Annotated in this window: 64 protein-coding genes, 1 tRNA gene, 2 rRNA genes and 1 riboswitch (1 of these 68 running past the window's edge); of the genes, 20 read left to right on the top strand and 47 right to left on the bottom strand. The window is 40.2% G+C overall.

The features are described from left to right. Together ACQKKO_RS16590 and ACQKKO_RS16585 are read left to right on the top strand one after the other, a co-directional pair. A protein-coding gene (locus tag ACQKKO_RS16590) for an ABC transporter ATP-binding protein (RefSeq protein WP_498649133.1) crosses the window boundary here: on the top strand, positions 1 to 234 show its 3' portion. It extends 1776 nt beyond the left edge of the window; the window shows 234 of its 2010 coding nt (coding positions 1777–2010); its start codon lies off the left edge, out of view; its stop codon occupies positions 232 to 234. A 13-nt stretch (positions 235 to 247) separates the two neighbouring features. Next, positions 248 to 679, top strand: a complete 432-nt coding sequence (locus ACQKKO_RS16585) for a GNAT family N-acetyltransferase (RefSeq protein ID WP_498649131.1) — start codon at positions 248 to 250, stop codon at positions 677 to 679. A gap of 69 nt (positions 680 to 748) precedes the next feature. Here the strand turns inward: ACQKKO_RS16585 and ACQKKO_RS16580 are convergent, their stop codons facing one another. Together ACQKKO_RS16580 and ACQKKO_RS16575 are read right to left on the bottom strand one after the other, a co-directional pair. Then, positions 749 to 1738 (bottom strand): dienelactone hydrolase family protein, encoded by a 990-nt coding sequence (locus ACQKKO_RS16580; RefSeq protein ID WP_498649130.1) that lies wholly within the window; start codon positions 1736 to 1738, stop codon positions 749 to 751. A gap of 21 nt (positions 1739 to 1759) precedes the next feature. Further along, positions 1760 to 2815 carry an endo-1,4-beta-xylanase gene (locus ACQKKO_RS16575; RefSeq protein ID WP_498649128.1) on the bottom strand — a complete coding sequence of 352 codons (1056 nt, stop codon included), beginning with the start codon at positions 2813 to 2815 and terminating at the stop codon, positions 1760 to 1762. Between the two features lie 189 nt (positions 2816 to 3004). Here ACQKKO_RS16575 and ACQKKO_RS16570 point away from each other — a divergent pair, with 189 nt between their 5' ends. The 4 genes from ACQKKO_RS16570 (at position 3005) to ACQKKO_RS16555 (ending at position 7895) form a co-directional block, all read left to right on the top strand. Beyond that, entirely contained in the window at positions 3005 to 3961 is a 957-nt protein-coding gene (locus ACQKKO_RS16570) for a glycosyltransferase family 2 protein (protein ID WP_498649126.1), read from the top strand. After that, positions 3945 to 4340, top strand: a complete 396-nt coding sequence (locus tag ACQKKO_RS16565) for a GtrA family protein (RefSeq protein ID WP_498649124.1) — start codon at positions 3945 to 3947, stop codon at positions 4338 to 4340. Before ACQKKO_RS16570 ends, ACQKKO_RS16565 begins: the two co-directional genes overlap by 17 nt. Then, positions 4330 to 6936 (top strand): YfhO family protein, encoded by a 2607-nt coding sequence (locus tag ACQKKO_RS16560; protein WP_498649122.1) that lies wholly within the window; start codon positions 4330 to 4332, stop codon positions 6934 to 6936. The genes ACQKKO_RS16565 and ACQKKO_RS16560 overlap by 11 nt, the downstream gene beginning before the upstream one ends. A gap of 380 nt (positions 6937 to 7316) precedes the next feature. Further along, the gene (locus ACQKKO_RS16555; protein WP_498649120.1) at positions 7317 to 7895 is read left to right on the top strand and encodes a biotin transporter BioY; all 579 of its coding nucleotides are present in this window, start codon (positions 7317 to 7319) and stop codon (positions 7893 to 7895) included. Between the two features lie 214 nt (positions 7896 to 8109). On the opposite strand, the gene ACQKKO_RS16550 is transcribed toward ACQKKO_RS16555, so the two are convergent. From ACQKKO_RS16550 to ACQKKO_RS16535, 4 genes are all read right to left on the bottom strand, one after another. Further along, positions 8110 to 8955, bottom strand: coding sequence for a GNAT family N-acetyltransferase (locus ACQKKO_RS16550; RefSeq protein WP_498649118.1), 846 nt, complete (start codon positions 8953 to 8955; stop codon positions 8110 to 8112). A gap of 11 nt (positions 8956 to 8966) precedes the next feature. Next, positions 8967 to 9842 carry a metal-dependent hydrolase gene (locus tag ACQKKO_RS16545; RefSeq protein ID WP_498649116.1) on the bottom strand — a complete coding sequence of 292 codons (876 nt, stop codon included), beginning with the start codon at positions 9840 to 9842 and terminating at the stop codon, positions 8967 to 8969. A gap of 1 nt (position 9843) precedes the next feature. After that, positions 9844 to 11109 (bottom strand): M20/M25/M40 family metallo-hydrolase, encoded by a 1266-nt coding sequence (locus tag ACQKKO_RS16540; protein WP_498649114.1) that lies wholly within the window; start codon positions 11107 to 11109, stop codon positions 9844 to 9846. Between the two features lie 149 nt (positions 11110 to 11258). Continuing rightward, the gene (locus ACQKKO_RS16535) at positions 11259 to 12092 is read right to left on the bottom strand and encodes a carbonic anhydrase (protein WP_498649112.1); all 834 of its coding nucleotides are present in this window, start codon (positions 12090 to 12092) and stop codon (positions 11259 to 11261) included. A gap of 233 nt (positions 12093 to 12325) precedes the next feature. Here ACQKKO_RS16535 and ACQKKO_RS16530 point away from each other — a divergent pair, with 233 nt between their 5' ends. Further along, entirely contained in the window at positions 12326 to 12514 is a 189-nt protein-coding gene (locus ACQKKO_RS16530; RefSeq protein ID WP_498649110.1) for a hypothetical protein, read from the top strand. Between the two features lie 480 nt (positions 12515 to 12994). On the opposite strand, the gene ACQKKO_RS16525 is transcribed toward ACQKKO_RS16530, so the two are convergent. The 6 genes from ACQKKO_RS16525 to surE form a co-directional block, all read right to left on the bottom strand. Then, positions 12995 to 13219, bottom strand: coding sequence for a DUF896 domain-containing protein (locus ACQKKO_RS16525; protein ID WP_498649108.1), 225 nt, complete (start codon positions 13217 to 13219; stop codon positions 12995 to 12997). Between the two features lie 15 nt (positions 13220 to 13234). Continuing rightward, positions 13235 to 14179: an LLM class oxidoreductase gene (locus ACQKKO_RS16520; protein WP_498649106.1), complete on the bottom strand. Its 945-nt coding sequence runs from the start codon at positions 14177 to 14179 to the stop codon at positions 13235 to 13237. A gap of 22 nt (positions 14180 to 14201) precedes the next feature. After that, positions 14202 to 14684: an Rrf2 family transcriptional regulator gene (locus ACQKKO_RS16515; RefSeq protein ID WP_498649104.1), complete on the bottom strand. Its 483-nt coding sequence runs from the start codon at positions 14682 to 14684 to the stop codon at positions 14202 to 14204. Positions 14685 to 14698: 14 nt separating this feature from the next. Then, positions 14699 to 15076, bottom strand: coding sequence for a nuclear transport factor 2 family protein (locus ACQKKO_RS16510; protein ID WP_498649103.1), 378 nt, complete (start codon positions 15074 to 15076; stop codon positions 14699 to 14701). Positions 15077 to 15231: 155 nt separating this feature from the next. Beyond that, entirely contained in the window at positions 15232 to 18036 is a 2805-nt protein-coding gene (locus ACQKKO_RS16505; RefSeq protein WP_498649102.1) for a DUF2252 family protein, read from the bottom strand. Between the two features lie 160 nt (positions 18037 to 18196). Further along, positions 18197 to 18976: a 5'/3'-nucleotidase SurE gene (surE, locus tag ACQKKO_RS16500; RefSeq protein WP_498649101.1), complete on the bottom strand. Its 780-nt coding sequence runs from the start codon at positions 18974 to 18976 to the stop codon at positions 18197 to 18199. Between the two features lie 483 nt (positions 18977 to 19459). On the opposite strand from surE, the gene ACQKKO_RS16495 reads away from it, so the two are divergent. After that, positions 19460 to 19891: a VOC family protein gene (locus ACQKKO_RS16495; protein WP_498649230.1), complete on the top strand. Its 432-nt coding sequence runs from the start codon at positions 19460 to 19462 to the stop codon at positions 19889 to 19891. A gap of 46 nt (positions 19892 to 19937) precedes the next feature. On the opposite strand, the gene ACQKKO_RS16490 is transcribed toward ACQKKO_RS16495, so the two are convergent. From ACQKKO_RS16490 to ACQKKO_RS16425, 14 genes are all read right to left on the bottom strand, one after another. Further along, a complete protein-coding gene (locus ACQKKO_RS16490; RefSeq protein WP_498649100.1) occupies positions 19938 to 20582 on the bottom strand; it encodes an SDR family oxidoreductase in 645 nt (214 codons plus the stop codon). A gap of 76 nt (positions 20583 to 20658) precedes the next feature. After that, positions 20659 to 21909: a Glu/Leu/Phe/Val family dehydrogenase gene (locus tag ACQKKO_RS16485; protein WP_498649098.1), complete on the bottom strand. Its 1251-nt coding sequence runs from the start codon at positions 21907 to 21909 to the stop codon at positions 20659 to 20661. A 304-nt stretch (positions 21910 to 22213) separates the two neighbouring features. Then, positions 22214 to 22597, bottom strand: coding sequence for a VOC family protein (locus ACQKKO_RS16480; RefSeq protein WP_498649096.1), 384 nt, complete (start codon positions 22595 to 22597; stop codon positions 22214 to 22216). Positions 22598 to 22599: 2 nt separating this feature from the next. After that, entirely contained in the window at positions 22600 to 22803 is a 204-nt protein-coding gene (locus ACQKKO_RS16475; RefSeq protein ID WP_498649095.1) for a hypothetical protein, read from the bottom strand. A 126-nt stretch (positions 22804 to 22929) separates the two neighbouring features. Further along, positions 22930 to 23739, bottom strand: a complete 810-nt coding sequence (gene yidA, locus ACQKKO_RS16470; RefSeq protein WP_498649094.1) for a sugar-phosphatase — start codon at positions 23737 to 23739, stop codon at positions 22930 to 22932. An 81-nt stretch (positions 23740 to 23820) separates the two neighbouring features. Next, positions 23821 to 24447 (bottom strand): SIMPL domain-containing protein, encoded by a 627-nt coding sequence (locus ACQKKO_RS16465; RefSeq protein WP_498649093.1) that lies wholly within the window; start codon positions 24445 to 24447, stop codon positions 23821 to 23823. Between the two features lie 91 nt (positions 24448 to 24538). Next, a complete protein-coding gene (locus ACQKKO_RS16460; protein ID WP_498649091.1) occupies positions 24539 to 25369 on the bottom strand; it encodes a dihydrodipicolinate synthase family protein in 831 nt (276 codons plus the stop codon). A gap of 85 nt (positions 25370 to 25454) precedes the next feature. Continuing rightward, positions 25455 to 26879 (bottom strand): 4-hydroxyphenylacetate 3-hydroxylase family protein, encoded by a 1425-nt coding sequence (locus tag ACQKKO_RS16455; protein ID WP_498649089.1) that lies wholly within the window; start codon positions 26877 to 26879, stop codon positions 25455 to 25457. Between the two features lie 121 nt (positions 26880 to 27000). Further along, positions 27001 to 27444, bottom strand: coding sequence for a hypothetical protein (locus ACQKKO_RS16450; RefSeq protein ID WP_498649087.1), 444 nt, complete (start codon positions 27442 to 27444; stop codon positions 27001 to 27003). Between the two features lie 77 nt (positions 27445 to 27521). Then, positions 27522 to 28268 carry a polysaccharide deacetylase family protein gene (locus ACQKKO_RS16445; protein ID WP_498649085.1) on the bottom strand — a complete coding sequence of 249 codons (747 nt, stop codon included), beginning with the start codon at positions 28266 to 28268 and terminating at the stop codon, positions 27522 to 27524. A 108-nt stretch (positions 28269 to 28376) separates the two neighbouring features. Then, positions 28377 to 29132, bottom strand: a complete 756-nt coding sequence (locus ACQKKO_RS16440; RefSeq protein ID WP_498649083.1) for a MurR/RpiR family transcriptional regulator — start codon at positions 29130 to 29132, stop codon at positions 28377 to 28379. An 89-nt stretch (positions 29133 to 29221) separates the two neighbouring features. Next, the gene (locus tag ACQKKO_RS16435; protein WP_498649082.1) at positions 29222 to 30391 is read right to left on the bottom strand and encodes an MFS transporter; all 1170 of its coding nucleotides are present in this window, start codon (positions 30389 to 30391) and stop codon (positions 29222 to 29224) included. A 55-nt stretch (positions 30392 to 30446) separates the two neighbouring features. Beyond that, positions 30447 to 30546, bottom strand: a riboswitch (purine riboswitch). Positions 30547 to 30555: 9 nt separating this feature from the next. Next, positions 30556 to 31377, bottom strand: coding sequence for an AAC(3) family N-acetyltransferase (locus ACQKKO_RS16430; protein ID WP_498649080.1), 822 nt, complete (start codon positions 31375 to 31377; stop codon positions 30556 to 30558). Between the two features lie 45 nt (positions 31378 to 31422). Further along, positions 31423 to 31722, bottom strand: coding sequence for a hypothetical protein (locus ACQKKO_RS16425; RefSeq protein ID WP_498649078.1), 300 nt, complete (start codon positions 31720 to 31722; stop codon positions 31423 to 31425). A 182-nt stretch (positions 31723 to 31904) separates the two neighbouring features. Here ACQKKO_RS16425 and ACQKKO_RS16420 point away from each other — a divergent pair, with 182 nt between their 5' ends. Continuing rightward, positions 31905 to 32201 (top strand): helix-turn-helix transcriptional regulator, encoded by a 297-nt coding sequence (locus tag ACQKKO_RS16420; protein WP_498649077.1) that lies wholly within the window; start codon positions 31905 to 31907, stop codon positions 32199 to 32201. A gap of 489 nt (positions 32202 to 32690) precedes the next feature. On the opposite strand, the gene ACQKKO_RS16415 is transcribed toward ACQKKO_RS16420, so the two are convergent. Continuing rightward, on the bottom strand, positions 32691 to 33209 hold the full coding sequence (locus tag ACQKKO_RS16415; RefSeq protein ID WP_498649076.1) for a stress protein: 519 nt from the start codon (positions 33207 to 33209) through the stop codon (positions 32691 to 32693). A 492-nt stretch (positions 33210 to 33701) separates the two neighbouring features. On the opposite strand from ACQKKO_RS16415, the gene ACQKKO_RS16410 reads away from it, so the two are divergent. The 4 genes from ACQKKO_RS16410 to ACQKKO_RS16395 all read left to right on the top strand — a co-directional run bounded on the left by ACQKKO_RS16410 (position 33702) and on the right by ACQKKO_RS16395 (position 35946). Then, positions 33702 to 34082 (top strand): GntR family transcriptional regulator, encoded by a 381-nt coding sequence (locus ACQKKO_RS16410; RefSeq protein ID WP_498649075.1) that lies wholly within the window; start codon positions 33702 to 33704, stop codon positions 34080 to 34082. Next, positions 34075 to 34959, top strand: coding sequence for an ATP-binding cassette domain-containing protein (locus ACQKKO_RS16405; protein WP_498649073.1), 885 nt, complete (start codon positions 34075 to 34077; stop codon positions 34957 to 34959). The genes ACQKKO_RS16410 and ACQKKO_RS16405 overlap by 8 nt, the downstream gene beginning before the upstream one ends. Then, positions 34956 to 35630 (top strand): hypothetical protein, encoded by a 675-nt coding sequence (locus ACQKKO_RS16400; protein WP_498649072.1) that lies wholly within the window; start codon positions 34956 to 34958, stop codon positions 35628 to 35630. The genes ACQKKO_RS16405 and ACQKKO_RS16400 overlap by 4 nt, the downstream gene beginning before the upstream one ends. Positions 35631 to 35778: 148 nt before the next feature. Continuing rightward, positions 35779 to 35946 carry a hypothetical protein gene (locus ACQKKO_RS16395; RefSeq protein ID WP_498649071.1) on the top strand — a complete coding sequence of 56 codons (168 nt, stop codon included), beginning with the start codon at positions 35779 to 35781 and terminating at the stop codon, positions 35944 to 35946. Between the two features lie 141 nt (positions 35947 to 36087). On the opposite strand, the gene groL is transcribed toward ACQKKO_RS16395, so the two are convergent. Further along, positions 36088 to 37728, bottom strand: coding sequence for a chaperonin GroEL (gene groL / locus ACQKKO_RS16390; RefSeq protein WP_498649069.1), 1641 nt, complete (start codon positions 37726 to 37728; stop codon positions 36088 to 36090). A 43-nt stretch (positions 37729 to 37771) separates the two neighbouring features. Continuing rightward, positions 37772 to 38056: a co-chaperone GroES gene (gene groES, locus ACQKKO_RS16385; RefSeq protein ID WP_203090627.1), complete on the bottom strand. Its 285-nt coding sequence runs from the start codon at positions 38054 to 38056 to the stop codon at positions 37772 to 37774. Positions 38057 to 38331: 275 nt separating this feature from the next. On the opposite strand from groES, the gene ACQKKO_RS16380 reads away from it, so the two are divergent. Further along, a complete protein-coding gene (locus ACQKKO_RS16380) occupies positions 38332 to 39066 on the top strand; it encodes a CPBP family intramembrane glutamic endopeptidase (RefSeq protein ID WP_498649067.1) in 735 nt (244 codons plus the stop codon). Between the two features lies 1 nt (position 39067). After that, a complete protein-coding gene (locus tag ACQKKO_RS16375; RefSeq protein WP_498649065.1) occupies positions 39068 to 39274 on the top strand; it encodes a DUF4305 domain-containing protein in 207 nt (68 codons plus the stop codon). Positions 39275 to 39324: 50 nt separating this feature from the next. On the opposite strand, the gene ACQKKO_RS16370 is transcribed toward ACQKKO_RS16375, so the two are convergent. The 6 genes from ACQKKO_RS16370 to ACQKKO_RS16345 form a co-directional block, all read right to left on the bottom strand. Beyond that, the gene (locus tag ACQKKO_RS16370) at positions 39325 to 39642 is read right to left on the bottom strand and encodes a hypothetical protein (protein WP_498649064.1); all 318 of its coding nucleotides are present in this window, start codon (positions 39640 to 39642) and stop codon (positions 39325 to 39327) included. A gap of 199 nt (positions 39643 to 39841) precedes the next feature. Then, positions 39842 to 40372, bottom strand: coding sequence for a DoxX family protein (locus tag ACQKKO_RS16365; RefSeq protein WP_498649061.1), 531 nt, complete (start codon positions 40370 to 40372; stop codon positions 39842 to 39844). A 269-nt stretch (positions 40373 to 40641) separates the two neighbouring features. Next, positions 40642 to 41475, bottom strand: coding sequence for an STAS domain-containing protein (locus ACQKKO_RS16360; RefSeq protein WP_498649060.1), 834 nt, complete (start codon positions 41473 to 41475; stop codon positions 40642 to 40644). Positions 41476 to 41506: 31 nt separating this feature from the next. After that, positions 41507 to 42259, bottom strand: a complete 753-nt coding sequence (gene tatC, locus ACQKKO_RS16355; RefSeq protein WP_498649058.1) for a twin-arginine translocase subunit TatC — start codon at positions 42257 to 42259, stop codon at positions 41507 to 41509. Between the two features lie 18 nt (positions 42260 to 42277). After that, entirely contained in the window at positions 42278 to 42457 is a 180-nt protein-coding gene (locus ACQKKO_RS16350; protein ID WP_343129651.1) for a sec-independent protein translocase protein TatAY, read from the bottom strand. Positions 42458 to 42473: 16 nt separating this feature from the next. Beyond that, entirely contained in the window at positions 42474 to 43121 is a 648-nt protein-coding gene (locus tag ACQKKO_RS16345; protein ID WP_498649057.1) for a redox-sensing transcriptional repressor Rex, read from the bottom strand. A 168-nt stretch (positions 43122 to 43289) separates the two neighbouring features. On the opposite strand from ACQKKO_RS16345, the gene ACQKKO_RS16340 reads away from it, so the two are divergent. Further along, entirely contained in the window at positions 43290 to 45221 is a 1932-nt protein-coding gene (locus ACQKKO_RS16340) for an ABC transporter ATP-binding protein (protein ID WP_498649055.1), read from the top strand. Between the two features lie 30 nt (positions 45222 to 45251). On the opposite strand, the gene ACQKKO_RS16335 is transcribed toward ACQKKO_RS16340, so the two are convergent. From ACQKKO_RS16335 to ACQKKO_RS16305, 7 genes are all read right to left on the bottom strand, one after another. After that, positions 45252 to 47411 (bottom strand): hypothetical protein, encoded by a 2160-nt coding sequence (locus ACQKKO_RS16335; RefSeq protein ID WP_498649053.1) that lies wholly within the window; start codon positions 47409 to 47411, stop codon positions 45252 to 45254. Between the two features lie 246 nt (positions 47412 to 47657). Then, a complete protein-coding gene (tsaD, locus tag ACQKKO_RS16330) occupies positions 47658 to 48662 on the bottom strand; it encodes a tRNA (adenosine(37)-N6)-threonylcarbamoyltransferase complex transferase subunit TsaD (protein ID WP_498649050.1) in 1005 nt (334 codons plus the stop codon). A 1-nt stretch (position 48663) separates the two neighbouring features. Further along, a complete protein-coding gene (gene rimI / locus ACQKKO_RS16325; protein WP_498649047.1) occupies positions 48664 to 49110 on the bottom strand; it encodes a ribosomal protein S18-alanine N-acetyltransferase in 447 nt (148 codons plus the stop codon). Continuing rightward, entirely contained in the window at positions 49103 to 49816 is a 714-nt protein-coding gene (gene tsaB, locus ACQKKO_RS16320) for a tRNA (adenosine(37)-N6)-threonylcarbamoyltransferase complex dimerization subunit type 1 TsaB (RefSeq protein WP_498649046.1), read from the bottom strand. The genes rimI and tsaB overlap by 8 nt, the downstream gene beginning before the upstream one ends. Next, the gene (gene tsaE, locus ACQKKO_RS16315) at positions 49807 to 50271 is read right to left on the bottom strand and encodes a tRNA (adenosine(37)-N6)-threonylcarbamoyltransferase complex ATPase subunit type 1 TsaE (RefSeq protein ID WP_498649044.1); all 465 of its coding nucleotides are present in this window, start codon (positions 50269 to 50271) and stop codon (positions 49807 to 49809) included. Before tsaE ends, tsaB begins: the two co-directional genes overlap by 10 nt. A gap of 7 nt (positions 50272 to 50278) precedes the next feature. Next, entirely contained in the window at positions 50279 to 51268 is a 990-nt protein-coding gene (gene thiL / locus ACQKKO_RS16310) for a thiamine-phosphate kinase (RefSeq protein ID WP_498649042.1), read from the bottom strand. A gap of 123 nt (positions 51269 to 51391) precedes the next feature. After that, positions 51392 to 51465: transfer RNA gene (locus ACQKKO_RS16305), tRNA-Met, on the bottom strand. Between the two features lie 231 nt (positions 51466 to 51696). On the opposite strand from ACQKKO_RS16305, the gene ACQKKO_RS16300 reads away from it, so the two are divergent. Next, positions 51697 to 51843 (top strand): hypothetical protein, encoded by a 147-nt coding sequence (locus tag ACQKKO_RS16300; protein ID WP_498649040.1) that lies wholly within the window; start codon positions 51697 to 51699, stop codon positions 51841 to 51843. A gap of 45 nt (positions 51844 to 51888) precedes the next feature. Here ACQKKO_RS16300 and crcB read toward each other — a convergent pair whose 3' ends face one another. Both crcB and ACQKKO_RS16290 read right to left on the bottom strand, forming a co-directional pair. Continuing rightward, on the bottom strand, positions 51889 to 52245 hold the full coding sequence (crcB, locus tag ACQKKO_RS16295) for a fluoride efflux transporter CrcB (RefSeq protein WP_498649039.1): 357 nt from the start codon (positions 52243 to 52245) through the stop codon (positions 51889 to 51891). After that, a complete protein-coding gene (locus tag ACQKKO_RS16290; RefSeq protein WP_498649038.1) occupies positions 52242 to 52628 on the bottom strand; it encodes a fluoride efflux transporter FluC in 387 nt (128 codons plus the stop codon). The genes crcB and ACQKKO_RS16290 overlap by 4 nt, the downstream gene beginning before the upstream one ends. A 126-nt stretch (positions 52629 to 52754) precedes the next feature. On the opposite strand from ACQKKO_RS16290, the gene ACQKKO_RS16285 reads away from it, so the two are divergent. The 3 genes from ACQKKO_RS16285 (at position 52755) to ACQKKO_RS16275 (ending at position 54823) form a co-directional block, all read left to right on the top strand. After that, positions 52755 to 53459: an MgtC/SapB family protein gene (locus tag ACQKKO_RS16285; RefSeq protein ID WP_498649035.1), complete on the top strand. Its 705-nt coding sequence runs from the start codon at positions 52755 to 52757 to the stop codon at positions 53457 to 53459. A 63-nt stretch (positions 53460 to 53522) separates the two neighbouring features. After that, positions 53523 to 54152, top strand: coding sequence for a DedA family protein (locus tag ACQKKO_RS16280; RefSeq protein ID WP_498649033.1), 630 nt, complete (start codon positions 53523 to 53525; stop codon positions 54150 to 54152). A 161-nt stretch (positions 54153 to 54313) separates the two neighbouring features. Next, a complete protein-coding gene (locus ACQKKO_RS16275) occupies positions 54314 to 54823 on the top strand; it encodes a ferritin (RefSeq protein ID WP_498649032.1) in 510 nt (169 codons plus the stop codon). A gap of 41 nt (positions 54824 to 54864) precedes the next feature. On the opposite strand, the gene ACQKKO_RS16270 is transcribed toward ACQKKO_RS16275, so the two are convergent. From ACQKKO_RS16270 to rrf (ACQKKO_RS16260), 3 genes are all read right to left on the bottom strand, one after another. After that, a complete protein-coding gene (locus ACQKKO_RS16270) occupies positions 54865 to 56649 on the bottom strand; it encodes a S9 family peptidase (RefSeq protein WP_498649030.1) in 1785 nt (594 codons plus the stop codon). 148 nt (positions 56650 to 56797) lie between these two features. Then, a 5S ribosomal RNA gene (gene rrf, locus ACQKKO_RS16265) occupies positions 56798 to 56913 on the bottom strand. Between the two features lie 663 nt (positions 56914 to 57576). Beyond that, positions 57577 to 57671, bottom strand: a 5S ribosomal RNA gene (gene rrf, locus ACQKKO_RS16260); the annotation flags it as partial.

Here is a 57671-nt window from a genome sequence, read left to right as displayed (position 1 = left end):
ACATCAAGCATCGATACGGAAACGGAAGGAATGATCCAGAAGGGTATGGAATCCTTAAAGACGGGTCGGACTACATTTATCATCGCTCACCGGCTCTCCACCATCCAGGATGCCGATCAGATCCTAGTTCTAAACCGTGGTGAGATTGTTGAACAAGGAAACCATGATGAACTAATGAAGCTTGATGGATCCTACGCCCAGATGTACCGTCTCCAGAAAAATGAAGCGAGTTAATGAAAGGAGTTACATGTTGAATATTAGACCTATAGACAAAAACGACCCAAAAAAACTAGTTCATTTAATGGAACAGCTTGGCTATCCAACAACTGAGGATGATCTAGTTGCCAGGTTCGAAACACTTTCAAAGAATACTGATTATCATACATTGATTGTGGAATCAAACAATCAATGTATCGGCTTTGCCGGCCTACATCGTGGTCTCTTTTACGAGGCGACCGGTCAATACGTCCGAATTGTTGCCTTTGTGGTTGACGAAAACGTACGAAGGAATGGTGTTGGAAAAGCGTTAATTACAGCCATTGAAGACTGGGCCCTGTCTCAAGGTATACACACCCTAGTGTTAAACAGCGGAAATCGAGGAGAACGAGCAGCCGCGCATGCCTTCTATGAGAAAATGGGCTTTCAGGCTAAAAGCACGGGGTTTAGTAAGAAGATTTAATTAAAACTGTAGATGCTAATTCGAAAATGAAAAGACTGATGATTTTCGTCATCAGTCTTTTTTGTATTTTCAATTCGTCAACACCCGTTCAAACCAATCGATAAATTTACGCCCATTAATAATATGACCACCTGAGAAAATATCGTGATCAAACTGATCCTGCATATTATTTTCTTTATACACGTCTACAACCTGTTTAATGGCTGTCTCCACACCGCTTAGTGGGAATACCTTATCTTCGTCTCCCGCTTCTAAAAATAAAGCTCTCGGCGCTACGAGTCGAAGTAAATCGGGCTGCTCTCCAATGGAGAGTATGCCTGGTATGTAATTATCCAAGCAATGATTACGATCGAGAATACTATCTTTAAATGTGTTCGCGAAACCTGTTAATACAGTTGCTTTTGCTCTGGTATCCAGTGCTGAAACCAATGCTGAAACAAGTCCACCACCTGAGAATCCTATTAGTCCAATTTGTTCTTCATTTACGTCAGGAAACGTAGCCATGACATCGATCATTCGTCTTGCTTCAAACACTCTCATACCAGCTAGGGTAGAACCAGACATCATAAAAGCAGCCGCGAGTGCAAAGCAAGAGTTTTTGTTATCCTCTTCCTTATCTTGTTTAAGTCTGCGATCACCGAATCCTAAGATTTCAGGTGCAAATACTTTAAACCCTTTCTGGACAAGTTGAACGGCTAACTGCTGATGAATACCTGTTTCTTCTTCTTCAGTATTATCTGCGTTCAAGCCAATCAGCTCTCTACTTCCATATCCATGGCCGTGTAGGGCTAGAATACTCGAAATTTTCGTTTGACTTGTTGTATGTGGTGTTAACACATAAAAAGGGATAAACAAATCATCACTTGCTTTAAACCGAAAACGCTCTCTTGTGTACCCGATACATTCGACTGTTTCTAATTTCGTTAAGTCCACATCCAAACTCGGATCAGGAACATCTCCTAAAAGCTTCTCTAACTCCATTCTAGCCAAAGAAGGCTCTAGCACGGTTTGGTTTCTCTTATTGTAAAGGGTTTCAAGAAACTGATCAGGTTCTATCATAGATAAATGGCTCCTTTTAAACTAATTTTCTAATTTCATACGTTCTATTATTGCTGTATATGCTGGCTTTTGTTTCAATTCATGGTCAAAAAGCAGTGGATAGGCCAGATCAGCTGATGCTTCATCTGTGAAATTAATCCAACTGTAAGGGTCTGCTGCCCCCCAAACGGTATATGTAGTACACGCATCATTCGTTAAGCAAACACCCATAATGTCTGCAAATCGGTCTGCTTGCTTTTGCCTTTTGGTTTCAACATCCTCACCGCTGTGTTGAAGCTTAATGTCTAATTCTGTAATGTGCACAAGAAATCCTGCCTCCCCCATCACATTCATCACATTCTGCAGTTGTTCAGGATCAAAATCATTTGCCAGGTCTAAGTGCATTTGTAGTCCAATTCCATCAATCGGCACACCACTTTCTCGAAGGGAGGTGAGATATGTAAGTGTCGCTTCTGTTTTAGGAGACCAGACGTCGTTTTCGTAATCATTATAAAAAAGCAATACATCAGGATCTGCCTCTCTCGCCCACTGAAAAGCAAGCTCAATATAGTCAGGTCCAATGTGCCGTAACCAAAAATTATCCTTTAGGTTGCCACGCTCATCAAAAGCCTCGTTCACTACATCCCACGCATACAGTTTTCCTTTGTATCGCTCAACTGTCGTTTGGACATACTGTTTTAATAAGCTGGTGATTTCTGCATCTGAATACTCACCATTCTCAAGCCACCAGGGAACTCGTTCCCAGACAAGGGTGTGGCCCCGGATACTCAGTTCATTTTCTGTTGCAAACCGAATCATCTCATCTGCCTGATTAAAAGCGTAGACGCCCTCTTCAGGCATCATGATTTCCATTTTTAATTCATTTTCAATTGTAACAGCATTGTATTCGCTTGTAATTAAATTCAGATAGTCAGGATCTTCAGAAAAGGGCTGATATCGAATCGCCGTTCCAAATAAAAGTGAATGGTCCGAAGCTAAGGAACGGATCGTCTGTTTCTCTTGATAGAACATCCACCACACCCCTCCTGCGATAAGCAGTCCAAGAATTAAACCTATCGTTAAACATGTTTGCTTCATACAGTTAGAGCCTCCCCTGGGCTTTCTTGAAACATTCTCCATATTCTCTCTTGTTTACACCACAATTTTTGTTTTTTTAACAAGGGGCAATGTAGGTTTCTTTTTGTGAAAAAGGGTATTATGTTATTGCTTACCACTACTTTTCTCTGGCCACAAATTTGAACTAAACATAACTTAGGAGGCCTTTATATGGACAAACCATTATTATCAGTTATTGTTCCCTCATATAACGAAGAAGAAAACGTCGATGCATTTTACCGGGCAATGAGAGATGAAGTGGCATCTACCCATTACCGACTAGAGGTGATCTTTGTTGATGACGGAAGCTCTGACCGCACACTTACAGAACTTCAACGTCTTTCAAAATGGCATTCAAATGTCAAATATGTATCGTTCACTCGAAATTTCGGAAAAGAGTCAGCCATTCTAGCTGGTTTTCAACACGCAAAAGGCGACTGCTTAATTGTCATCGATGCAGACCTTCAACACCCTGTAGAGCTTGTACATGAACTTCTACTTGGCTTTGAAGAAGGATATGATCAAGTCATTGCCCAGCGTGATCGAAAAGGTGAAAGCTTTGTTCGAAGTACATTGTCTACATTGTACTACAAGTTAATGAATAAAGTAGTTGATGTGAAGCTAGAAAACGGAGTGGGTGACTTCCGCCTATTAAGTCGTCGTGCAGTGGATGCCCTGCTTGTATTAAGTGAAGGGAACCGTTTTTCTAAAGGTTTGTTCTCTTGGATTGGGTTTGATCAAAAAGTAGTCCATTACGAGAATGTTGTTAGGAAGAATGGGCAATCAAAATGGTCGATGCAAAAGCTTATTAATTACGGCATTGATGGCATTGTATCCTTTAATATGAAGCCATTACGCTTATGCTTATACGCTGGGTCTGGTATCCTTCTTTTCTCAATCGCTTATATTGTTTTTACTTTTTTCCAAATTATGCGAACAGGCGTAGAAGTACCAGGATATTTCACTTTGATTTCCGCAATTCTTGCCTTAGGTGGTATTCAGCTTGTAAGTCTAGGGATCATTGGAGAATATATCGGGCGCATATACAATGAAACAAAGAGACGTCCTCACTATTTAGTGAAGGAAACAAATTTGGATCGAGGCATCAGGTATGAAAAAGCTAAATAATGAATTCTTTCGTTTTGTTATCGTTGGGGGAGTAAATACATTAAACTACTACCTCATCTTCTTGCTTTTTAACAATGTGTTTAATGTTTATTATATGGTTGCGCACATCACTGGTATTTTAATCAGTATGGTTATTTCTTATTTTCTTAACTGTTATTTTACCTACGGAGTTAAGCCAACTTGGCGCAAATTCTTTCAGTTTCCTTTGACACAGCTTGTGAATATAACCGTTTCATCCAGTTTAGTGTTTGTGTTTGTTGAGCTTTTCTCACTCTCTAGTAATATAGCTCCTATTGCTGCGATGTTTATCACGGTCCCTGTCACGTTTCTAGTCACCGGAAAAATCTTAAAACAAAATGGAGCTCAACATGAAACGTAAAAGTACAGTTTGGTTACTGATCATTGGAAGTCTCGCTTTTGCTATTCTTGCACATTTTTTCTTCTTAAAAGAACTTTCACATGGCCGGTTTATGGTAGGGCCCAATGATGGGCTCTCACAAATGGTTCCGTTTAAGCATTTTCTGTATCAACAATATATAAATGGGGAGTGGTTCTACTCACATGACTTTGGACTCGGTAGTGGCACTTACGGTCAACTAGCTTATTACTTTTCCACTAACATGGTGTTTCTCGCAACCGTGTTTTTTGTTTGGTTAATGGAGACCCTCTCTTTCATAAGTAGTCCTGACCTTCTATTCTGGGCGCAATCAAGCGTCATTGTGAGTGTATTCAGAATGACTATCATTACCCTCATCACAACAGCCGTATTTCGTACATTTAAGCTTGGTTACCTCCCTGCTTTTGCAGGCGCCGTCCTTTATGCGAGCAGTGTGATGTATTATCGTCATGCAGCTTTTTGGGAATTCTTTGCGGATGCATATCTTTGGATCCCCTTACTTGTCTTAGGTATCGAGAAGATCATCCGTCAGAAACAACCGTTCTGGTTTATTCTCGGCTTAAGCTTTGCCTTATTTAATAACTTTTATTTTGCGTATATGAGCTGCCTGTTTGTGGCGATCTATGTTCTTTTGCGTTGGTTCATTCGCTTTCCAGATGACCAAACAACCATACTTGAACAAGTGAAATATTACATACCTTCCATTTTACTCAGCTTTGCAATTGGTGCGATCTCGTTTGTTCCAGCGGTATATGGGTTCTTAAATAACTATCGCCCTCCGTTTGAAGATCCCATCGAATGGTTTGCCATTCATGACAATATCTTTTATACAAGTCGGACATTAATCTTACCCGCACTCTTTCTTTTATTCATCTTTTTAAAATCATTATATAGGGATAAGGTGTTTCAGTTTTTTGCCGCTCTTTCCCTGCTTTTTATCATCATGCACTATTTTCCGATCATAGCGAGTGTCTTTAATGGCTTCTCTGCTCCTCAGAATCGGTTTGAATATATGGGCTCCTTCGCTATTGGTGGTGCAGTGGCAATTGCTTTGTCAAAGGTCGCTCACATACCGCGAAAACAAATGATTTTTTCTGCGGTTGCTACACTCTTATTGTTCATCATTGTGTATCTGACAGATCAAGCACTTCAATTAAGTCGTGTTGGAGTTGATGACTTTCTCATCCTTGTCCCGGTTATGCTTTTAGCTTTTATTTGGGTCATGTGGAAACGGCCAACATATGCAATTGGTTTACTTACGACCTCAGTCATTGCTACTCAGCTTCTACTTGCTTATCACTATCAAGATAAGCAGCTATCACAGGCCGGCAACTTAACCAATGCAAATGTTGCCTATATCACAGAAGAGTATCAACCAAGTGAGCAAGTTGATCTGATTCATTCTGTACTGGATCAAGATAACGATCCGCTTGCAAGACTTGAGTGGGTTGTTGGTGGACGGAGCGGACGGAATAACACAGGGATGGTGCAAGGATTTCCTAGCGTTAGTAGCTATTCAAGTGTATTGAATCAGCACATGCTCTTTTTCTACTACAATGATCTTCAAATTGATATGAAACGAGAAAGTGTTAGTCGATATTCTGGCTTTGGCGATCGAACGAACTTGTATAGCCTACTTGGTGGCAAGTACATTCTTTTCCCTAAAAATCAAGAAATTCATGCACCTTATGGATTTGAGCCATTTGAAGAGAACGAATCGTATGTCGTTTATCAAAACCAAAATATGCTTCCATTTGCCCGTGTGACATGCACGACTTATAGCGAAGAGCAAATGCAGGATCAACCCATGTTAACAAGAGAGCACGCGATGGTAGATGGTGTAATTTTGGAGAATACGGTTGAGGTTTTGGCTAGTCCAAGCGATAACGAAAACGTTATTCAAGATGTTGAGTTTGAAGCGGTTGGAGGGTCATACGAAGACGGGATCCTGACGATCACAGATGATCGTGGCGGTCTTGATTTACAGATTCCCACGTCCATTTCAGATGAGGAGGACAGTGACCTATACGTCTCCTTCCATCTCTTAAATCAATCAGAGACAGCTAAGCTCTTTAAGCTTGAGGTGAATGACTACGTGACCGATCGAAAATCACGAGAATCCATTTACAAAACAGGCGTAAATGATTTAACAATACGTATACCAATGGATGAGACCATCTCTATTCGGATGCGTAAAGGAAGCTATCAGCTCGATCAGTTCTCCATCTACCAAGAGAACTACGAGAAGCTAGATGAAGCAGTAGCGCGAGCAAATGAATCTGATATCTCTGTCTCCATTGATGGACGCAGGATGTCATTTACCGTTGAGAATGCAAACTCAAACGAATACCTTACCATCCCAGTGCCTTTTGAAAAAGGGTGGACAGCAAACGTAAACGGAGAAAAAGTACCCGTTGAAAAAGCCAACTATGCCTTTATGGCGGTTGCACTTCAAGATGGAGAAAACGAAGTAACCTTTTCGTATTACCCACCCTATTTTATCGAGTCGAGTGCAGTTACCATTGCTGGCTTATTACTAACTGGTGGCTGGTATGTGTACCGTAGACGAAAACGTTGATATACATTTCAAACAGCCTGTAGCATGTGCGCAGGCTGTTTCGTTTGTCCATGGTAACGTTTCTTCTATTTCATTTTTACATCGGTGCCAACATCTTAACTACGCTTCTTTTAACAGTACCATGTGGTGCCATCGGGATGATCACGCTCGCTAACCCTACGGATCGCATTAAACAAACGTCACATGATAAGTATTGAGGGTAGTTCATCGCTTGGTGATTCTACCCTTTTTTACAATTAGAATAATTAAAAAAAGAAACCTTTTACACTAAGCATCATAAATTTTTTGAATCATGTAAAAAAAGCTAACACTCTATCATGATTTTATGTTAACCTTCAATAAAATAAGGTTAACAATAAAGAGAAGTGGAGTGACTAGACGTGAATGAACAATCGAACAAGCTTAGAGATTTGATCCATTGCGGAATCTTCGCAGCCATTACAGCCGTACTTGCCCAACTCGAAATCCCTCTTCCACTTGTACCGATTAGTGGACAAACTCTCGCTGTGGGTCTCGCAGCAACGATTCTTGGTAGCCGCAAAGGCGCACTAGCCATGTTATGCTACGTCTTACTTGGTACTGTAGGATTACCAGTGTTCGCTGGAGCAAGCGGTGGCATACATATTTTGTTCGGACCAACCGGAGGATATATTTTTGCGTTTATTTTCACTGCATTTATTACAGGATATTATTTAGAAAAAACGTCATTCACTTTATTCCACGCAATGATCGCCAACACCTTAGCAGCCACTGTTGCATTAACTCTAGGTACGATCTGGTTAAAATATGCAGCTGCGCTACCATGGCCTGGAGCAATCGCAGCAGGTGTGACGCCATTCATCATTCCTGGGATAATCAAAGCATTTCTAGCTAGTTGGATCGGTATTACTGTTCGCAAGCGACTCATTTCAGCAAATATCATGCATGATCATGTGGCAAAAGAGAAGATCCCCGCCTAATAGTAAAAAGAACGTGGGACATAACATAAAATCAATTAGATAATGGCGAATGATTCTACGATTGAATCATTCGCCATTCGTATTTTTTACAAAACGAGCGGAAGGGACTGAGGCCGTATCACACGGGTGCGAGGGATTCTCCTGTACCGGATACCTTGCTATGTTCGTGTTTTACTACCTATATTAATGTTACGTCCCTGCCTCTTTTTTACCATTATGAATGAAAATAATACAACTTCGAGTTTACGACCATATCATACCCAATCTCTTGATAAATATGATTGGATGTCGGATTAGAGAGATCTGTATAAAGAGAAACTGTTTCATATCCTTCTTCTAACATTTTTTCACTAAGTGTAGCCACACATGCTGAGGCATAGCCCTTTTTCCGTTCACTCGCCGGTGTAAATACAAAGGAGATATTAATATTTGTTTGAGTTGGTCTAGATGTTGCAGCCATTGATACTGGTCTTCCTTCAAACTCCCAAACATACATCGATTCCAGCCCTGTAAAACGTTCCACTCGTTCACGTGCTTCGTTTTCCGTTAGCGGAACGTTTGCATCCTCACCGAATTGTATCGCCCATTCTATTAAAAATTCCGTATCTTCTTTTGTAGCAAACCTCAATTGACCAGGTATCCCCTCCGGAGGCTTCACGTTTCGGAGTTGATAGATTCGTTGAGCGGTATGAAGGGTTCGTCTTGTTTGAGTAAATCCAGAGTAATGTAGCGAAAACGCATCGACATAAGGAATCTCACCCATAATTCCTGGGAGATTCCTATTCTGTTGAGCAAGAATCTCAGCACTTTCTTTTAACTCTTCTTCAGCAACCTGTCCCAAAACCGCAAGAATGGCCTGCTCCTTAATACTTTGAATCAAAAGGATAACCGGCTCTTCTTTTTCAAAGAAAACGGCAGAGAAAAGAAGTGAATCCTGCTCACTACTGTCTAGATTTCGCTTAATTAAGCCAATAGCCAAGTTATGAGCCACCTCTTTTGCTTGTAGCAACTCAATGTATGGTTCAAGCTCGTTCCATTGTGTTAAGGTCTCTATCCTCATTGATCCGCCTCCTAATTTGTTAGATCGATCGATTCAAAGAGCATCGGGCCGCCTCCGCGATAAAAACGAGGATCATACACTCCAAGCTTGCCGTCCTCTGTTGTGATGACAACAAAAGGTGACCAAGTCATTAATACTTCTGCTCGTGGGTTCTCTTCAAACAATGGTGTTAAGTCTTCTTCTTCGTTTGATTCAATCACAGCAGGATTTTCTTGCTTCGACCATAACGTTTGATCATAGACGAGAATACGATGATCCTCTTTGGCAAGTACAGTGAAGTGTGCTGGTAAAAAGCTTGCCGTCAACGTTGTTTGTTCATACGTACTACGCGCTTCCTGATGAATCCATACTCCTTGTGCTGTTTGGATACTAATATGAGCAAGGACGAAAATCCAGGCAACACGCCAGATCTTATGAGTTGATTGGTTTTTTCTCACTTTCTTAAATATGTATGCACTAAGAAAAATACCCCAAATGATAAAATCAAGTATCGGCAAGACTCCTATGCTTACTCTCATATTTGAGAATGGTTCAAAGAAACCAGTTCCCCATGCATTAAGAGAATCGGTTCCAATATGAATGATGACATTTACAAATGCTAAATAGAAAATCATTTTATCTTTCTTTCGCCAAATTGCCCAAACCAGCGCATAGATCAAAAAGGCCCAGATCGGGGCAACGAAAACAGAGTGAGTCAATCCTCGATGCCACATCTGGTCCATAATCCGACCGGTTTCGGTTACTCTAGCCACAACATCCAGATCTGGAGCCTGACTTGACAACAAAGCAGTAAAAAGCAATGCTCGTTTGGTCTGCTTATCTGCTTTTGACTTATCTAAAGCTCCATAAGTGGTCAATCCAAAAAGCGTATGAGTAACGGTATCCAACTTATTTCTCCGGTAATAATGGTAGTGTTGTTTTAGAGATACCACTTAACCCTAGAACCGTCAGGAACACTCTCTGTGGTCCTAAATGAGCATTTTTCGGGTCGAACCATTCATCTAATGAATGATATCCTCCGCCATCACCACCTGCTCCAAGCGTTAAAGCAGGCACACCGATGCTAATAGGAAGGTTCGCATCTGTACTAAGTGCTTCCTCCAATGTCGGTACAAGCCCTAGCTGCTCCGTTGCTGCCCATGCGGTTTGGACAACCCTCGATTGATCATCTTGCATACCGACAGGACGATCACCTACTTTGTTAATATCCACACGGATTCCGGCGTCACCATACTGCCCCGTTTTACGGTTTTCCATTTCAGCCGCTTCTTGTAAGATGATTTGAATACGACTATCCAGCTCGTCCAATTCTTTTTTTCCATTTGAACGAATGTCTAGATACAGCTTCGCTTCCTCTGCAATCGCAGTCGGAATCGTACCACCTTGGACAACGCCTACATTAAATGTCGTTTTAGGGTGCTCAGCAGGTGTTAAGTCAGCAATGGCTGAAATGGCTCTCCCTGCTGCATGAACTGCGCTTGGTGTACCAAATGCACCAAAGCTATGTCCTCCTGGACCTGTGTACGTAATCTCATAACGATTGCTTCCCGTCCCTTTATACACAATCGCAGTAGGAGACACCGAATCAATAGAAATAAAGCCTTCTACTTCTGGATGCTCATTAAAAAACGCCTTTACTCCACGTAAGTCTCCTGGTCCTTCCTCTCCTACTGTTCCTCCAAAGATGATATCCGCTTCCGGTTTGATACCAGAATGCTGAAATGACCGGACAATGGATAACAAGGCAGCAAGCCCTCTTGCATCATCCGTAATTCCTGGGCCATAATAAATACCATCCTTTTCTGAAACCGTTACGTCTGTTTCCATAGAAAAGACGCTATCAATATGGGCACTAACAAACAAAGCCGGACTTCTCCGCTCCCCTCTAAGTCGACCAAACACATTTCCTTCCTTATCTTGCTGTACGTCCTCAAGCCCTAGCGCTTCTAACTTTTTCATGAATGCACGTGCTCGGTTTTCCTCTTGAAAAGGTGGAGCACTGATTTCGGCTAATTCAATCTGTTCATGTAGCGTTTTTGTTTGATCCGTCTCTAAAAAGGCTAGCCCCTTCTTCACGTCTGGATGAGCTGACAGATTGGAATACACTGTTTCAATTTCTTTATCGATCTGATACGCTTTTTTTGTTTTTGACACGCTTAACGCCTCCCTGCATTGTAAAAACATTCTGATCTTTTCTATTAAAGTATAGCGTACTACCACTCTAAGAGACAAAGGATGTCTATTACGAGAATCATAAGAACAAAAAAAGCCCCAAAGAAAAACATTCTTTGGTGGCTCAAGCATTACGGCTGTACTTTTAAAATATCACGTTTGTTTAAATCTTGGACTGGACGGTTGTTTTCTGATGAAACCTTTTGTACCGCCTCAATCTGCTCTTCAGACAGGCTAATTGGCTCATCTGATACAAACCACATCACATTCTCTGTACATGGTGGTGTTGTTATAGATCCCTCATACGTATAAAGGCTATCTAGTTCCGGAATAAGCTCAGATGCATCAAAGTCAACAGCTCGGTTTGCAACGCCATCTGCTTTAGGCAACGCCATCCAAACCTTTTTAAGCACCTTATCTTCTTTACCTTCCTCGGCCATTACACTAATAATTAATTGCTCTTCATCCTCATTTTCATGAACCAACTGAATCTCAAGTGGGTATTCTTCTCCATCAATAGTGTGCTCACTAGGTGTATGTAGGGCAATTTGTTTTAATCTATAGTCTTCATCATCAAGAGTAAGTGTATTATTATCTAAATCAAATGAATTAGCCTGGAAGATCTCATCGTGATCTTCAACAGAGTAGATCGTTTCATTGTAATCAAACGCTAGCTCAAGATCTGCTTGATCTAGTTTAGATGCTGGTTCTGTCTCAATATCAATTGGAGACTGAGTTTCCCCTTTTCCACAAGCTTCGTATTCATTACTTAACGTTTCCCAATAATCAGGACCATTCTTTCCCTCATAAGACCATTCTGCTTCGATCGGCGTTAATAATGTTTGTTCCTTATAGAAAAAAGTCTGCCCCTCCGATCCTTCAGCAAGTACAGATTGACTAAATCCTAGACTTGCAATCAGAAACGTTGCCATCGCTAAAAGACACGCTCGCTTTATCTCTTTCAAATCATTCATCCTTTCTTTTTTGCAGAAAGTACCCATTTGTTCTTTTGCCATCATACATGAAATTACACAGAATGAAAAGATACGTGGAACATTCGTAATGAAACTGAAACGTTTGGAACAAGAATATAGTAGATTTTTGTAGTTAATAGCGGCTGAGTTGTCGAAATAAAACCGTCGCTTTCATTTACAAGCGCATGTAAAATAATGTTAATACAACTGAGAGGACGATGCAGATGCAAGTGATAGCAGTCATTCTTTTAGGAATTACTGCACTGATTATTATCGGTGACTTTTTCCTTGGCTTTAGAGAGTATGGGAGTGATGCAATCGTTCTTTTAGTGAAAATAGCGCAACTTCTGTTTTGGAGTTCTTTTCTTTATCTATTTCTTAGTTCAGCAAAGAGAGACAGATTAAAGAACTAGGTGTAACAACATTATGTTGAATTATTTACAGGAGGAAACAACAGATGATATCGATTAGTGTACGTGAAAGCCTCTATGGATGTGGAGAAATGACCAGTTCACACTTAAGCAGTTGCAAGCATTGCGGGAATCCTCTTTAAAAGTAAGGCTATGACGAAAATGGATAAAATCAAAAGGGGCTGGGACGAAACTAAAAATCAATAAAAAATGGCGAATGATTCTACTGTCGAATCATTCGCCATTCGGTTATTTTAAAACGAGCGGAAGGAGAATCCGAGACTCCTGCGGAACAGAACGTGGTGAAGACAATGTAGCGGCGCTTTTCCCGAAAAAGGGGCTGAGGCCGTTCCCGCGGAAAGCGAGGTTTGTCCTGTAGCGGATTTATTGCTATGTTCGTGCTTTGCTATCCACATTAATGTTATGTCTCAACCTCTTTTTCTGCAATTATGTTCCTGCCTATCTCTAAACATAATCTAACACTTACTTTTCATTATCTAAAGTCAGTTTCTTAACCTTCTCAGGAGTCACATCATTCCCTAGTGGATCAACAATTGTTAAACCAGTGAGTGTACTTAGAACTTGTCCTCTAAAATTCTTAATATATTCTTTTCTCAATTGTTGTTGCTCTTCTTTCTCAAGAGCACTTAGTCCAACCTCACGTTCTTTTTTTGCCAATGTATTAATTTTATTTAATAATTCTTTCATCTGAATCCCTCCATTCTATTTGTTAAAGAGTGGGACAACATATTCTCCAAGTTCTTGAACGACCTCATCAACTGGTCGAGTTCCAGTATTCAAGAAGAACATTGTGTGGTTAATCCCCATATCCTGCAAAGCATAAAGATAATCTATTAAGAAGTTTCTTCCGGTTTTTAGACTGGCCTTTATCGGAATTGGAAAAGGCGGTTTCTTTGGGTCTTCAGTTAAATCTAAAATAATTGGTTGGATAAACGGTTTAAACGTCCCCGTGTGTTCTCTCCACGTTCTAATTAGTTCCTTCTGTCTAAACCCTTCCTGCATGTAAAACATAAATCCATCCATATGTTCGGCTAGCCATTCCATCGATTGCTTTGCATAGCCAGTCCCGAGAAGAGGTATGTGAGATTGATTAGGTTTAGGTAATACATTCCCTTCAGTAAGGTTAACTCTTTCCGTTTCGATTGTAGGAAAGTCTTCACTCCATACCTTCTTCATGACTTCGATTGATTCTCTAAATAATCGTCCTTTATCATCTGAATCTATTTTAAAGGCCGGGTACTCCATCGGCCGGTCTCCCGTAGCAACTCCAAATAGAAATCTATTATTAGAAAGAATATCTAAGGATGAAGCTAATTTCGCTATGTGTAATGGGTGTCTTAAAGGAGTTACCACACTCGCTGTTCCTAGCGCCATTTTTTTCGTATGCGCAGCTAGATAAGACAAAAATACAAAAGGATCGTAGATGTTACCAGAATCCCCGAACTTGGGATCATGCAGCGGTGAATCTCTTACGAAAAGAGCAGCGAATCCAAGATCTTCCGCTTTTTTTGCAAGCTTAACCTGTTCATCTATATCCATTCTCGCAAAAGCACCACCGTGTAGTTCTAACGGAAAAGCTAAGCCTAGTGTTAATTTATTCTCAATAAATGTTTTTTTATATCCTTCGTGACTTTTGATTGTAGTCATTTTTTTCTCCTGTATTTTTAAGCTATATAACCATTTTTTCTTGTATCCATTTTTCAATAGGTTTCACTTTGGAATCAAACGGACCACTCTGTAAATCCTTTGCCAAAGTAGAAATGGTCTTTTGTTTTAACGTGTTTATCCAATTTGATTCAGCTTCTATCATGATGTTTTCTAATAAGCATTCACAATCATCTTTATCTAGTCGTAATAAACTGCTTAGCACACCATTAGATGAATACATTGATTGATTGCCTTCAATCGCTACATACACATCGTATATTCGAATGTCTTCAGGTTTTTTGCTTAATTTAAAACCACCTTTTACTCCAGTGACTGAAGTAACCATTCCCGCATGGACCAGTTTTCGAATCAATTTTTGTAAGTAGGAAGGCGAATTGCTTAGGTGCTCACTAATCGCTTCTCCAGGTAAAACAGCTTTTTCTGGAAGCATATCAAGTAATAATAAGGCGTATACGGATTGTTCAAAACCAGATTTAATATGCAAAAAGCCTCACTCCTTTAATATCCTTTAAACAAATCGGTGTTATCTGGTACGTTCTCTAAATAACAAATTTCACCCTGATCATTTAGTTTTGCAATATCCTTACCTGTTTGGGTAAATACTTTTCCTGATTTATGTTTTCCACATATAGCCCAACTTGTTTGATATGCGTCAGTTCCTTCAACTGGTTGCCAACCTTCAAACATATGTTTTAAATCTACATTCTCTTCATAGATCTTTGTTACGAATGCTTTCCAATTATGAATTCCCTCTTTTTTATGACCATTTAAAATAAACGTAATATCTTCTGAGAACAGACTGATTAATGTATTAAAAGCCTTTTCACTTGTACGCGACTGATCAAAAAGGTCAAAATACTTGTTTAAATTATTCATAGAAACTCCCCCTAAAAACTCCTCATTAACGACTAACCTGGATAATGATTGTCCGTGTTTATATCTGCATTATGTTCCTATTTTTTGCTTATGTCAAGATGTTTTTTATTAAGGAAAAAGCCTGCCATGATCCATGGCAGACTCTCAAACACACCTTACTTTACATTCGCTTTCTTTCTACGTTGAGTGAGATAAAGCCCTACTCCAATAACCAATAGAGTCAGCCCAGACGCCAGATACAGAATCGTTTCTGTAGCCGTTTTAGGAAGAAATCCTCCTAAAGCGGATGGTTTCGGCTGCTCTGTTTTGCTAGGGGTTTTCGTGCCATCGTTTGTTTGAGTTGGTCCCTTCTGACCAGGTGTAACGGTTGAATTCCCTCCATTTGACTTTGGAGGGTCCTCACCTTTTGGAAGCTCTACTACTGGTGGCGTAGTTGGATTCTTCCCTGGAGGTTCCTCTCCCGCTGGTGGCGGTGCTGGCTCTTCTACAGGTGGTTCTTCTCCCGCTGGTGGCGGTGTTGGTTCTTCTACAGGTGGTTCCTCTCCCGCTGGTGGCGGTGCTGGCTCTTCTACAGGTGGTTCCTCTCCCGCTGGTGGCGGCGTTGGCTCTTCTACAGGTGGTTCCTCTCCCGCTGGTGGCGGCGTTGGCTCTTCAATTGGTTCAAATACTTCATTACTTAAAGCCCCTGCATTATAAAGGGTGCGATAGTTTTGGTGGTCCTTTAATGTTTGTCCGTAGTATTGGAAGGACAAGTCAGCAAATTCCTGCTGGAACGTGTCTTGATCCATGAGTGTATAAGCCGTTTGAGCAAATTGAGTGTTACCGATTTTGTTCGCTGCTCTAGCATGCGCATAGGCAGACGCTTTTGCACTATAGAACAGGTATGAATCAAAGTCATCTGCATTTCTAAAAGAAGATTGGTCAAATTCATCTTTAAATGCAGAACGTTCCTTCACAAGATAAGAGTGCTTGTCTGTTGTTAAGCTGCCCCAATGAATATCTGGATTGTTATGAAGTGCTGACATTCCTTCAATTGTACGATCAGCATGGTTTGGGTACGACGATGTCTTGCCCACACCTGCCCGATCAACAGCTGAAGGTAGCTGTGACTTCACGTCTAAAATAATATCATCCTGTTGACCAGCTGTTGCTCCTTCAATCAATACATAGTATCTTTCCGTACCAAGACTACCTAATCCGGCATCTGTTCTTCTGGCAATATCTTTGATCGCAAAGTAATCCTCGCCCACCTCATCTAGGATTGAAGCATCAATCCCTTCTACGTAGGTATTCCAATCACCCTCAAGTTCCGCGCGTTCCTCGTCGGTCACTTCTGCTAGACGAGCATTGGAAGGATCTAATTTTCTTGTTCCTTCAACGATTTGCGTCCAGCGCCCAAGCTCTGAAAACGGATCAAGTGAGGCTAGATCGGCTGCATGGTTTCCAACAAATCCAGTAAGCTGATCTGCCGTAAATTGGAACGATTGAACATCTACTTGCTGATTTACGATGTCTTCTAATGCATCATGGTAATACGTTGTAAATGTATGAAGCGTATCATTCATTGTTTCTTTATCAAGTTGAAGGGCCGGGGCCACATCATTTAATAGATAGAGGCTTGTCCCAAATCGCAGTAGATCATAGTAATATGGAGCAACCGCTACTTCATCAAAGTCATTAAAATCAAAAATGGCCTTACGATCACCGTTTCCATAGAATCCGATATTTTCAATATGAAAATCTCCAGTGATCCACGTGTCCACTGATGCATTCGCCCATGAACTCGGCACAACCAATCCATCCCCTGCTGCATCCTCAAAGAAAAGATGCGCCGATCCACGATAGAATGAAAAAGGACTGCTTTCAATCAAGCTGAATTTTTGGTTACGGACAGTAGGATCTTGGATATAGCGATTATTTTTAATAAAACGTTTGGTCAGAACGGCTATTCTCTCATCACCGTCTTTAAGGTCTAGATCTTCAAGATCTTTTCCGTTATCTGCTGGGATAACAAAGTCCACATCTTCAATTTGATCATAGTACGAAGCAACGGGTGAAAAGTCTGTCAGTCCTGGGTTATCTCGTAAATTTAAGCGAACCGTTAAAAACTGATGATTGCGTAGGCCTTCAATAGAGGTAATCTGATTAACACGTAGGTTTAAATCTTTTAATAATGGTAAATTAGCTAGAACAGAAATATCTGAGATCTGATTTCGTCTCATCGTAATGACTTCGAGCTTTACTAGCTCACGTAAGGGGTCAAGATCTTGAACGTGATTTGTGTGAAGATTTAACTCAACAAGCTCTTTTAAGCCTCTAATCGGCTCAAGATCACTAACAGCATTTTCTCTAAGGTTTAGTTCTTTTAGCTTTGGAAAATGAGCGACTACTTCAATCGATGATAGACCATTTTCACGTACGTCTAATTTCTCAAGTTGCACAAGCGGCTGTAACGGATTTAAGTCCTTCACACTATTCGTGCGCAGATTTAATTTCTCTAGAGACGTTAAGCCTGAAAGAGGACTGGCATCTGTTACTTGATTTGATTCTAATTTTAAGTCTTCAAGCTTTGTTAATTTCTGTAGTGGAGATAAATCTGAGATTTGGTTCTCTGACAGGTTTAACGTTATAAGATTTGTTGCATACTCAATTCCAGTTAAATTAGAAATTCCAGCACCTGTTGCTTTAAGCTCCGTGATGCTTTCTATCGCATCTGTTGTTAACTCTTCAAATCCGTTAGCTGCGACCTGTTTAAGAAGTGCCTCCGCTAATTTTTCATCTTCAATTGAAATGACTTCTGCTTCTTCTTCTGCCTCTACTTCTTCTTCCGCTTCCAAGAGCTCAACCGTTTCTTCCGTCCGATCAGCTTCACTTTCTTGTTCAGCGAATGCTGTAGGCATAAATGTAACTGAGGTTAAAACCGTACAGGCAATCAATAGCTTTAGTTGTGCTTTTTTCATCTGCTACTTATCCTCCTTTAAGTACTCGCTAATCAATAGTTTAGTAGATCGTTATGTCTAATTGTGTCGATTTACACATTCATTACAAACCTTTTACAAAGTCACTTCACACGAAAAAACGAATGACCATAAACGGATCATTCGCTCGCTTTTTCTTTTATTATGATTCATTCACCCTAGGAAACCATTTTTCCAACCGCTTTAACTGCTTTCTCTGTGTGACCATTCCTTCGATCGGGCAAATGGTTATGTAGCCTTCTTTTAATTTTGAAAAGTCCAATCCATCTTGATACATGACCGGTTGGTTTAATCGATCCTTTACCCAATAATAGACAAATCCGTCTGGATCGTTAAGCTCAACATAATTGTAACGACTGACACTGCTATCTGCCGCGACAGGATAGACTCCCTTACAATCCTTCTTATCCAAATAGGGTACATTAATATTATAAAAGACGTTTCTAGGTAGCCGTTCAGCAAACATCGTTTCCAGTAATCCATAAAGCAAGTTCTTTGGTTTATGAAATTTGATCTCTGAATCATTTAAATGATCGATCGAGATCGCCATACCAGGTATTTGGTAGAGAGACGCTTCAGATGCAGCTGCCATTGTACCCGAATAGTAGATATCTCTTCCGATTGTTGCGCCAATATTCATTCCTGAGATGACAATCTCAGGTTTTTCATCCATAAGCACGTCCAGTGCAAGTCTAATACAATCTGCAGGCGTTCCTTTCACCGCCCACGAGTTCACACTGTCTCCAAACGCCTTCACTGCAGTTGCTTTAAGAGGTTGTCGTAATGTAACAGAGTGACTAATGCCACTACGCTTTTGGTCAGGACACACGACAAAGATCTCTCCGAAATGCTGCAGTACTTCTACTAAGGCTGCTACTCCTGGACTGAAGATCCCATCATCATTCGTTACCAGAATCTTCACAGTCAGTCACCTCCGAATAGCTTCAAATGTTCAGCTTTTATATACATGCTACCTTGTTATGTTTGATAAAATGTGAATCCCAGATCTTATTTTTATTAATTATTTGTAAACGCACCCAAAACAAAAACGGCTCTTTTATTAGAAGCCGTGTCCGTTGTCATAACTCTTATTGCATTCATTTCTTCGTCTGGAGGACTGTATACAGTAACTCAATCTCATCTTTCGTTAAACGCCTGTCAAGCTTCTCTTCAAAATCTCGAATGATCTGAAGAAACAACTCTTGATCAATGAGCACCAAACATCTCTCCTCTGCTACGATCATTTTTTATTCTATTTAATACCACAATTCTCATAAAATGAATCTAAAATCCTTCATTTTTTATAAATATTTTATATTCTCATTCTTATAACCAGTGAAATGCAACTCATTTTCTATTTTCTTCCTTTCTAATCTGTGCTAGCCTACTATGGAGGAGTGATTTGATGATCCAAGGACTTGGCCATATAACCTTTTCTGTTTCGGACATGGAACGTTCTGTTATATTTTATTCAGCTCTTTTAGGAGTTTCACCAATTGTATTAGGAGAAAAAACGGCTTATTTTGAATCAGGTAACTTATGGATTGCACTGAATCTCCAAACCGATATCAAACGAGAAGAGATTTACGATTCGTATTCTCATGTAGCTTTTTCAGTGGAGCCAACGGATATGCCCCAGATTCATTCAAAACTCGCCTCGCTTCAAGCGGATGTCATTCCAGGTAGAAGCCGTGATATATCCAGTGAGGGAGAATCTACTTACGTACGTGATCCAGATGGACACCTTATTGAACTTCATACAGGATCGCTTATGCAGCGACTTGATCATTTAAAGAGAACGAATCCGTCTCTACTTGTGAAGGATTCACCAAAATAAAAAAACAGGTAAACAGCATCGCTGTTTACCTGCATTTAGATACGACTTATATTTCTTTTAAGGCTTCTTCAACAGATAACTCACCTGATACCAGATCAAAGCCTTTATTGATAACAGACTCTTCATCAAGCGCTGCAACAAGTGTATTCGCTACGTCTTCGCGCGGAATATATCCACGATCTAGATCCGTCGCTGCAACAACCTTGCCTGTTCCTTCGTCATTTGTTAGCCCACCAGGACGTACGATTGTGTAGTCAAGTCCACTATTCTCAAGCCATACATCTGCATAGTGCTTGGCAGCGCTATAGTGCTGGATCTCGCTGCTCCAATTCTCACGTCTGTGAACGCCAATTGCACTAACCATTAAGAAACGCTTCACACCTGCTTGTTTAGCCGCCTCCACTGTTTTTATTGCGCCATCTAAGTCAATTAAGATTGTTTTGTCTGCACCTGTATGTCCACCTGAACCGGCAGCGAAAATCACAGCATCTGTTCCTTTTGCAGCCTCAGCGATATGATCAATACTACCTTCTAAATCAATTAGGGCTGTTTCTGCTCCTAGATCTTGAAATTGAGATAATTGCTCCTCTTTACGAACTGCCGCTTTGGCTGTGTGCTTACCTTCCTTCTGAATCTTCTCTACTACTTGCTTCCCAATCTGTCCGTTTGCTCCTACTACTAAAACCTTCATTTTATTTAGTCATTCCTTTCAGTTATAAAAAGTAAGTACTCTTATCAAAATACCCAGTCTAACCAAAAAACAAACATTATACCCAACCTCTTGCGATCATTGCTTCCTGCAAACGTTCGATTGCCAAAATCATAGCTGCTGTACGATAGCTTGTCTCATATGTTTCAGCGCGATGCACTACTTTTTCGTAGCTAGTAACCATTCGATCTTTTAATTGCTTGAGGATCTCTTCCTCCTCCCAATAATAATTCATTTGATTTTGGACGGTTTCTAAATAAGAAACAATTACGCCTCCACTGTTTGCTAAAATATCTGGAATAATATGCACACCTTGCTCTACCAGCACTTTTTCTGCAGCAGGAGTCGTAGGACCGTTTGCAAGTTCAACAATCATATGAGACTTTATCTGCTTCACATTGTTTTCGTGGATTACGCCATCAAGAGCTGCTGGAACTAAAATATCCGCTTCAACGTAAAGTAAGTCATCCGGTTTATCCATACAGTCCCCATCGCCATATGAAGAGAGATCACCACTCTCCTTCGCTTGTTGTGCTTTAGGAATATCTAATCCATCTTTATCGAATAATGCGGTTTTGGAATCGCTAACTGCAACCACGTTAAATCCAAGATCATATAAAAGCCTGGCTGCAATCTGACCGCCATTGCCAAACCCTTGAATTGCAACTGTTGTCGAGCTTGCCTCCATTTTTAAATCCTGTAACATGCGTTCAATGAGATAAACGGATCCTTGTGCAGTAGCCTGACTTCTGCCTTCAGATCCACCGAGAATCAGCGGTTTCCCTGTTATAATACCCGGTATAAAACCAGACTGACGTTTTGAATATGTATCCATCATATAGCCCATAATTGTTGGATTCGTATTGACGTCAGGAGCCATAACATCCTGAGTTGGACCAACTAGATCGCCCATTGCTTCCATGAACGCTCGGCTGACTCGACGAATCTCGCGATCACTTAATTCGCTTGGGTCGCAAACCACACCGCCTTTTCCTCCCCCTTGTGGGATCTCTACCAATGCACACTTAAAACTCATCCACATCGATAGTGCTTTTGTTTCCTCAAGATCGACCTCTGGGTGAAATCGTAGTCCTCCTTTATACGGACCTAGTGCGTCAGAATGCTGAGATCGGTACGCTTGAAACAAAGTCGTTGAGCCATCATCACGTTCAACAGGAAATGAAACGTGAACCACTCGTTTTGGAGTCTTGAGAAAATCTTCAACGATGGGATCAATATCCATACGCTTTGTTGCTTCCTCTATTTGCTCAATGACATGATCGTATGCTGTTACACTTTTCTGGCTCAATTGATTCGCCCCCTTTATTGTTAAAGATCTTTTCCCGAAACTATTTTTTACAAACAAAAAAACCTTAGCTCCTCAGCCAAGGTCATCATGTAAAATCATTTCATGTTGCTCAATCTCTTTTTCAAATAGCTTCACAAACAGAGGATGAAAGACATGCACAAATAATGATCTCACATTACTCACTCCTTTTATTCTTCAACACTATAGTTTATGCAGTGTTTTACTAGATTATGACTAGTATTTTCCGGATACGTTAAATTAATAGATAAACGTTAAGTACCCGTTCAGAAGAAATTAAAACCTGTCAAGGAGCGACAACTTCAACCTTTATTCGATTTGGATCTTCAAAATAAACGGCATAATGCTTATCTCCTCCAGCATAAGGGTGAGTATTTTGATATAACATACGTGTGCCCCGCTCTTGTAGCATGGTTGTTAATTCATCAATATGTAGACGGGAGCGACCGAAAAACGCAAGGTGATTTAAACCAATTCGTTTACGATGGTATCCTTCCTCCAAAAAACGTTGCTCCACTTGAACAAAGACAATATAGCAGTGATCTTGCTTGAAACTGAAACCCTCGTCCCATTCCTGATATAACGTATAACCTAAATCTTCTAAAAGCCAACTCCAAAATGCTTTTGATTCTTTTAAGTTGGATACATACAGTTCAATATGATGAATCAACCTTATCCACCCCTGTTTTGGTTTCGAATTTTTCTAGTAATCTGTGATAAGAAATAAATACTAAGACAGATCACAACAAGCAAGAACCACATCCCTGCTCCTCCGCGATCAGGAGCCTCTAATGAAAAGAGAAGATATCCCAACACAAAGATCGCTAACAGTTTAAGTGTGGTTTGAATGGCTCGAATGACTTCTACCCCTTTCACAGTATCTCTCCTTTTACTTCATAGTAAGAGTGCAACTTGGCTACTTAACGACTTCTGCTAGTTGCATAAACATAAGAAAAACAAATGATTCGAGTGATGAATCATTTGTCTCTTTATTTTATCGAGTTACTGAAGCACAAATTCGTTAATGGCCTTGGCTACACCATTTTCGTTGTTTGTGGCTGTGATATGGTTAGCAACTTCTTTTAACTCCGGAATCGCATTCCCCATAGCAACTCCACATCCTGCGAATTGGACCATAGTCACATCATTTCCATTGTCTCCAATGGCCATAACTTCTTCTTGTTTAATTCCTAATGTCTCAGCAAGTAGCTTCACAGCATTTCCTTTGCTTACGTTCGGATTTAAGATTTCCAAGAAAAACGGCGAGCTTTTTACTAGCATGTAGTTTTCTTTCATTTCTGCCGGAATACGCTCAATCGTTTGATCTAATCGTTCAGGCTTATCAATGAACATCATTTTAGGGATAATGATATCCTCTGGTGCCTCTTCAACAGGCATGTAGCTTAGTGGGACGGTAGTCAGGTAAGACTCTAGCACAGTATATTCGCTGATTTGGCGATTGGGCGAATACAGGTTTGCCGAATCAAAATAATGCATTGGTGAGTTTAGCTCTTTACTTATGTTGTAAATGGACTGTAAGTCTTTATATTCAAGTGTAAGCTCAGACACCACTTCATTTGTATGTGCGTTTTGAACTAAGGCGCCGTTATAAGCAATAACAAAGTCTCCATCTTCCGTTAAGTTTAGCGCATCTAGATATTGCTTCACGCCACCGATTGGTCTACCTGTACACAACACGACCTTAACTCCTTTATGTTTCGCTGCGTGCAAGGCTTGTTGTACTTCTTCTGTTACTTCGTGCTTATCATTCAGTAGCGTCCCATCAATATCAATGGCAATTAATTTAATCATGTAGCTTCTCCATCCTATCTGTCTATAATCACTCCTTTGTTAGTATAGCACGCCTGCTCTTTTTATTCGTAGTGGATCAATTTAACCATATTTAAACAGTACTTCGACTACAGCCTTAACATCAATTAAACCTGGTTGAACGGGGGTCTGTGAGGCTGCATCAAATAATGCAAGCGGACGAACGATACCTGCCTCATTTACAGGAACCTCCCTCACCCAAACCGGCATAGGGTCAAGCGGTACAGAAAGGGTACGGCTGATCGTTTGTGCTTTTTGATACGCATCGTTCATCGCTTGGTCCAATGCTTGACGTGTCGCCTGAGCGGTGTTGCCAAGTGTGAATTGAGTACCAGATACGCTGTTTGCTCCATTTGTAACAGCTTGATCAATGATGGCCCCGGCTAAGGTAAGGTCGGTGACGGTGATCTCGAGAAGATGCGTTACTAGATAGGCTCTAAACACCTGTATCCCATCAACATAGTCATATTGAGGATCTACCTGGTAAACCACCGATTGAATTTGATCTCCTGCTATCCCCAAAGACATGAGTGAATGGATAATCGCTTGAATCGCATCCGCATTTTCTGTTTGAGCTTGCTGAACAGATTGGTTTTCCGTCTTTACTCCGAGTGTGATGGAAAGCTGATCCGGCCGAACGGGTAGAATAGCCTCTCCTTGAACTTGAATGGTATGCTCTGCCTGACTCATCTCATCCTCCTAATGTTTGAAATACTTTATATGTATGACTAATCGCTTGAAACATACGTACAGAGCTAGAGGAAAATGGTGATGAGCTTGTCTACTTGGACTGGCCTAGAGGGCTCCTGCAGACTCCTGCTCCAAGACCTTGCTTATGTAGATAGGTTTTAATCGAGACAATCGGTGATCCCTGCTCGTAAAAAGACTGGACTATTTGTTGCACCTCATGATCTTTCTCTTCATCAGTTTCATTATTTAGTAATCGAATAAACCACTTATAAATGTCTGTTGGGGCCACATTTCCTGCAATGGAAGAAAGACGGTTAAAGCCTTGTTCAAGTTTAAATTGAAGATCAATCTCGCCCCCAGCATACATCTTTATACCCTGACAATTGCTTTTGATACTCGCTAATTCATGCTTCGTTTTAGTTCCTGCTTCTTTTAATCCCAAAATACTCTCGGTTGTATTAAAGAGTGTAATCATAGTATCTACCCCAAGGTCAAATCCTGTTCTCAGTGGATGATTATATAGAATGGTGGGTTTTTGTACTGCTTTTACGACTTCTCCCACATAGACCACAACCTCCTCCTGACTCGGTCTAATATAAGGAGGAAAACCAAGCATAATTCCAGAGATAGAGGTTTTCTTAATTGCCTCAGCTAAACGTACCGCGTCTCTTTGTCTGACGGACGATACGCCAAATAAAACCTCCATTTCATACGTAAGAGGGAATGCATCAAGCGCTTCAACTAAAAGTAGCTTCTCTTCAAGTGTTAGACTATGTTGTTCGCCTGTTGAGCCACAAACAAGAACCGAACGTACACCTTGATCTGCAAGCCTGGTTATATGATTAAGCGTACTTTCAATATCTAACTCCTCATCATTCTTAAAAGCTGTTGGTACCGCAATATGATAAGCTTCTTTTAACAATTGACATCTCTCCTTTAATGACAGAACATTCATATTATGATAACAAATAAAATGAAACGCCCCAAAAGATTGAGGCGTTTCTTCACTACTCTTCTTCAAATTGAATGTTTAAAAATGATGAGACTTTTTCTTTTGCTACCTCTTTATCGTACGAGGCATATAAAGAAACAGGCGTACGGATGGGGTCACCAAAAAACATTTGCTCATACAACGTCTGTCTCGAGCCGAATGCACTCATGGTTAAATCCCATGCCAGTCTAAAAAGCTTCACCTTATCTACGGCTGTTATCTTTTCCCCTCGTAACGTCATAGAAAGGGCTGGTTCGATAGCCGATTGAAAATCCTTTTCTGAAGGGATTGCAATTAACCCACTAGCACCGATAAGTGTAAGAATATCCGTGAGTCTTGGATATGCTTTTTGATAATAGTGGAAGGCCATCTTAAGCTTCAATCCGTTGGGAACGAATAAGCCTCTGGCATTCACTTCTCCTTCCTCCTCGGCAGTGAGAACAAATCCTTTCATGATCTCATGAGCCATGGCGAGTTCGCTAATTTTCTCTTGAATATGCTGATATTCTGTAACGACTAGACTCTCAGCCATCAATTGAGCGATTCCAAGCATCCATTCTGTTTTAGCAATTTGCCTGTTCGCTGATTGATATAACAGAAATGCTTCCACACCTGTTTCTGTTTTAATCACATTTGCTGCATCTGGGTCCCCATAGAGAAAAACACGATCCCATGGCACTAACACATGATCAAACATGACCATGGCATCTCCCTCATCAAACCGCGAGGCAAGTGGATCGTTAAAATTCGTTGTGCCTTCTGCATAGGAAGGTCTACATACAAACGAGAGTCCCGGTGTATTTGACGCAATACAAAACCCAAACAAATACGAAGAATCCGTGAAGCTTCCCGCTGGTAGCACAAGTAGCTGATCGGTTAAACCGCCTTGAGTAGCTAACATTCTTGCTCCTTGAATGACGATCCCCTCTTCTGTTTCGTCTATCACTTTTGCAGCAATAATCGTCTCATCATCCCCATCCGGCCAGTAAAATTTTCGGCTAATCTGAGGATTGATAAAGGTATGCGTAAATGTGTAATCCTTCTCCCGCGCTTCTTCAAAGATACGGTCCATGTTTTGTTGATACGTTCCAAAAAAAGTGGAGGACGCTGCCATCGCCATGATGGCAGAACTAACATAATCCGGTGATCTCCCAAGCATACCAGCTGTTTGAGTAGCCCATTGACGAATCGCTTTTCCACGTTTCTTTAATTCTTCTTTTGTTCTAGGGATTTCATAGGCAAAATTACATTGTTTTGTATGATCCATTAATAAATCAGGCTGCTGTTGTACCTCATCATATAGAGCGGCTTTGCTTTGAATAATTCCACTAAAAGCGGCATGTTCTGAAACGTTCCCTTTAATTTTCTCTCCATTTAGCCAAATCACATTTTGGAGAGCATCAATTCGTTTAATATAGTCTTTTCCTGAAGATGTTCCCATCATCACCCATCCTATTCGCTCAAAATGTATCTTCATAAATATGCGAATAGGGCGTGTCTTGTTCAACTGGTCTCGTCTCAAAAAAAAAGCAGCCTGAACAATACGTTCGGCTGCTTGTGAATTAGCGAATAAATATCAAAAGTAAATCTAACAACGTTTCCTCATTTAATTCAGCCTTTTGTACCCCACCAAATTCATGACGAGTTGATTTCCATTTCCCTTCATCATAGAAGAAATATGTACTTTGCAGCACAGTGGCTCCGTTTTGAATAGAGATCTTATACTCACCACGTTGACTCCCTGTAACATCTGGGAGAAGGATAACAGGCTTTTTGCCGTATACTTTAATCTGTTTTCCGATAACATTAAACCGATTCGGTCCAACAGACACATCACTAACCTCAAGCTGGTTCTTTTCAATAGCTGGTTTTAAAGCGTTATCAATTCGTTCAAAAAGCTCAGTAACTACCTGATAAAAACGGTATTCTCTCTCTTCAACAGGTGACTTTTTTGACTTAAGTCTAATCTGTTCTTTATCTAAATAATCGAATAACTGGTGTGCCATAGGTCTTTTCCCCTCCGATTTCTCTATGAGTTCATTCGACTTAATCTTATAAAATCCTGCACCAAACCACAATACTTTTATAAGTGTTCAAACAATGTCCAATGATTTGTCAGCTTAATTAAGTCGGAAACCGTCACAAGTTCATACCCATCTTCAATTAATGCGGGAATAATGACTTCGAGTGCTTGAACAGTTTGGACCCGCTTCCCGCCAGCATCATGAAATAGAATAATATCACCTGGGTGAACATTTGGCAGAACATTTCGAATAATTTTCCCTACACCCGGATTCGCCCAATCTCTTGAATCCTGATGCCATGACCACATAATCACCTGGTACTGTTCTTCTGCAGCCGTTTCAATAATGACATCATCATAGTAGCCTGCAACCGGACGAAATAAACGAGGATGAACCCCAGTCGTCTCAACGATTAATTTTTCCGTTTGTTTTATTTCTGATCGCAAGTCTGATTTTGAGATACCCGATAGCGGAACATGGTGGTATGTATGATTCCCAATTTCATGTCCGTGTTCAGCGGCCTTTCTAACGACTTCTGGTAGCTTCCGAACTTGCTCTCCAGTCACAAAAAACGTTGCTTTGGCATCATAGCGGTCAAGAATTTCCATGATTTTCTCTGTATACACCGGGTGTGGACCATCATCAAATGTAAGAGCAATCAACGGTCTTGAAGTAGGAATATCCCAAATCGCCTTCCCAGTTTGCTCATAATCATAACGATCCTTCATTTCGGCTGTGGAAACTGAAGAAGGGTGCATCACCATTAGTGTAGTTATACCAATCATCAAACATATCAGCTTTCTCATCCAAACCCTCCTAACCTTTCCGAGGAGTCTATTCATTAAGTTAGGTTATGGAAAGCAACGCTTGGCTATACTCGCTTGTTAATACTTGTTTATTCCAAATGATTTATCCTAAGGACGCTCTCGCATCCACTGCTCTAACATATCGAACAATCGCAGTAATGTATGACTGCTGACTGCATGATTTTTAAGCAATCCACATTGAATAACATCATCAAACTCAGCCAATTCACCCAAACGATCTGAGAACGTAATTAACCATTTATGTCCATTAGATTCACGAAGTTTTTTGATGAGTGGCAACTCTTCATTTAACAAGTGCCCCTGGATTGAAATCATAATGATGAGATCATCTTCTGTTAGGTCATCTAATGTTTTCATTTGTTTAAATAAATTCGTGGAACACTCACAAAACTTGCCAAGTAAGAGAAGCTTTTTCTGTAACTCAACGGTTTGGATTTGATATCGCTCAAAGCTTAAAATAACAATTCTTTGTGAATTCTTTAAACGTTTCACTAGTCGATTGATTTGTTCCAATTGAATTTGATCAATCATATCAATATTTTCTTGAAATTGGTTTTTAAACGTGTGAGCATCTAGTACATGTTGCGAGGTTCCAGCGGTCGGATCTGTCTTTTTTGCTAAAATGACGCTTTTTCGCAAACTAGAAAAATTCCTAAACCCAATTCGTTTGCAGAAACGATTAATGGTCGAAGGCGCAACATTACAAATTTCCGCAACGGAATCTAAAGAGAATGTTTCGATATTGTGGATATGTTGAAGAAAGCTTCTTGCAATTGAATCATTTATATCTTTTTCCAATGAATTATTTATGTATGCTAATAGGGTATACGTTAATTGTTCCACATTTTCCACCTCACATAAATCTTATCACATCGCTTGGTAAAGGGTAAAAATAAAACAGCCCCGACAAATGTCATTGTCGAGACTGTTCCTTACGCAGCTACTGATTCGTTCCTTGCTGAGGTCGATCTTGAGAAAGAGTAGATCGCACAAAGAAAAGCAAGAATCACTAATACTCCCCCAAACCACGCATTTGAACTAACCGATCCAGTTTGAGTTAAGGCAAACCCACCGATGGCAGAACCGATAGAGATTCCGATTTGTAGCGCAGAGTTATTAAAGCTTTGTTGAATATCTGATGTTACTGGATCACTTTCAATTAGATAACTTTGTTGCGCAGGCGCTAAACTCCAGCTCAGCGCTCCCCAAACAATCATAACAGGAATAAAGAACCACATGGATGAAGCAGCAAATGGCAGGAGAAACAATGAAACAGCAAAAGCGCCAATTACAATTAAAATACTTGGTCTAGATCCGATACGGTCGGAAAGCATACCTCCAAACGCTCCTCCACTAATCGCGGCCATTCCAAAAATAAAATAAAATACACTAATCCATGTAGAATTCAATTGCATATTTGTCTCTAGAAAGGGGGTGAAGTATGCATAAATAGTATAGTGCCCGGCTAACATAAACATCGTAGCAAGATGGGCACCAATCATTTTAGATTGACCCAAGGCTTTTATTTGTTTTAATAATGGAATCTGCGTCTCTCCTTCCAACTTATCCATGAAGAAGTAAATAAGAGCCATAGAGCCTAGAGATAACAAGGCTATACCTAAAAAGATCACTCTCCATCCCCACAGGTCAGACACTAAAATACCAATTGGTACACCCAAAACCAAAGAAGAGCTAATTCCCATATAGATAAGTCCCAGTGCCTTTGCTTTATCTTTCGAATCCACGACTTTCACAGCCATCGTTAAGGATAAAACAACAATAAGAGCCGTGCTTGCTGCCGTTAACACTCTGGCAACCATCATAAACGAAAACGAAGTACTGAAATACGTTAAGATGTTTCCAACAAAGAAAATAAGAAGCGTTGTCAGATAGAGTGACTTTCTCTCAATCTTACTTGTTGTCACTAATAAAATTGGACCCGCTATTGCAAAAACAAGCGCGAACACTGTAATGAGCTGACCCGCAGCACTTAACGAAACATTCATGTCATCTGCAATCACCGGTAAAATTCCTCCAACAATCAGCTCAACCAATCCAACTGCTATAACAGATACAGCCAGTATATATACCTTTGCGTTCATCTAATTCATCATTCCTTTCAATTTCAAACAATATAAAAAAATCCTGATTACAAAAATGGGGCAAGACCATTTCTGTAATCAGGATTTTAAGGTTCCTGGTAGAGACCCTCCAGCCGTATTCTAGAGGTTATACAGGTTGCTATGTGTTTGTTTGATTCATTCGCTTACGTGAGTTTACTATGGTTTGTGGTTTCTTTCAAGTGTTTTCCTGTAAAGTCTACTAAATCAGGTTGATAAATAAACTTCGCTTGAGAATTTCCAACTTCTCCTTGCAAGATGCGGTACTCGCTTTCAAACCTCTCACCGATTGAAGAAAAGGTTTCCTCGTCATAATCCAGTTCAACGTATTCTTTCCAAACCCTTTGATGATTCTCTAACATTGGACTCATCTTCTTTACCTGTTTGACCGTTCCTCCCATATGCTCACCAAGATGCATAGAGGTGTTGGTCTCATATCCAGTCCCTAGCATCAAAACATACCCATTGTTTTGATACAAATAACCTAATGGCGAACTCTCGCCCAGACCATGATCTAAAGAATGATTGTTTGCAACTTCTTCACTGTTTTTCCCCCACACTGAAAAAGAATGCACAGGATGATGACTACGCTTGACGTTAGGATATGTACGAAATAATTCCGAAATCACGCCCATACCAAACGTTGGTGTGATCAACGGATCAAAGGGAGGCATTTCATTCATCACTTCCTGAATCCATTCTTTAGGGATGGCTGGGTTCCCCCATTCTCTTGGATCTGACACATCGGCACTATGAGCGGGCATTATAAGTGTGCCTTTATGCGTAATAACCTCCTGTAATGCTTGAATAACAGCCACCGCACCACCGCATACCCACCCTAACGATTTCATGGAAGAATGCACAATTACAGTCATTCCCTCACGTAAACCTAAATGTTTCAAATCCGTTGTGAGAGAAAGACGTGTTTGAGGTCTCGTAGATTCTTTCATTAATCTTTCTTGACTCATTGGAACATACTCCTTTATCACATGTTATATAGAGATAATTAAAATCTATCTCTTCGATGAACCTAGATTCAACGTTTCACCCACAAAAGTAATCGTTGCCATAATGATGATGATAAGTATAAATAGAACCACTCTAATAATAACATTTTTGGTTGATTTTATTTCAGACTCATTCTCCCTTTTTTCAATCCAGGGTCTTGCAAAGATATGAAGTAACAAGATCGTTGTAGTCACAATTCCTATCATGTAGGGATCAAGCCCCAAACTAAACACAAGATTAACTAGCAAGATCAATATGGCACCAATTAGAATTCCGATTAGGGTTTTAAGCAATCGTTTGTTCATATAAAGAAGCTCCTCTCAATCATTTTTAATCAAATGACTTTACACTTATTAGTACCTAGATAGGTAGAAAGTTAAACGATTGAGATGATTGTATGCACTGCTTTGGTTCAGGGTTAGTATGTTTAGAAATGTCTTGCAGAGGTATAAAAAGGAAAAAAACCTTTTAAAAGGAGGGCGCGATTATGGATGACATTTTAAAAATTGCACAATCTCGAGACACGACAAACAAAGAAAAAAGCGAACAAATTGAAGAACATCTAAAAGAAAACTTACTTAGCTCAGCCCAAACTGCAAAGTACTTAGGAATATCAAATCAAACATTCTACAAACGTTTAAATGAGGGAATTATCACACCCTTTATTCAAACTGGAAAAAACTCTGGAGGAAATCTATTTTATCTCCCAGAAGTCATGAAGCACGCTGATAAACTGAATATCCAGAAATCAAAAGTGAACCATAGGTACTTGGATAGTAAGTGAACTTCAGTGAAAATTTCCTCCAGTATTCAGGACTACCTTTGAAGAAGTACCTATTTTAAAGAAATAGGAGTTGATCGAATTCGCATTCTAAGAGATGTCACATTAGCATTGTTTGTTGTTCTCATAATTATCTCTCTTTTTTCTAGTCTATCATCAGGCTTTGTTTTTTTAATTGGAGCTATAGCGTTACTCTTTAATGGAGTTCTGTTCAAAAATCAATCTAAAGCAAAAAGTGATTATGTTCTATCCTTTATTGGTGCAGCCTGTTTTTTTCTATTTTCTATAGTCGATTTCTATTTTGATTTCATTTTTTGAATAAGGTTTCCATAAATTAATTAAGTGGTTTTGTCCCAGTCGCTTTCATGAATCAGAAAAAAGATCTCGATCACTTTTTCAAGTGAACGAGATCTTTTTATATTTCAGAAGCTACTTAGGCTCCGACCGCTTTATGCTTTTAACTATCAGACCACCTAATTGTCCCAACACTACTTATGGCATTCTAAATTCAACTTCTCCATCATTTCGCTCAAACCAGCCCGAGAATGCCCAGTTGATATAACCGCCATCGCCTTTGTTATTAAAGGTACCTTCTTCAAATGCCCAGATTCCATAAATGACACCATCATAGGTAAAGGTATCAAAGTAATGAACACCACTCAGACTAGACTCATAGTCAAGGCTCATATTAAGAACCATAACATTCAATTGATAATCTGACTGAAACCTCATTGTTTCTCTCGCTGCTTTCACAAATCCCTCACGGTTGTTCGATGATACAATAGCATCTCGAATACTGTTTCCAATTTCAACAGGATCAATAGAGACATCAATATTTGTTGCTTGTGCTCCAACTTCCTGACTTAATGCTTGTCCTTCTGCTTCCTCTGAAATCTGTGGTACATCCTGACTTGCATGAGCAGTGCCACCATAGTTAGGGATCGCAAATGTAATCCCTAGAATCGCTGCTCCCGCCACACTGCTTAAAGTCAATGATCTGGTCTTTTTCATTTTAATCTCCTCCTAATTATGATTTTGTGTTACAGGGATTATGTACCCGTGATAAAACAACTAAAACTTGGGAAATAATATGATCTGATTATTAAAAATTCTTTTCATTTTTGGAGGGAACTATTAATTAATATTAAGTAAAAACTTATTAATACAACTTTTTAACGTGTTGGGAAATGCAATTTGATCAGGGCTGAAATAGGTACTTTTCTATATTAAAAAAGTTCATAGGTAAACCAGTAAATTTTTCATATAAGATTTAAAATTTACTTCAAAAAATAATTTAGGTTTTTTGTGAACTAGCTCGAGTGCTATAAACATTTAATAGGAGATAGATCATTTGAATAAACGAATAGGTGCTGCCTACTCGTTTATTTGTTTTGTATTCAGACATTTAACTAATACAAGATATTGACAGCCAACAAATGATGATATATGGTTATACACATAACCAACTAACCATCATAGTGTATAACAGGAGGTGCTTATATTGTGCGCTCGAAATTAGATGAGAATCGCCCGATCTTTCAGCAGATTAAAGAAATGATCGAAGAAGATATTGTTGAAGGCATTCTTCCAGAAGGAGAAAAAGCACCGTCAACCAACCAGCTTGTAGCGTATTACAAAATAAATCCTCAAACCGTTCTTAAAGGCGTAAATGAATTAGTGGACAGTGGAATCTTATTTAAGAAAAGAGGGGTCGGTATGTTTGTAGCAGAAGGGGCACGTGAAAAGTTACGAAATTTGAGAAAACGTACATTCCAAGAAGAGTATGTGTGGAGCATGCTACAGGAAGCGAACCGACTTGGCATTTCTGAGCAGGAAATCAAATCGATGATGGATGACTTAAAAAGGAGGAACGATCATGATTGAACCTACTATAAAAGCAAACCAGCTGTCTCTTACTATTGGTTCAAAATCTATTCTCAAGGAATTATCGTTTGAACTTAGTGGCAATAAAATCATTGGCTTGCTTGGACGAAATTCTGCAGGAAAAACCTCCTTACTTTCACTACTTGCTTCGTATCGAGAATCATCAGCAGGAACGCTTCAGTTAGATAATCAGGATGTATTTGATAACGCCATCGCTATGGAACAGATTTCGTTTATCAAAGAGGAGTCCTTCGAGTACGAGTATGACAAAGCTGAAAAATGGCTTAAAGATCGTAAAGACTTTCGACCAAACTTTGACGAAGACTACGCAAATCACTTAATTAAACGATTTAAGATTCCCATGAACCAAAAGATCTATAACCTGTCTCGTGGCATGAAATCAGCCCTAACTGTGACATTAGGTCTTGCCAGTCGTTGTCCGATCACCATTTTTGATGAGGCCTACCTCGGAATGGACGCACCTGCCAGGGAAATCTTTTATGAGGAGGTTTTAAAAGATTACATGGAGCATCCACGAATGATGATTCTCTCTACACACTTAATCTCTGAAATGGACACATTGTTTGAAGAGGTATTAATCATTAAAGAGGGGGCTTTACTTCTACACAAAAACACAGAGGAGCTCTTAACAGAAGGTCTTTCTGTGACTGGAACAGCTGAGCGAGTGGATATATGGACACAAGGTCAAACCATTTTAAAGGAACAATCCCTTGGTCATACAAAATCAACTATGGTATATGGACCAATTACAGCCGATAAACGAAAAGCAGCTTCTGAAGCTGGTTTAGAGCTTGGTCCTGTCTCATTGCAAGATCTATTTATTCATTTAACAGAAGAAGGAGCTGAATCAGAATGACTGCGAAGGCAAAGCTGATCTGTAGGAAATTCAATTCATTCTATACCCAATGGACAATTGGTTTCTTCGTTACCCTAATCGTAGTCCATTTCCTTGCCATTATTTTTGCTGCAACAACCATCTGGTCATTTTATGACACAAGCAGTCAAGCCACACAGTTTTATATGTTGATTCTTGGCATTATGAATATGGGTCTACTCTCATATGGTGTATCAAATGGGATTACAAGAAAGGATTATTTCGTAGGAGTGGCTGCTTCGGCCATCCTGTATAGCTTTTTGTTAGCAGCTGTTTCCTTGTTTACAACGTTCCTATTCGAGAACATGTTGTTTCCACAGCTTGGATTAGAAACAGGTGGATCAATTCCCATTACGTTGACGCTATTCTTCTCCCTTTTTCTACGGTTCCTTTTGTATTATTTTCTTGGCTGGTTGATTATGGCTGCATTCCATAGATATCATTGGATCATTGGGGCTGCATTTATAGGGGTTGCCATTGTTGTTGTTGCCTTTCATGATTATCTTCTAGGTGAAAATGAATCAACGGTTTTGAATTTCTTACCAGTAGTAGATCTCACTCCATTCGTTTCCCTACCTATTATTGCATTGCTAGTTGCAGGAACGATGATGTTTGTGCGGAATATGACTAAACATGTACATGTGAAGATTTAAATTCTTCATTCGTCCCTTTCATTCATTCTCGTTCTTCTTTTTATTGGATTTTAGACAATATCAGTCAAGATGCACCCTATCTATCAACGTTTATGTATGAGACAATTGGGTTACAGCTATTTAAAGCTGTATGAGGGAGTTGATCCGTTTGTATCGAATTATACGTACATTTGACGGTGAAACGAAAACCTTAAAGGCACCGAGCAGCCATTTGGACAAATCCTTTACGGAATTCGTCGAGGCAGAACGACTAACAAAAAATTTAAATAATTACTCTAAACCAGGCTATTCTTGGTCTGTAGAAGAGGTCCAATAAGAAAAAGCGAATAGGTGGCTGCCTATTCGCTTTATTTGTTATTCAGATCAAAAGAAGCCTCCGTTACCTAATGCATAACGGAGGCTTCTTAATTATTTAGCTAATCAACAGAGTATAATCTCCGTTGTATTAACATTTTTGTTACATCATTCCAGGCATTCCCATTCCGCCCATTCCGCCGCCCATATCAGGCATTCCGCCGCCAGCGTTTTCTTCTGGCTTATCAGCGATTACAGCTTCTGTAGTTAGAAGCATTGCAGATACGCTTGATGCGTTTTGAAGTGCAGAGCGAGTTACTTTAACTGGATCAAGGATACCAGAGTCAACCATGTTTACATATTCACCAGTTGCTGCGTTGAAACCAATTCCAACTGCTTCGCCTTTAAGGCGCTCAACGATGACAGATCCTTCAAGACCAGCGTTGTGAGCAATTTGACGAACTGGCTCTTCTAGCGCACGGATCACAATGTTCACACCCGTTGCTTCGTCGCCCTCTGCATCCACTGCTTTAACAGCTGTCAGTACGTTTACAAGTGCTGTACCACCACCTGCTACGATCCCTTCTTCAACTGCTGCACGAGTAGAGTTTAGAGCATCTTCAATACGAAGCTTACGCTCTTTCATTTCAGTTTCAGTTGCAGCACCAACTTTAAGAACCGCTACTCCGCCTGCAAGCTTAGCAAGACGCTCTTGTAACTTTTCTTTGTCAAAGTCAGATGTTGTTTCTTCAAGCTGAGCTTTGATTTGGTTTACGCGACCAGCAATTTGGTCTGCTTGACCAGCACCCTCAACGATTGTTGTGTTTTCTTTTGTGACAACAACCTTGCTTGCGCGACCAAGCTGAGAAATGTTAGCTGATTTAAGGTCAAGACCTAGATCTTCAGTAATTACTTCTCCGCCCGTTAGGATTGAGATATCTTCAAGCATTGCTTTACGACGATCTCCGAATCCTGGAGCTTTAACAGCTACTGCATTAAATGTTCCGCGAAGCTTGTTCACAACTAGAGTTGCTAGTGCTTCCCCTTCAACATCCTCAGCAATGATTAAAATTGGACGGCTTTGTTGTACCACTTGCTCAAGAACAGGGAGTACTTCTTGAATGTTACCGATTTTCTTATCTGTGATAAGAATGTACGGATTTTCAAGAACAGCTTCCATTTTATCAGAGTCCGTTACCATGTAAGGTGAAGAGTATCCGCGGTCGAATTGCATACCTTCTACAACTTCAAGCTCTGTAGAGAATCCTTTTGACTCTTCAATTGTAATTACGCCATCGTTACCAACACGCTCCATTGCTTCAGCAATGATTTGGCCTACTTCGTTATCACCAGAAGAGATCGCTGCAACCTGTGCAATGGATTCTTTTCCTTCAATTGGCTTAGCAATCTTCTGAAGCTCTTGAACTGCTGCAGCCGTTGCTTTTTCAATTCCTTTACGAATGACCATCGGGTTTGCACCAGATGTTACGTTTTTAAGTCCTTCACGGATCATTGCTTGAGCAAGAACTGTTGCAGTTGTTGTACCATCACCAGCGATATCGTTGGTTTTGCTAGCTACTTCAGCAACAAGCTTCGCACCCATGTTTTCAAATGCATCTTCAAGCTCAATTTCTTTCGCAATCGTTACACCATCATTTGTGATAAGTGGAGAACCGAATTTCTTTTCAAGAACCACGTTACGTCCTTTTGGTCCAAGCGTTACTTTAACAGCGTTTGCAAGTGCGTCTACTCCGCGTAGCATGGAACGACGAGCATCTTCACTAAACTTGATATCTTTAGCCATTTTGTCAGCCTCCTAAAATAAAATCGTAAAAATGTACTCTTTATTAGCCAATTACAGCAAGAATGTCGCTCTCGCGTAAAATTAAATAGTCTTTTCCTTCATATTTCACTTCTGTACCTGCATATTTTGAGAAGATTACAGAATCGCCTTCTTTAAGCTCAAGCGCTACACGCTCGCCATTATCTGTTACACGACCTGCGCCTACAGCAACAATCTTACCTTCTTGTGGTTTTTCTTTTGCTGAATCTGGTAATACGATCCCGCTTGCTGTTGTTTCCTCTGTTTCGATTTGCTCTAAAACAATACGATCACCTAATGGTTTTAACAAGGAAAACACCCTCCCTTTACGTACTATGTAGTAGTCTTTTATTAGCACTCGATTGGTGTGAGTGCTAACACATTTATTATGATAATCATTCCAGCACTCTTTTGCAAGTCATTTACTCGTTTTTTTTTGTCGAAATCCTTCTATCTTTGCACAACTTCCTATACCCTGTACTTTCTTACTCTATTCGGCATATTCATAAGGCATCCCTTCTGATTTTCTGCACAGACTATGATAAAATGTACAAATGATTAAACCACAAAAAAGGAGCAATTGTTTTGAACATTAGATATTGGTTTATTCTTGTAACCTTCATAGCCATGCTCTTTGGCGCTGTTCCTTTCGTGTTTCTTTTTCAGGCACTTGGGATTACAGAAGCTAACGCGTTAATTGGATATTCATCTGTTGCAAGCTACGTTATAGGTACGTTAATTATTTTCTTATTGCTATTGCCTGACATGCGTCAAGGAAGTCTTGATCGGGATCGTTCAGGTGTAGGGATGACTATTGTTTGGTCAATTACCGGTGTATTTCTTGTATTTATCGCTCAATACGCAGCCGCGTTAATTGAGATCTTTGTATTTGGTATTGAAGCCGGGTCGGATAATACAGAATCACTTGTTCAACTTAGCAGAGCTGTGCCACTAATGGTCATTGTTATTGCAGTGCTTGGGCCAATTATTGAAGAAATTGTGTTTCGTAAAGTTCTTTTCGGTTCGTTACATAAGAAAATGAACTTTTTCTTTGCAAGTACCATCAGTTCATTGATCTTCGCAGCCGCTCACTGGGATTTTGAACATTTGCTCGTTTACCTTGCAATGGGATATGCCTTCGCTTTCTTGTATGTAATTAGTAAGAGAATTATTGTACCGATTATTGCGCACATTGCGTTAAACTCATTTGTTGTTCTTGTTCAAGTGGTATTCTACGATGAAATACAACGGATTTTGGAGCAGGCTGAACAGATGACTAATCTTGACGCGTCCATGATCTTGCGTTTGATTGGAGGGTAATATGAGAGGCATTTCTCCAATCTTCATCGCAACCTTTTATATTCTACTTGGAATATTTATTACCTTCCTCGCTTCTAATAATGTCGGTCGAAATGGTTGGACTTTTATCGGTGTCTTGCTAGCTGCTTTAGCCGCCTATGATTTTTATATGGCTATTCGATTCTTAATTCTTCGAAAAACCATTAAAAACATGCAAAAGAAAGACTGAATCATTACATGCATAAAAGCCCTTTTCCACAATGGAGACGGGCTTTTTTGTTATAATTCATCGTATGCAATCTTCGTTTTCTTTTTGGATAGTTCATTTATCACAATTGACCAATTGTTCATCAGATGTTGTCTTTGGGTAGACTCACGTTCGCTTAGTGGCTCCTCTGGTGCTTCATCTTTAAATACAAGTGTTTGTGTGCTTACTGACTCAGTAGAAGCCGCTCTTTGTTGTTGTGAATGTTCATTTATTTGAAATGAAGACGTATACTCATCAGTTGCTAGGCTGGTGGTTACAGGCTCACTACTAATTGAACCAATCAAACAGACCATAAAAAAAAGCGGAATCCAAACGTGAAGTTTATTCATCGCCCATTCCTCCAAATTTATTATCATGATTTTATATACCCTCCCACACTTTTTCAAAACATCTTTTATTTTTTCATATTAAAAATAGCTGAGACGTATCAATATATTACTTAAGAAAACGTAAATAGCGAATAATTCGATGTTGAATTATTCGCCATTTACTCGTTGATATTTAGTTATGTCTCCGGCGGCTTTTGTATTAAGCCGGCTGTTCAGTTGGTCTAGTGTCTAGACGATCCATATGCTTATTATTTTTATTCAATTTGCGTTTGATGATTGGAAGAATGTACCGGTCTAATCCGAATCTACCTGCATTAAACCCTGCCACTAAGATGATGAATCCAAGTACAATCATAATCGGGTTTACAGAAACAGTTCCTGCGAGTAAAAATGACAGGTTCATCATGATACCGAAGAAAGCAGCAGCAGTAGTCAGGAAACCTAAAATTAATCCAAGACCGACTACTATTTCTCCCCAAGCAACTACGGTACTAAAGAGTCCTTCATATGGTAATGCGACATTCTCAAGAAAGCCCACATAAAATGGATAAACGACTTCTTCACCTTTTACCACTGGATTGGCAACAGCTGCTTGCAAGAATCCTCCTGCAGAAAATTCCCCAGTTACTTTTCCAAGACCTGAAGTTAACCAAGTCCAACCTAGATACAAACGTAAGAATACCAGTATTCCAGAAGCCCACTTACTTTCTCTTAGAAATCGATTAAACATATGAATTCCTCCTTGTTTTTTATTATGTGAAATGTTTCACATTCTCTTTCTACTCATAGTATAAGCGATTTCATTTGGTTTGTGTGGGTTTGAAGAAGAATGACAAACTTTGTTCATAATTTCACAAAGTCTTTTAGTGTTGAATTAGGAATGTAGATACATTATTTGTAGGAGAGCTCTCGTACCGGACCAGTGGAACCTTCACTAGGTTGTGATAACTAACAAAAAAGACTGATCATCCTATCAAAGGATGATCAGTCTCATACAGATTATTTCTCAGCCAACGCTTGAGCCAAAGTAGATTTAATTCTGATTTGGTCGAATGAAAGTCCTAATTGAACAGCTGTTTGTGCAATTTCCGGACGGATACCAGATAATGTGGTTCTCACTCCGATAATGGATAAGGCAGAGATTAATTGAAAGATTTCATTGGCAACCATCGTATCAATGATCACTACTCCAGATAAGTCCAGATACAGATGGTCTACGCCCTTCTCAGCACATTGTGCGAGCGTATTTTCAAGAATTGACTTGGCACGAGCCGTATCAATATCACCAACAAGTGGAAGAAGCGCACTACTGTTCTGTAGAAGAATAACAGGAGAACTTAATTCGTTAATCATTTCCTTCTGCGCTTCTAATTGAACGGTTGTATTTGTATCAATCTTCTTAATAAAATATTGAATCGTAAAATCAAGTGTTTTGACGATTTGATGTTTCCATTCATCGTGTTGTTCTTTCGATACCTCAACTGAAGCCTCTTCCACAAACGTATCAATGTATGAAAGAAAGATATCTCTCGTTCGTACAAACTCACGAAACATTTGATTCAGAGGTGTTTGCAAGTGCGCTCGATCACTTCCAATATCACCAACCCAACTTAAAATTTGGTTGTGGACTTCAGAAGTAGGTGCTATAAAAAGACGAGTCAGATTCTTTATGTATTCTTCATTTTGCTGCATAAGCTTATAGATGGAATCGGCATCCTTTACCGAATAGACTGAATCTACATCATCTTCTTCAAGCGTTTTAAACCATGTCTCAGTCACTTCTTTTGTTCGTTCTTGCAAAAATTCATATAACGATTGATTGACTGTACTCACGTCTAATCACATCTCCATATCGTTTCAATTTTTAATCTGATTGCTTCTTCTCAGCTACGTCTTCAGTTAATTTGTACTTACGATAGGTCAGCTTAGAAAGCCAAATACTAAATTCATAGAGTAATAGTAATGGAACGGTTACCATCGAATGTGAAAATAAATCTGGTGGCGTTATAAATCCAGCAATGACTAATAAGACAAAGTAAGCATATTTACGGATCTTACGCAAAAAGTCTGGTGTAAGTAAACCGATTCTTGTTAGAAACATAACAACAACAGGCAATTGGAATAACGCACCAAACGGTAGAATTAATTGAAAAAGGAAAGCAAAGTATTCATTAATTCCATATTGTTCTGTTATATTTAATCGATCCGCCATGGTAGACATAAAGGAAAGGATAAATGGAAACAAAACAAAATAGGCAAATGCCACACCAACTAGAAACAAAATAAATGCAATTGGAATATAAGCAAGTGTAGCCTTTTGTTCCCTCTCATGCAAGCCTGGCTTCACGAACGCCCAAAGCTGATAGAGTACCACTGGAAAAATTAAGACCAATCCGATCGCAAGTGTAAATGTCATGAAGATACGAAGAGGATCCGTCATTTTAAAGGCGTTCATAGGTAAATCACGTGCTTCAGGTGCTTGCTGAAGTAACGTGATAAGGGGTGATGAGATAAAGAATCCAATAATTAGCGCCACAATAAAAAAGGCGAGTACGACAAAGAGTCTTCGCCTTAATTCTTCAAGGTGGGCCCATATGGACATGTCCTGTTGATTCATATGAGATCCATCCTTATATTAAGCTTGGTCTTTCTCACGTTTCTTTTCTTCTTCGTCATCAGCTAGTCCTTTTGTTGCGTTCTTAAACTCACGTAAACTTGAACCGAATGCTTTTCCAAGCTCCGGTAGCTTCTTAGGTCCAAAAATCAATAAAGCAACAATGGCTATTAAAATAATACTCCATGGTCCCATTTGCATCTTTACTTCATCCTCCTTATTGTGGTGAATCGAGCGGATAATGTTTTAAGAAATAAACAAGCGCTTGTAATTCAACGGCCAGATCGATGTGATGAACTCTCACTGAGTCTGGAACGGTTAGTCTAGCAGGCGTGAAGTTTAAAATCGCCTTCACTCCAGAGGCAACAAGCCTGTCCGCAATCTTTTGAGCTACGGTCGCTGGTACCGTTAAAATCGCTACCGTAATTTCTTTCGTATGCTTTTCCTCAAAATCATTAAGGTCGTAGATTTCTACGCCTCCAACATCCGTTCCTATCTTATCTGGATCGACATCAAAGGCCATCTCAATCTGCGTATTATTATTTTTAAAAAAGTTATAGTGTAGAAATGCTGTGCCCAAATTCCCGACTCCCACCAGCATTACCTTCGTTAGATCATCTTGGTCTAATGTTTCGCGAAAGAATGATAACAAATAATTTACATTATAACCATATCCCTTCTTTCCTAAAGCACCAAAATACGAAAAATCTCGTCTGATTGTTGCAGAATCCACTTTAACCGCTTCGCTCAGTTCTGTTGATGACACTCGCTGTTTCCCTGAAGCGTGTAGGTTCTCCAAAAAACGATAATAAAGCGGAAGTCTTTTAGCTGTTGCTTGTGGTATCTTCACGTGTTCTGACTTCATTACTTTCCTCCCGAGACTGTTCCTCTCTTTTAGAAGAGAGAACTACAACCATTGTACACTATTTTTCATGGAATGTAAGGGTTCGCATGAGAAGTATTCATAAGTTGTTAGGATGTTTGGTTATACGTTACACTAGAGAAAAAGAACTGTACACGGGAAGGACTTATTATGATTGTTTTACAATGTATAAATGTATCAAAAGCCTTTGTGGCTGATCCTGTTTTAGAGAATGTGAAGCTTGAGGTACAAACAGGTGACAGACTGGCTCTTGTTGGTCGAAATGGCGCAGGTAAATCCACGCTCCTTAAAATCATTGCAGGAGAATATCAGCCTGACACGGGACAAATTATGATACCAAAAGGGGTTCGGGTTGGTTATCTTGAACAGCACAGTGGACTTTCATCTGAGCGTTCTATTTGGGATGAAATGCTTACCGTTTTTGAACCCATTCGTCAAATGGAGAAGCGTTTAAGAGAGCTAGAAGCGCTTATGTCGGATCAATCAGTATTATCAGATGAGACAAGCTACAACAAATTAATCAAGGAATACGATGAGCTGCAACTAACGTTTAAAGATCAAGGCGGATATCAATATGAAGCGGATATTCGAAGTATCTTGTCAGGACTTCATTTCTCTAGTTTTGATTACACAACAAGTATTGCGACTCTGAGTGGCGGACAGCGCACAAGACTTGCACTGGCCAAGCTCCTTTTACAAAAACCAGATTTGTTAATTCTCGATGAGCCAACCAACCATTTAGATATCGATACCTTATCCTGGCTAGAACAGTTTCTAACTGGATACAAAGGCGCTATTCTGCTAGTTTCCCATGACCGATATTTTCTGGATCAAATTGTTACCGGTGTGGTGGAGCTATCCAGACAAAAGTCGATTAGGTATTCAGGGAACTACAGCTTCTATTTAGACGAGAAAGCGGCGCGTTACGAGCAAGAATTAAAGCAATTTGAGAAGCAACAAACGGAAGTAGCCAAGCTTGAGGACTTTATCGCTCTTAACCTTGTTCGAGCTTCAACAACCAAACGAGCCCAAAGTCGTCGAAAACAGTTAGAAAAGATGGACAGGCTAGATCGTCCAGCTGGTTCTGAGAAATCAGCCTCTTTCTCCTTTGACATTGAGCGCCAAAGTGGAAATGAAGTACTTCGTGTGAATGAGTTGAGTTTATCCTTTTCAGGGCAAACGATTTTAGATCATTTACAGCTTGAGTTAAACCGTGGAGAAAGTGTCGCCTTAATCGGACCAAACGGTGCTGGTAAATCTACATTATTAAAAGCAATTATGAACAAACTTGAGCCAGACACCGGGACAATTCGATTTGGCTCTCACGTGACGATTGGGTATTATGATCAGGTTCAAGCTGAGCTTCACTCAAACAAGACGGTTTTACATGAACTATGGGATGAGCACAGATTGACCCCTGAAAAAGATATTCGCACGGTTTTAGGTAATTTTCTCTTTAGTGGAGATGATGTATTAAAGCCTGTCAAAGCTTTAAGTGGTGGCGAAAAGGCGCGACTGGCGCTTGCAAAGCTGATGATGCAAAAAGCAAATGTACTGCTGCTCGATGAGCCGACCAACCATCTTGACTTAGATTCAAAGGAAATCCTTGAAGCGGCACTGATCGACTATCCAGGAACCCTCTTGTTTGTTTCACACGACCGCTACTTTTTAAATCGGTTAACCACTCGAACGGTTGAGTTAGCAGATGGGAAAACGACTTCATATTTAGGTGACTATGACTATTACCTAGAGAAAAAAGAAGAACAACGCCAATTTGCGGAACTCAAGCAACAAACTACCGATTCACAATCACCAACTGATGTTCATGCTTCAAAACAAAACTACTCACAGGATAAAGAAGCAAAAAAACAGGAACGTCAACGCCTTCGCAGGATTGAAGCCATAGAAGCAGAAATGGCTGAGCTCGAAGATACAATTCAGCAGCACGAAACGGATTTATGTGATCCCGACGTTTACGCTGATCATGTTCGCGCAGCAGAGCTTCAGACCTCCATTACCAATGCGAATGAAACACTTGAAGCTTTGATGGAAGAATGGGAAACCCTTCAATTAGAAGAATAGCTTAAAATATAGACTACTGATCCCAGAAGATCAGTAGTCTATTTGTTCGATTTGCCTCCAATAAAAATAGATCGACACAACACAAAACATCGAGGTTGCCGCTGCGACAACACCAGAATCATTAATTAAAAGCAGAATAACAGACCCTAACACTCCTATTTTAATAAATACCTGCTTATTCACATCTCTCCATCGATCCAGTCTTAACAAAAGGATAAGCCCGGCTAAAAGATAACTAATGACAAGCAATTGTGTCCAATTCGAGTGTTTAAAAAGCTTTATGTTCATTTCTACTTTTCTGGCGATAGTATCTGCAATATATGAAAAGTCACCTGCTTGTATACGTCCATAAGCTACCCCAATATGAGATGAGTGATTAGCAGCCTGTAGAACATAGAGAAGGATCAAAGAACCCACGCCACTCACAATTAGAGAAAGAATTATTTTCTTTTTAGTTACCTTGCTGCCACTAGCCCACATAAACCAGAAAAAGCTTGCCAAGCAGGCTGAAAGAAACCCACCTGCATTCGCACCTAGCTGTGAGTGACCTAAAACAAGTAACTGTCCTGCAATCAATACAGTTGATGATGTCCATCTTAGCCAGGTAATACGGGTATTAGCCAAATAAACAGTAATTACAAATATAAAGATGATATAAATCCCTACATATTCATTTCCTATCCCGTAGTACCTCGCACCGATCAATGGATCATACCCTAAGTAAGAATGCGATAAAAGAGTAGATCCAGTTAGAATGTCCGCACTTAAAGCAAGAACTGTAACCAATGCCGTAAGCAGGATTCCCCAGCTTCGAAGCAACCGTACGCTCCCTCCCCATAACAGAGAACAACAGAGTATCAGAAGGAAGAACCCCACTGCGGAAATCGTTGATTCCAGTCTAGCTAATAACAAAAACCATAGAGGTGAACTTAAGGCAGATAAAAGGAGAGTTTCTAGACATGTTTTTTGTGTTTCCTTTTTCTTGCCTAACCACGTCCATCCACTTACACCAAGCAACAAAATGGCTAAGCTTGTTACATAAATAGATAGGACCCATGCTCTCGTTTTAAAAATATGGACGGATTGATCCACTCGCTCAAGTAACTGCTGTGAATGATTGGGCTCTTTTATGATTCTCTTTAATGGAAATCCTTGATCATAATCGGTAGATGGGAGCCCTATTCGCTGGATCAAGGTTGGCGCAACATCAACATTACTTAAGACATCTGTTCTTCTTGTTGTATCCGAGACTAATGCCCCTCCCACTCCATTACTGGTCCATTCGTAGATGGGGGCAAGCTGCTTTTTGTCCGAGTAAGCTTCTTTATGTACAAACGGAGAGATTAACCACATATCAGGATGTTCCTCTTGAACGCTTAGTATAAAAGCCTCCAGCTCCCCTAATGCTTGCTCTCGTTGCTTTTCATATGCTACATCAGTCATTTGATTTTTTAACGCAAACAATCGATATAAGTCCCCCCATTCAACAACAATAAACGGGTACTCTTTAGATTGCTTAGCTATTTCATCGATCATCCAGCCTGAATTCATCTTTTTTCCGTACGCTCGCGTCGTGTCTTGTATCACACTCTCATTCAACGAACCGTCCGTAGTCCCTTTACTATTCATTGTCAGAAACGATCCAAAGCGATGCTTTTGATCTGTGTCACTTGTTCCCAGAACGAATGCACGAATGCCTGTAGCAAAAAGCCTGTCACCTATTTGTCCGACACGGGCTTTATAGTGAGTGTCTTGATTTACTTTATGTAACGCTTCAATCTGTGGATAAACGATTCCGTCTACCACTGGGTGATCCGTAAACTGTATGAATTGATCTTTGGCACGCTGACCTTCCAGTTCTTCTTCACTATCATAAGAGGCTGTGTGCGGGATTGCCATTGTTTTTCTCCCTGCTGAGAGTGTAAGCACGCTACCAAGTTCAGAATGCAAACCTGCTGATTTCGTATTCATTGCACCTATATAAGCACTCGACCATAAGGCCCGATCACCGTGACCTAAAAACCACTCTGCTTCGTCAAAGCTCATACCTGGCACGATGATAATCAGTTGCTCTCTGATGGGTGTACCGCCGGCTTTCGCTTCTGCCCACGAAGGACAGACACTCATTATTAAGATTATAAGAAAAACGAATAAAAACCACCTGACACATTTTGCACTATTTTCTGACATATCCACATTATCCACACACATTTCCACAGGAGATATCGTTCACCGTGCTTTCTTTACTGTCCTTTTACATGATCATGACGTTCTTATTATTTCCTTTACAATACATACGCATAAAGTTATCCACTTTATTAACAACCAGTGGATAACTTTATGCACAGCTTATTCTCATTTTATATAGTGTGCCACGCAACGCCTCATTTCATAAAAAAAGAACCAAAAAGAATGTACTCTTTTTGGTTCTTACGATTATAAATCCATACCTGGACGGCCATTGAGGTCCCATCCAGCAAATCTTTGCTTTTCTAATTGATAAAAAGCAGCTGCACCAATCATAGCGGCATTGTCTGTGCATAATGAAAGTGGAGGGATCGATAGTGTCATTGTCTCGCTAAACTCCTTTTCAAGTGCCGCACGCAATCCTTTGTTTGCAGCAACTCCACCTGCAACGACTAGTTGCTTTACCTCATATCGATCTACAGCTTTTCTTGTTTTCGTTACTAACACATCAATTACACTTTCTTGAAAACTAGCTGCTAAATTCGGTATATTTGGCTCTTCGCCTCGCTGCTTCTGGTTGTGAACCACATTTAGTACATGTGATTTTAGCCCACTAAAGCTAAAGTCTAATGAATCAGGCTCTAACCAAGAACGAGGGAAATTCATCTCTGGAGAACCGGTATGAGCGAGACGATCTATATGAGGACCCCCTGGATAAGGCAGACCAAGCGTTCTCGCCACTTTATCGTACGCCTCACCGACAGCATCATCTCGTGTCATCCCAATTGTTTCAAATTGCCCGTCCTGTTCCATATAGATTAATTCTGTGTGCCCACCTGAGACAACGAGTGCCATCAATGGAAACTGCATCGGTTGAACAAGCTGATTGGCATAAATATGCCCCGCGATGTGATGAACCCCAATTAAAGGTAGACCATGCGCAAATGCCATAGCCTTTGCCGCATGCACTCCAATTAATAACGCTCCAACGAGTCCGGGTCCTTCCGTTACCGCCACGGCATCAAGCTCATCTGGACGAACCTCTGCTTCCGCTAACGCCTGCTCAATAATTCGTGTTACTTGTTCAACATGATGACGCGATGCTACTTCTGGCACTACCCCTCCAAAGCGTTTATGACTTTCAATTTGAGAGGCCACTACATTACTACGAATGATCGTACCGTTTTCAATAACGGATGCCGCTGTTTCATCACAGCTTGTTTCAATTGCTAAAATTCGTTTTATCTTTGTCATATTAGAAATCCACCCACATAACCCATGCGTCCTCCGCATTGTCTTGATAGTAGTTTTTTCGTATGCCGCCTTTTTTCATTCCGAACTTTTGATATAAGCCCTGGGCGACTACATTTGATTCTCTTACTTCTAACGAAACCTTTGTTCCGCCCATCCCTTTAATTAACGTGATGGTTGCACCTAGTAACTCTTCGCCTCTTTTTTTTCCACGCACAGAAGAATGAATAGCGATATTTGTGATTTGCGCTTCCCCTGCAATCAACCAAAATCCGCAATAACCGATGATACGATCCTCTAACTCATACACAATATAATGAGCATAATGATTAAGTGTTAATTCGTTCTCAAAAATCTCTTTTGTCCATGGTGACGTAAACGCATCTAACTCCACTTCCATCACCTGGTCAATATCATCATGAGTCATGAACCGAATTGGACCCTCATTCATTGGCCTTGCCTCTTTGTGCTTCTTCCCACTTTGCCTCAGCCTCTGAAAGCTGAAGATAATTAGGAACAAGGCTATGAACATCTTGAACCGGTTGTTTTGCCTCACCTAATGCGGCAAGCTCACTTGGTCTTGGCAGCTGTTTAGACGGCGGCGCAAAATGCGCAAGCGCTCCAAGCCTCTCTTGGATGATGTCCTTATGCAGGGCAATGTCTGAACCCGTAAATAAAACCGGTTTTCCTTGTTCTATTAAGCTCTCAAATAATTGCTCACGTTCAATTAATTGTTCCACTCCTTGAAGAGATAACTCTCCATAAGCCAAACTCGAATAACAAGCCGTATACACTCGATTGCGTCTCGCATCAATAATTGGACAAACCGTCCCTTGAAAGTAGCGTCCCTGCTGAGCCATAACCTCCAGACTCGACACTCCAACTAACGGAACATCTAGAGTCCAAGCCAGTGTTTTAGCTGTTGTCACACCAATTCGAACACCCGTATAAGACCCCGGCCCAACTGCCACCACAACTTTTGTAATGTCTTTGGGACTTAGATCAAGCTCTGCTAGTACATCAGTCACAGCTGGCATTAATCTAAGAGAGTGGTTCTTCTTCATATGAGTAGTGAGTTCTGCTGCAACCTCTCCGTCTCTTAATACAGCAACCCCGAGCACATATGAAGATGTATCTATCGCTAACGTTATTCCCATTCTGCTAACTCCTTACAAAGCTGTTCAAAATGTTCACCATGTGGTTGAAACAGCAAATATCTTTTTTCTTCTCCTGCGTGACGAATGGTAATATCTAATCGCTTCTCAGGCAGTTGTTCTACAATCTTTGAAGCCCATTCTACAACCGTAATCCCTTCACCGTAGAAGTACTCGTCTAAACCAATATCTTCTTCACTATCTTCATCTAAACGATACACGTCCATATGGTAAAAAGGAAACCTGCCTTCATATTCTTTAATAATTGTAAAAGTCGGGCTGTTCACAACCTTTTTCACACCTAGCCCTTTTGCAAGCCCCTTCGAAAAGTGGGTTTTCCCTGCTCCAAGGTCCCCTTCAAGCGTAATGACATCACCAGGCCGAACAAGCTTTGCTAGTTTTTCTGCAAGCTCCATCGTCTCAAGTGGAGAATGAACTTGCTTTTTATATCTTCCCATTGCTTCATCATTTTTTAAAATGGTTAAACCCTCCCTTCTGTAAAGGTTTTAACTGGTCATTCTCTGTAACATAAACCGGATGCTCAGCCTTTTCTTTCACTTTGCCTATTCGTTGGATTTGAATGCCTGCTTTTAGAGCGTCCTCCAAGAATAGTGAAAATGCTGTTTCTTCTATTGTACCTATCAGTTGAAAATCCTCTCCACCGTTAAAGGCAAACGCAAGCTTCTGCCCTTTATCGAACTCATCAAGCGCTGGATGAAAAGGGATCTGATCCGCTTCAAGGTATATGGACACATCACTTGCTACTGCCAGCTCACTTGCTTCGCTTGCTACACCATCACTAATATCGTTTAAAGATATCCTCGCCTGTGTCCTCGCACATAACCGGCCCGCCTCAACTTGCGGTTCTGGTTGTTGGTGCATGAAAACAAGCTCAGCCTCTGACTTATTAAACGAAGCATACCGTCCCTTTTCCAGGAGCAACCCAAGTCCTGCCGCCGAGCTACCAACTGTCCCCGTAATAAATACGATATCTCCTGGAGCCGCCTTATTTCGATACAAAGAGACCGCTTCTTCCACTTGTCCAATTGCAGTAACCGTAATGACGAGTGACTCCTTAGCAGAAACCGTATCTCCACCAATTAGATCCATCTTCCATTTGTCCGCGAGTTCCTGCATCCCTTTATATAGATCGTTTAGGTCTTCATCATTCCAAAGAGACGGAATGGCGATAGAGACTAAATAAAAGCGAGGCACTGCTCCCATCGCTGCCAAATCACTAACATTAATTGCGAGAGCCTTCCTGCCAATTTGATACGGTGATAATGTATCCTTTGTAAAATGCACGCCTTCAATCATCGTATCTACACAAACAACTTCCCGCATGCCTTCGGTCGATGCATAAACCGCCGCGTCATCACCAATTCCCATTACTAATGAAGGTTGATGGTGCGAAGCTGGTTTAATCTGATCAATAAATTCAAATTCATCCTTCACGTAAAGGGCCTCCCCTTATCACTCATTCACCTATCCAGTTTAGCTGATTTTTATAAAAGATGCGAATGGCTAATCCATGCAAAAAAACCGAAGCTTCCGCCTCGGTTTTTTCTCATTTCGGTATTGCGGGGGAAGGATTTGAACCTTCGACCTTCGGGTTATGAGCCCGACGAGCTACCAGACTGCTCCACCCCGCGTCGCTATATAATGTGTATATCATCAGTATGACCAAAATCGTAATGTTCATACCGTTTCTGTGACACAAGATATATCTTACCACGGTATTCAACTTAAAGCAACTATAAATTCTGAACAAATTTCAAACAAAATGATTGCTTTTTTTATTTAATAGGAGTATGATTCATTTCATAGATTGAAAGATATGAATTTTTTGTGACAATTTCGTCTTGAAAAAGGAGAGAATAATAATGTCTGAATTTAAAAGTGCATGCCGTACAATGCTTCTTACTCCTGTTGCTCTAGGTCTAACACTATTGCTATTACCTGTGTTACTTCTGACCGATGTACCGATTCTGACTCACTTTATTGAGTTTATCAATCATAACGATCGCTAAGTGCGATTTCTTTTATGCCTCTAGGGAAACTCCCTGGAGGCATTTTCAATATAAATAAAAGCCAATAAGATAAAAAAGGATACAACCAAGTATGCTGCCACTCACGTAAACTAGGAGTGGTTTCCATCTTTTTTGCATGAAAAGCTCCAATGATTCCATACTGAAAGTTGAGAAGGTTGTAAAGGCTCCTAAAAAACCCGTGGTCAAGATTGATCCGACACTTTCTAAATCAGCACGAAGATGGGCATGAACGAATCCAAGTAAGAAGGCTCCTAAAATATTTATCAAAATGATTGGGAGTGGAACTGCCATGCTCCAAGGTAAACGACTTAACCAAACGCTTAGCACATAGCGACTAAGCGCGCCCAATCCTCCCGCACATGCAATATAAGCTGATATCATGTACTCATCCTCTTTTCCGCCAACCCTTTTCCTAACAACGCTCCAAGACCTGCTGCAATGATGCCTCCTGCTACACTAATGAAAACGTATAGAATTGATATACTATGAGAAGCTCCTGCTAATTGGACACTTTCCGCTGTAAATGTCGACATGGTTGTGTATCCACCACATAAGCCTGCCCCAAGCCCAAGTTTAATCCATTGATGATTCGATTTTATGAGATACCAACCTGTGATAAAACCTAGCACCAAACTACCCGTTCCATTAACAAAAAAAGTAGCAAAATAAATGTTTTGCTCTGGAGCGAGTAAAGAAACGAGATATCTTAAATACGTTCCGATAGCACCCCCAATAAAAACAGCAATAATTAACCTCCATTGCATCTTTCCTCACCACTCTTCTTTTCTGTATACTTAACACATTGACTCTTCGGTTCATCTATCTAGGTATGAATGCATAGGCAAGCAGCATACCTTATAAATGTACAAACTTTTTTTGAGGTGATTACTATGGATATTTTATTAATTAAACTTGTGGCCTCCCTGTTATCAGGGTTTCTTATCGGAGTCGACCGTCAAATTAAACATAAACCACTTGGCCTAAAAACGAGCATGGTCATTTGTATAGCAAGCTGCTTAATGACCATTGTCTCCATTGAAGCTGTAGCTAAGTACGCATCTGATCATACACCAAATATGGACCCAATGCGACTTGCTGCTCAAGTGGTAAGTGGTGTCGGCTTCCTTGGCGCAGGTGTGATTTTACGTAGAAGCAATGATGTCATCTCCGGTTTAACAACAGCAGCCATGATTTGGGCAGCCTCTGGACTAGGAATTGCGATCGGAGCTGGATTTTATATTGAGGCAACCTTTGCCGTAATACTTATTCTTATTGCCATTAACGTAATACCTGCGATCCTTACTGCCGTCGGGCCCACTTCCTTAAGCTCAAAAGATGTCCACACTCGCATTGTTATCACTCCAGAAGGACAAATGAGCAGTATTATTGACGCACTCCAGGTGCGCGGAACCACTTTAAAGGAGAGACGAATCAAACAACTTACCGTGCGGGATGTCCAAATTAAAGACTTAACGAGCGGAAACCAACAGATGGACATTACACTCTCTATTCCAAAGTCGATGTACATTACGGATATTTACTACCTCATTAAAGAGATTGATCATGTTCAAACAGTAGATGTTGAAAAAAGATAGTGCCCTGTACCCAAAAACTAGATATACTGTAAGTAGACATCTAGCGATAGGACGGGTAGCAAAATGGAATTTGTAAAAGAGTTAATTGCCCAGTATGGGTACTTTGGCATTTTTGTTGCATTAGTTGGAGGCATTGTGGGACTACCCATTCCCGATGAATTACTGCTACTAACTGTTGGATATTTTACTCACTCAGGTGAGTTGAACCTATACCTTTCATTACTCATTTCGTTATTGGGTTCAATCATTGGAATCTCAATTAGCTATTTCTTAGGAAAAAAGCTCGGCCTTCCTTTTCTCATGACACATGGATCAAAATTCTTTCTGTCTCACAGGAAAATAGACCGAGCTCAAGTCTTGTTTCAGAAATACGGTGCATTTATTCTCGTAATCGGGTATTTTATTCCCGGTGTCAGGCACTTAACAGGTTACATTGCAGGAATATCAAACCTCCCCTATAAGAGGTTTTCAATCTATGCATATAGTGGTGCTTTTATATGGGTTCAGACATTTATATTCGCGGGTAACCATATGAGATGGGACTGGCAGAAATTAAGTGATTCCATCATTGCCCATAAGTTTTTAGTAGGCAGTATGATCGCTTTTGTTATTTTATTGATCATCTCTTGTTATATTCTGTTTCATACAGTGAAGCGTCGACGAAAACACCGTCGAGAATGCCAGCATAACTGATAAGATAACGGACTGATTGAGAATAAACAATCAAATTAAATGCAAGATGGCACATTAAATTAGATTCATTCTTATTAAACAGGTCAATCCATATTGACCTGTTCTTTGTGCTACGATACACTTAAGCTATGATGTTGTTTTAACTTGAGAGGAGCTTACCTATGCTACCAGATGATTTAACAAGAGTCTTAAATAAACAAGTAAACTTTGAGTTATACGCAGCGCATTCCTATACTGCAATTGCTGCTTATTTTGCTAACTTAGGTTTTAAAGGATTCAAAAACTTTTTCCTTGTTCAAGCAGAGGAAGAGCGATTTCACGCAATGAAAATTTATGACTTCTTGGTGGATGTTGGTGAAAGAGTCACTATCGAAACACTAGAACAACCAAAGAATCTATTTCAATCTCCTCTAGAGGCAATTGAACATTCTCTAGCTCAAGAAAAGGATGTAACAAAAGCCATTTATAAAATTGCCGACTTAGCGACAGATCATAAAGAACATGCGACCATCGCGCTAATGAATTGGTTTGTGGAAGAACAAGTTGAGGAAGAAAGTATGTTTCGTGACATGATTGCCAAAGTGAGTCGAATTGATGTCGACAGCAGTGCCTTTGTGATGATTGATGCGGACCTTGGCAAGCGTTCCTTTGATGCAGAAGAAGAGCATTAAGAAAAAGAACAGGACAAGCTGTGTCCTGTTCTTTTTTATGATTAAATGTACTGATTAAAAAATGCTAATACACGTTCACTTACCGTAATCTGATTTGCTTTCTTTGAAAAGCCATGACCTTCATCCTCAAACACAAGATACTCCACTTCGGTGCCTTGAGCCTTTAAGGATTCTACAATTTGATCAGACTCTGCTTTTACTACTCGCGGATCATTCGCCCCTTGAATAACCAGCATTGGCTTCGTCATTGTGGACAAATAAGTAATTGGAGAATCTCTTGTGAAGCGCTCCTTATCTTCCACCGGATCCCCTATCCATATCTTCATAATTGGTTTCCAGAATTCTGGAACACTTTCGTAGAAACTAAATAAGTTAGAAACACCAAAGATATCAACAACTGCTTTAAAGTAGTCTGGATGGCGTCCATGAAGCAACAAGGCCATATATCCACCATAGCTTCCGCCCATGAGTAAGACCTTATCCTCATCTACATAGCCTTGTTCAATCATATAATCTACGCACGCAATGTTATCAAGACGTGGTCCGTAGCCCCAGTCACCTTCAACCATTTTCAGGAAAGCAGCACCGTAATCGCTGGATCCCCTGAAGTTCGGCGCAACGATATTATAGCCTGCGTATACCAAGTGTTGAAACATCGCTCTAAAGAATTTCCCTTCAGATGCCTGAGGTCCCCCATGTGGCCAAAGAATCAAATGTTTATTATCTACTTCAGGTCTTGCTTTAAAATATAACGTTTCAATCTCTAAACCATCAAATGACTTGTATGTAAGGACTTCAGGCTCAGCCAGCTGATCATGCGCGATTCCTGGAACCTGTATCTGGGTTAGAGCTTCCCATTCTTGATCTTTCTTATAGACATACAGATTATTTGGAGATGTTGCCGTTCCTCCCGTAAGATACAACGTGCCTTTTTCACTTAAAATGACTTGTGAAATACTTGTAACAGGAATAATGAGTTCTGTGAGCTCTTGCTTTTCTATTTCATATCGATAAAGCTTTTCCGTTACACCAATCGTTGCAGATACATAGAGTATCCCCTGATCACGATCAAGCTTAATGGACTGCAACTCCGTTTGTTCTACTTCAGCTACTTTCTTCATTTCCTTTGTTTCTACATTGTATGAAGCCAGGTAATGAAAATCAGCTTGATAATTAGTTGTAAAATAAATAGACGAATCGTTTAAAAAGACGACCTTCCCAAAAGTGTAAGATAGCTCAGGTTGATCTACAAGAGGCATTAATGCGCTACCATCTAGTAAATAAGGAACCGTATGCGAGTTTGCAAACATACGCCCTACAACAAGCTTAGACCCGTCAGCATTCTTTGCTGCTAAAAACGTTGGCGCAACCTCACCCTCATGAAGGACCTTCACCTCTCCAGTAAGAAGGTGATATGAATTTGTATTTAAATAGGTCTCATTGGCATTAGTTGTATTGTAAAAGAGCACTGTACCATCCTCAGAAAGCCCGCTCAGCATGTGACGTTGTCCTTCTCGTGTCACAAGTGGCTTTAACACCCCACCATTACGAGGTAATGCATAAATCTGAGTGTTTTCATCTCCATCAAAATCAAATGATGCAACAACAAACGAACCATCCTTGCTATACATCAAGTCATAACAACTCTGTCCAATGGAAGTCAGCTTATAAGGAAAACGAGAATCTGTATTCATTCCCCAAAGCTCAAACTCTCCACTCAAATTTGCCGAAAAGATAATCTGATCTTCCTCCGGACTAACTGCAAAAGCACCTATCTCGATTAATTCATAAAATTGTCTGGCTTCTGGATGATCAAACGTAATCATATCATTCTCCTTAGCGTATGTAAGATTGGAAGTCTTTCCCTACTTTATTCTAGCATAGTCTATGGATACGTTTAATCATTTCACAAAAAATTTAGACAATAAAACCTAAAAAGATCGCGCATTTCCTATCGAAATGCGCGATCTTAATGCCCGGCAACGTTCTACTCTCGCAGGGGGAAGCCCCCAACTACCATTGACGCAGAAGAGCTTAACGGCCGTGTTCGGCATGGGAACGGGTGTGACCTCTTCGCTATTGCCACCGGACTGTATGTGAGTTTCTCTAACACATGACTTAGAATAACATGTCTAAAGAGACGATGCAACACATTTTGCGAAATTTGTCGTATCTTTTTTAGGAATATGGTTTGAAGAGGGTCTCAGAGGGAATATAGATTATTTTCTTAGTCGTTTGTATAGCTAGGTTACTGAGTTTCTTGATAGATGTCTAGATTTTTTTGACTACTTCCTTGGATTTCTTGGTGTTGAGGGGGAGCTTCTTTATGGATTTGGTTTGGTTCTTGGTATCAGGGATTGGCTCTTAATTGAAAGTACTATGAGCTTGGTGATTCTGTCATTTTATTTGGTAAAGAGATCGTGAGCTTAGTTATTCTTTATTACTTCTTGATATCGAGGTCTTGTTCTTACTGGTTTGTTTAATTTTCTTGGTATTTGATTTTTTCTTAATAAGTAGTTCATTCTTTTTGGGTTCGCCGCTATTCTTCTTAATAAATCGGTTTGCGTCTTGGTACCGAGTTGGCTTTCTTCATTCAAAGTACTGCTGAGATATTGGTTCTTGCTCCGATTTGCTTAATAACAATCCTACGTTCTTAGTTTTCATTCTACTCTTTTTAGTGATCTTCTTTATTTCCTAATCTTTACTAATCCACAAAAAACCTTCCATCAAAAGATGAAAGGTTTTTTATCAGTGCCCGGCAACGTTCTACTCTCGCAGGGGGAAGCCCCCAACTACCATTGACGCAGAAGAGCTTAACGGCCGTGTTCGGCATGGGAACGGGTGTGAC

Source organism: Alkalihalobacillus sp. NPDC127517, assembly GCF_050276055.1.
Lineage (GTDB): Bacteria > Bacillota > Bacilli > Bacillales > Bacillaceae_D > Alkalicoccobacillus.
The sequence above is the reverse complement of the archived record's forward strand: the minus strand, read 5'-3'. Positions and strand labels throughout refer to the sequence as shown.

Coding starts and splice junctions, on each gene's coding strand:
- yidA (WP_498649094.1), bottom strand. CDS start 23,739: ATGATTAAATTAATTGCCATTGATATTGATGGGACGCTACTGAATGAT.
- ACQKKO_RS16430 (WP_498649080.1), bottom strand. CDS start 31,377: ATGAGTCAAGAAAGATTAATGAAAGAATCTACGAGACCTCAAACACGT.
- ACQKKO_RS16505 (WP_498649102.1), bottom strand. CDS start 18,036: ATGAAAAAAGCACAACTAAAGCTATTGATTGCCTGTACGGTTTTAACC.
- ACQKKO_RS16585 (WP_498649131.1), top strand. CDS start 248: ATGTTGAATATTAGACCTATAGACAAAAACGACCCAAAAAAACTAGTT.
- ACQKKO_RS16525 (WP_498649108.1), bottom strand. CDS start 13,219: ATGAAAGAATTATTAAATAAAATTAATACATTGGCAAAAAAAGAACGT.
- ACQKKO_RS16450 (WP_498649087.1), bottom strand. CDS start 27,444: ATGGCACACCAGTTATTCGATTATTTAGATAAAGAACAGATTAGACTT.
- ACQKKO_RS16350 (WP_343129651.1), bottom strand. CDS start 42,457: ATGCAAATGGGACCATGGAGTATTATTTTAATAGCCATTGTTGCTTTA.
- ACQKKO_RS16425 (WP_498649078.1), bottom strand. CDS start 31,722: ATGAACAAACGATTGCTTAAAACCCTAATCGGAATTCTAATTGGTGCC.
- ACQKKO_RS16345 (WP_498649057.1), bottom strand. CDS start 43,121: ATGAAGTCAGAACACGTGAAGATACCACAAGCAACAGCTAAAAGACTT.
- ACQKKO_RS16370 (WP_498649064.1), bottom strand. CDS start 39,642: ATGAATAAACTTCACGTTTGGATTCCGCTTTTTTTTATGGTCTGTTTG.
- ACQKKO_RS16495 (WP_498649230.1), top strand. CDS start 19,460: ATGATCCAAGGACTTGGCCATATAACCTTTTCTGTTTCGGACATGGAA.
- ACQKKO_RS16415 (WP_498649076.1), bottom strand. CDS start 33,209: ATGAAAAAGACCAGATCATTGACTTTAAGCAGTGTGGCGGGAGCAGCG.
- ACQKKO_RS16510 (WP_498649103.1), bottom strand. CDS start 15,076: ATGAATAATTTAAACAAGTATTTTGACCTTTTTGATCAGTCGCGTACA.
- ACQKKO_RS16580 (WP_498649130.1), bottom strand. CDS start 1,738: ATGATAGAACCTGATCAGTTTCTTGAAACCCTTTACAATAAGAGAAAC.
- ACQKKO_RS16270 (WP_498649030.1), bottom strand. CDS start 56,649: ATGATTACGTTTGATCATCCAGAAGCCAGACAATTTTATGAATTAATC.
- ACQKKO_RS16400 (WP_498649072.1), top strand. CDS start 34,956: ATGACTGCGAAGGCAAAGCTGATCTGTAGGAAATTCAATTCATTCTAT.
- ACQKKO_RS16285 (WP_498649035.1), top strand. CDS start 52,755: ATGGATATTTTATTAATTAAACTTGTGGCCTCCCTGTTATCAGGGTTT.
- ACQKKO_RS16365 (WP_498649061.1), bottom strand. CDS start 40,372: ATGTTTAATCGATTTCTAAGAGAAAGTAAGTGGGCTTCTGGAATACTG.
- ACQKKO_RS16420 (WP_498649077.1), top strand. CDS start 31,905: ATGGATGACATTTTAAAAATTGCACAATCTCGAGACACGACAAACAAA.
- ACQKKO_RS16575 (WP_498649128.1), bottom strand. CDS start 2,815: ATGAAGCAAACATGTTTAACGATAGGTTTAATTCTTGGACTGCTTATC.
- ACQKKO_RS16520 (WP_498649106.1), bottom strand. CDS start 14,179: ATGACTACAATCAAAAGTCACGAAGGATATAAAAAAACATTTATTGAG.
- ACQKKO_RS16340 (WP_498649055.1), top strand. CDS start 43,290: ATGATTGTTTTACAATGTATAAATGTATCAAAAGCCTTTGTGGCTGAT.
- ACQKKO_RS16435 (WP_498649082.1), bottom strand. CDS start 30,391: ATGAACGCAAAGGTATATATACTGGCTGTATCTGTTATAGCAGTTGGA.
- tsaD (WP_498649050.1), bottom strand. CDS start 48,662: ATGACAAAGATAAAACGAATTTTAGCAATTGAAACAAGCTGTGATGAA.
- groL (WP_498649069.1), bottom strand. CDS start 37,728: ATGGCTAAAGATATCAAGTTTAGTGAAGATGCTCGTCGTTCCATGCTA.
- ACQKKO_RS16300 (WP_498649040.1), top strand. CDS start 51,697: ATGTCTGAATTTAAAAGTGCATGCCGTACAATGCTTCTTACTCCTGTT.
- ACQKKO_RS16275 (WP_498649032.1), top strand. CDS start 54,314: ATGCTACCAGATGATTTAACAAGAGTCTTAAATAAACAAGTAAACTTT.
- tsaB (WP_498649046.1), bottom strand. CDS start 49,816: ATGGGAATAACGTTAGCGATAGATACATCTTCATATGTGCTCGGGGTT.
- ACQKKO_RS16565 (WP_498649124.1), top strand. CDS start 3,945: ATGAAAAAGCTAAATAATGAATTCTTTCGTTTTGTTATCGTTGGGGGA.
- ACQKKO_RS16465 (WP_498649093.1), bottom strand. CDS start 24,447: ATGAGTCAGGCAGAGCATACCATTCAAGTTCAAGGAGAGGCTATTCTA.
- ACQKKO_RS16280 (WP_498649033.1), top strand. CDS start 53,523: ATGGAATTTGTAAAAGAGTTAATTGCCCAGTATGGGTACTTTGGCATT.
- ACQKKO_RS16570 (WP_498649126.1), top strand. CDS start 3,005: ATGGACAAACCATTATTATCAGTTATTGTTCCCTCATATAACGAAGAA.
- ACQKKO_RS16290 (WP_498649038.1), bottom strand. CDS start 52,628: ATGCAATGGAGGTTAATTATTGCTGTTTTTATTGGGGGTGCTATCGGA.
- ACQKKO_RS16530 (WP_498649110.1), top strand. CDS start 12,326: ATGCAAGTGATAGCAGTCATTCTTTTAGGAATTACTGCACTGATTATT.
- ACQKKO_RS16335 (WP_498649053.1), bottom strand. CDS start 47,411: ATGTCAGAAAATAGTGCAAAATGTGTCAGGTGGTTTTTATTCGTTTTT.
- ACQKKO_RS16490 (WP_498649100.1), bottom strand. CDS start 20,582: ATGAAGGTTTTAGTAGTAGGAGCAAACGGACAGATTGGGAAGCAAGTA.
- ACQKKO_RS16455 (WP_498649089.1), bottom strand. CDS start 26,879: ATGGGAACATCTTCAGGAAAAGACTATATTAAACGAATTGATGCTCTC.
- ACQKKO_RS16405 (WP_498649073.1), top strand. CDS start 34,075: ATGATTGAACCTACTATAAAAGCAAACCAGCTGTCTCTTACTATTGGT.
- ACQKKO_RS16560 (WP_498649122.1), top strand. CDS start 4,330: ATGAAACGTAAAAGTACAGTTTGGTTACTGATCATTGGAAGTCTCGCT.
- rimI (WP_498649047.1), bottom strand. CDS start 49,110: ATGAATGAGGGTCCAATTCGGTTCATGACTCATGATGATATTGACCAG.
- crcB (WP_498649039.1), bottom strand. CDS start 52,245: ATGATATCAGCTTATATTGCATGTGCGGGAGGATTGGGCGCGCTTAGT.
- tatC (WP_498649058.1), bottom strand. CDS start 42,259: ATGAATCAACAGGACATGTCCATATGGGCCCACCTTGAAGAATTAAGG.
- tsaE (WP_498649044.1), bottom strand. CDS start 50,271: ATGGGAAGATATAAAAAGCAAGTTCATTCTCCACTTGAGACGATGGAG.
- ACQKKO_RS16550 (WP_498649118.1), bottom strand. CDS start 8,955: ATGAGGATAGAGACCTTAACACAATGGAACGAGCTTGAACCATACATT.
- ACQKKO_RS16445 (WP_498649085.1), bottom strand. CDS start 28,268: ATGAGAAAGCTGATATGTTTGATGATTGGTATAACTACACTAATGGTG.
- ACQKKO_RS16375 (WP_498649065.1), top strand. CDS start 39,068: ATGAGAGGCATTTCTCCAATCTTCATCGCAACCTTTTATATTCTACTT.